The organism is Sphingomonas sp. Leaf339 (assembly GCF_001426195.1).
In the GTDB taxonomy this organism is placed as follows: domain Bacteria; phylum Pseudomonadota; class Alphaproteobacteria; order Sphingomonadales; family Sphingomonadaceae; genus Sphingomonas.
Genome location: NZ_LMRS01000023.1, coordinates 166,521 through 224,191, shown reverse-complemented (window position 1 = coordinate 224,191; position 57,671 = coordinate 166,521). Strand labels below are relative to the sequence as shown.

49 protein-coding genes and 1 tRNA gene (2 of these 50 cut by a window edge) are annotated in these 57,671 nt (G+C 67.0%); 22 read left to right on the top strand and 28 right to left on the bottom strand.

The window, feature by feature from the left end:
- The 3 genes from ASG67_RS11280 to ASG67_RS11270 form a co-directional block, all read left to right on the top strand.
- A protein-coding gene (locus tag ASG67_RS11280; RefSeq protein WP_056529907.1) for a transglycosylase domain-containing protein crosses the window boundary here: on the top strand, positions 1 to 2,097 show its 3' portion. The gene continues 9 nt to the left of window position 1, outside the view; the window shows 2,097 of its 2,106 coding nt (coding positions 10-2,106); its start codon lies beyond the left edge, outside the window; the stop codon is at positions 2,095 to 2,097.
- 262 nt (positions 2,098 to 2,359) lie between these two features.
- Positions 2,360 to 3,361, top strand: a complete 1,002-nt coding sequence (locus ASG67_RS11275; protein WP_056529904.1) for a threonine aldolase family protein — start codon at positions 2,360 to 2,362, stop codon at positions 3,359 to 3,361.
- On the top strand, positions 3,358 to 4,296 hold the full coding sequence (locus tag ASG67_RS11270; protein ID WP_056529901.1) for a DMT family transporter: 939 nt from the start codon (positions 3,358 to 3,360) through the stop codon (positions 4,294 to 4,296). The genes ASG67_RS11275 and ASG67_RS11270 overlap by 4 nt, the downstream gene beginning before the upstream one ends.
- On the opposite strand, the gene ASG67_RS11265 is transcribed toward ASG67_RS11270, so the two are convergent.
- Positions 4,206 to 5,045 (bottom strand): hypothetical protein, encoded by an 840-nt coding sequence (locus ASG67_RS11265; protein WP_056529898.1) that lies wholly within the window; start codon positions 5,043 to 5,045, stop codon positions 4,206 to 4,208. The genes ASG67_RS11270 and ASG67_RS11265 overlap by 91 nt on opposite strands.
- Positions 5,045 to 6,724: a M28 family peptidase gene (locus ASG67_RS11260; protein WP_056530561.1), complete on the bottom strand. Its 1,680-nt coding sequence runs from the start codon at positions 6,722 to 6,724 to the stop codon at positions 5,045 to 5,047. The genes ASG67_RS11265 and ASG67_RS11260 overlap by 1 nt, the downstream gene beginning before the upstream one ends.
- Before the next feature lie 94 nt (positions 6,725 to 6,818).
- Here ASG67_RS11260 and pepN point away from each other — a divergent pair, with 94 nt between their 5' ends.
- Positions 6,819 to 9,416, top strand: coding sequence for an aminopeptidase N (gene pepN, locus ASG67_RS11255; protein WP_056529894.1), 2,598 nt, complete (start codon positions 6,819 to 6,821; stop codon positions 9,414 to 9,416).
- 7 nt (positions 9,417 to 9,423) lie between these two features.
- Here the strand turns inward: pepN and ASG67_RS11250 are convergent, their stop codons facing one another.
- Positions 9,424 to 9,762: a tRNA-binding protein gene (locus ASG67_RS11250; protein WP_056529891.1), complete on the bottom strand. Its 339-nt coding sequence runs from the start codon at positions 9,760 to 9,762 to the stop codon at positions 9,424 to 9,426.
- Complete coding sequence (locus tag ASG67_RS11245) at positions 9,762 to 10,433, bottom strand: glutathione S-transferase family protein (RefSeq protein ID WP_056530559.1); 672 nt, start codon at positions 10,431 to 10,433, stop codon at positions 9,762 to 9,764. The genes ASG67_RS11250 and ASG67_RS11245 overlap by 1 nt, the downstream gene beginning before the upstream one ends.
- Before the next feature lie 221 nt (positions 10,434 to 10,654).
- Here ASG67_RS11245 and ASG67_RS11240 point away from each other — a divergent pair, with 221 nt between their 5' ends.
- Positions 10,655 to 11,245, top strand: a complete 591-nt coding sequence (locus tag ASG67_RS11240; protein WP_056529888.1) for a zinc dependent phospholipase C family protein — start codon at positions 10,655 to 10,657, stop codon at positions 11,243 to 11,245.
- A gap of 73 nt (positions 11,246 to 11,318) precedes the next feature.
- Here the strand turns inward: ASG67_RS11240 and gltB are convergent, their stop codons facing one another.
- The 5 genes from gltB to ASG67_RS11215 all read right to left on the bottom strand — a co-directional run bounded on the left by gltB (position 11,319) and on the right by ASG67_RS11215 (position 19,671).
- Entirely contained in the window at positions 11,319 to 15,830 is a 4,512-nt protein-coding gene (gltB, locus tag ASG67_RS11235; protein ID WP_056529884.1) for a glutamate synthase large subunit, read from the bottom strand.
- Positions 15,827 to 16,279, bottom strand: a complete 453-nt coding sequence (locus ASG67_RS11230) for a hypothetical protein (RefSeq protein WP_156460770.1) — start codon at positions 16,277 to 16,279, stop codon at positions 15,827 to 15,829. The genes gltB and ASG67_RS11230 overlap by 4 nt, the downstream gene beginning before the upstream one ends.
- 32 nt (positions 16,280 to 16,311) lie before the next feature.
- A complete protein-coding gene (locus ASG67_RS11225) occupies positions 16,312 to 17,757 on the bottom strand; it encodes an NAD(P)-dependent oxidoreductase (RefSeq protein WP_056529878.1) in 1,446 nt (481 codons plus the stop codon).
- A gap of 149 nt (positions 17,758 to 17,906) precedes the next feature.
- Positions 17,907 to 18,707, bottom strand: coding sequence for an undecaprenyl-diphosphate phosphatase (locus tag ASG67_RS11220; protein WP_056529875.1), 801 nt, complete (start codon positions 18,705 to 18,707; stop codon positions 17,907 to 17,909).
- 28 nt (positions 18,708 to 18,735) lie between these two features.
- Entirely contained in the window at positions 18,736 to 19,671 is a 936-nt protein-coding gene (locus ASG67_RS11215; protein WP_056530557.1) for a complex I NDUFA9 subunit family protein, read from the bottom strand.
- Between the two features lie 99 nt (positions 19,672 to 19,770).
- On the opposite strand from ASG67_RS11215, the gene ASG67_RS11210 reads away from it, so the two are divergent.
- Positions 19,771 to 19,857, top strand: a tRNA-Leu gene (locus ASG67_RS11210).
- Between the two features lie 200 nt (positions 19,858 to 20,057).
- On the opposite strand, the gene ASG67_RS11205 is transcribed toward ASG67_RS11210, so the two are convergent.
- Entirely contained in the window at positions 20,058 to 20,915 is an 858-nt protein-coding gene (locus ASG67_RS11205; RefSeq protein WP_056529872.1) for a hydroxypyruvate isomerase family protein, read from the bottom strand.
- 51 nt (positions 20,916 to 20,966) lie between these two features.
- Complete coding sequence (locus ASG67_RS11200) at positions 20,967 to 22,070, bottom strand: alpha/beta fold hydrolase (protein WP_056529869.1); 1,104 nt, start codon at positions 22,068 to 22,070, stop codon at positions 20,967 to 20,969.
- 89 nt (positions 22,071 to 22,159) lie between these two features.
- Here ASG67_RS11200 and ASG67_RS11195 point away from each other — a divergent pair, with 89 nt between their 5' ends.
- Positions 22,160 to 23,191, top strand: coding sequence for a lactonase family protein (locus ASG67_RS11195; RefSeq protein WP_156460769.1), 1,032 nt, complete (start codon positions 22,160 to 22,162; stop codon positions 23,189 to 23,191).
- Here ASG67_RS11195 and ASG67_RS11190 read toward each other — a convergent pair.
- A complete protein-coding gene (locus tag ASG67_RS11190; protein ID WP_056529862.1) occupies positions 23,188 to 23,406 on the bottom strand; it encodes a hypothetical protein in 219 nt (72 codons plus the stop codon). The genes ASG67_RS11195 and ASG67_RS11190 overlap by 4 nt on opposite strands.
- A 99-nt stretch (positions 23,407 to 23,505) precedes the next feature.
- On the opposite strand from ASG67_RS11190, the gene ASG67_RS19760 reads away from it, so the two are divergent.
- Together ASG67_RS19760 and ASG67_RS19755 are read left to right on the top strand one after the other, a co-directional pair.
- Positions 23,506 to 24,162, top strand: coding sequence for a PLDc N-terminal domain-containing protein (locus tag ASG67_RS19760; RefSeq protein WP_321163537.1), 657 nt, complete (start codon positions 23,506 to 23,508; stop codon positions 24,160 to 24,162).
- On the top strand, positions 24,135 to 24,911 hold the full coding sequence (locus ASG67_RS19755; protein WP_321163536.1) for a phospholipase D-like domain-containing protein: 777 nt from the start codon (positions 24,135 to 24,137) through the stop codon (positions 24,909 to 24,911). The genes ASG67_RS19760 and ASG67_RS19755 overlap by 28 nt, the downstream gene beginning before the upstream one ends.
- A 51-nt stretch (positions 24,912 to 24,962) precedes the next feature.
- Here ASG67_RS19755 and putA read toward each other — a convergent pair whose 3' ends face one another.
- Complete coding sequence (gene putA / locus ASG67_RS11180; RefSeq protein ID WP_056529860.1) at positions 24,963 to 28,064, bottom strand: bifunctional proline dehydrogenase/L-glutamate gamma-semialdehyde dehydrogenase PutA; 3,102 nt, start codon at positions 28,062 to 28,064, stop codon at positions 24,963 to 24,965.
- Positions 28,065 to 28,129: 65 nt separating this feature from the next.
- On the opposite strand from putA, the gene ASG67_RS11175 reads away from it, so the two are divergent.
- The 4 genes from ASG67_RS11175 (at position 28,130) to ASG67_RS11160 (ending at position 32,248) form a co-directional block, all read left to right on the top strand.
- A complete protein-coding gene (locus ASG67_RS11175) occupies positions 28,130 to 28,642 on the top strand; it encodes an Lrp/AsnC ligand binding domain-containing protein (RefSeq protein ID WP_082543473.1) in 513 nt (170 codons plus the stop codon).
- Positions 28,643 to 28,745: 103 nt separating this feature from the next.
- Complete coding sequence (locus ASG67_RS11170; RefSeq protein WP_235535167.1) at positions 28,746 to 30,143, top strand: alpha/beta hydrolase; 1,398 nt, start codon at positions 28,746 to 28,748, stop codon at positions 30,141 to 30,143.
- Positions 30,140 to 31,687 carry a GMC family oxidoreductase gene (locus ASG67_RS11165; RefSeq protein WP_235535166.1) on the top strand — a complete coding sequence of 516 codons (1,548 nt, stop codon included), beginning with the start codon at positions 30,140 to 30,142 and terminating at the stop codon, positions 31,685 to 31,687. The genes ASG67_RS11170 and ASG67_RS11165 overlap by 4 nt, the downstream gene beginning before the upstream one ends.
- Before the next feature lie 63 nt (positions 31,688 to 31,750).
- On the top strand, positions 31,751 to 32,248 hold the full coding sequence (locus ASG67_RS11160; protein WP_082543472.1) for a hypothetical protein: 498 nt from the start codon (positions 31,751 to 31,753) through the stop codon (positions 32,246 to 32,248).
- Here ASG67_RS11160 and ASG67_RS11155 read toward each other — a convergent pair.
- From ASG67_RS11155 to ASG67_RS11125, 7 genes are read right to left on the bottom strand one after another with little or no spacing between them, the layout of a single operon-like run.
- Positions 32,226 to 33,761, bottom strand: a complete 1,536-nt coding sequence (locus ASG67_RS11155; RefSeq protein WP_056529853.1) for an efflux transporter outer membrane subunit — start codon at positions 33,759 to 33,761, stop codon at positions 32,226 to 32,228. The two genes, ASG67_RS11160 and ASG67_RS11155, sit on opposite strands and share 23 nt — an antisense overlap.
- Positions 33,761 to 35,362: a DHA2 family efflux MFS transporter permease subunit gene (locus ASG67_RS11150; protein WP_056529850.1), complete on the bottom strand. Its 1,602-nt coding sequence runs from the start codon at positions 35,360 to 35,362 to the stop codon at positions 33,761 to 33,763. The genes ASG67_RS11155 and ASG67_RS11150 overlap by 1 nt, the downstream gene beginning before the upstream one ends.
- Before the next feature lies 1 nt (position 35,363).
- The gene (locus ASG67_RS11145; protein WP_056529848.1) at positions 35,364 to 36,485 is read right to left on the bottom strand and encodes an HlyD family secretion protein; all 1,122 of its coding nucleotides are present in this window, start codon (positions 36,483 to 36,485) and stop codon (positions 35,364 to 35,366) included.
- On the bottom strand, positions 36,482 to 37,120 hold the full coding sequence (locus ASG67_RS11140) for a CerR family C-terminal domain-containing protein (protein ID WP_056530550.1): 639 nt from the start codon (positions 37,118 to 37,120) through the stop codon (positions 36,482 to 36,484). The genes ASG67_RS11145 and ASG67_RS11140 overlap by 4 nt, the downstream gene beginning before the upstream one ends.
- A 53-nt stretch (positions 37,121 to 37,173) precedes the next feature.
- Complete coding sequence (locus ASG67_RS11135) at positions 37,174 to 37,710, bottom strand: SixA phosphatase family protein (protein ID WP_056529846.1); 537 nt, start codon at positions 37,708 to 37,710, stop codon at positions 37,174 to 37,176.
- 10 nt (positions 37,711 to 37,720) lie between these two features.
- Complete coding sequence (locus ASG67_RS11130; RefSeq protein WP_056529843.1) at positions 37,721 to 40,444, bottom strand: ATP-dependent DNA helicase; 2,724 nt, start codon at positions 40,442 to 40,444, stop codon at positions 37,721 to 37,723.
- A gap of 24 nt (positions 40,445 to 40,468) precedes the next feature.
- Entirely contained in the window at positions 40,469 to 41,041 is a 573-nt protein-coding gene (locus ASG67_RS11125) for a Uma2 family endonuclease (RefSeq protein ID WP_056529840.1), read from the bottom strand.
- A 56-nt stretch (positions 41,042 to 41,097) separates the two neighbouring features.
- On the opposite strand from ASG67_RS11125, the gene ASG67_RS11120 reads away from it, so the two are divergent.
- Positions 41,098 to 42,690 carry a lysine--tRNA ligase gene (locus ASG67_RS11120; protein ID WP_056530547.1) on the top strand — a complete coding sequence of 531 codons (1,593 nt, stop codon included), beginning with the start codon at positions 41,098 to 41,100 and terminating at the stop codon, positions 42,688 to 42,690.
- Entirely contained in the window at positions 42,690 to 43,694 is a 1,005-nt protein-coding gene (locus ASG67_RS11115) for a histone deacetylase family protein (protein ID WP_056529838.1), read from the top strand. Before ASG67_RS11120 ends, ASG67_RS11115 begins: the two co-directional genes overlap by 1 nt.
- A gap of 9 nt (positions 43,695 to 43,703) precedes the next feature.
- Here the strand turns inward: ASG67_RS11115 and ASG67_RS11110 are convergent, their stop codons facing one another.
- From ASG67_RS11110 to sucC, 7 genes are all read right to left on the bottom strand, one after another.
- Entirely contained in the window at positions 43,704 to 44,642 is a 939-nt protein-coding gene (locus ASG67_RS11110) for a hypothetical protein (protein WP_056529835.1), read from the bottom strand.
- A 67-nt stretch (positions 44,643 to 44,709) separates the two neighbouring features.
- On the bottom strand, positions 44,710 to 45,810 hold the full coding sequence (locus tag ASG67_RS11105) for a lactonase family protein (protein WP_056529832.1): 1,101 nt from the start codon (positions 45,808 to 45,810) through the stop codon (positions 44,710 to 44,712).
- A gap of 48 nt (positions 45,811 to 45,858) precedes the next feature.
- On the bottom strand, positions 45,859 to 47,100 hold the full coding sequence (locus ASG67_RS11100; RefSeq protein ID WP_056529829.1) for a dipeptidase: 1,242 nt from the start codon (positions 47,098 to 47,100) through the stop codon (positions 45,859 to 45,861).
- Positions 47,101 to 47,161: 61 nt separating this feature from the next.
- Positions 47,162 to 47,746: a PEPxxWA-CTERM sorting domain-containing protein gene (locus ASG67_RS11095; protein ID WP_156460767.1), complete on the bottom strand. Its 585-nt coding sequence runs from the start codon at positions 47,744 to 47,746 to the stop codon at positions 47,162 to 47,164.
- A 231-nt stretch (positions 47,747 to 47,977) separates the two neighbouring features.
- Positions 47,978 to 48,907, bottom strand: a complete 930-nt coding sequence (locus tag ASG67_RS11090; protein ID WP_056529823.1) for an electron transfer flavoprotein subunit alpha/FixB family protein — start codon at positions 48,905 to 48,907, stop codon at positions 47,978 to 47,980.
- On the bottom strand, positions 48,904 to 49,653 hold the full coding sequence (locus ASG67_RS11085; protein ID WP_056529820.1) for an electron transfer flavoprotein subunit beta/FixA family protein: 750 nt from the start codon (positions 49,651 to 49,653) through the stop codon (positions 48,904 to 48,906). The genes ASG67_RS11090 and ASG67_RS11085 overlap by 4 nt, the downstream gene beginning before the upstream one ends.
- Before the next feature lie 194 nt (positions 49,654 to 49,847).
- On the bottom strand, positions 49,848 to 51,047 hold the full coding sequence (sucC, locus tag ASG67_RS11080) for an ADP-forming succinate--CoA ligase subunit beta (protein ID WP_056529817.1): 1,200 nt from the start codon (positions 51,045 to 51,047) through the stop codon (positions 49,848 to 49,850).
- 162 nt (positions 51,048 to 51,209) lie between these two features.
- Between sucC and ASG67_RS11075 the strand changes: the two genes are divergently transcribed.
- A complete protein-coding gene (locus ASG67_RS11075; protein WP_235535165.1) occupies positions 51,210 to 51,575 on the top strand; it encodes a pilus assembly protein PilZ in 366 nt (121 codons plus the stop codon).
- A 218-nt stretch (positions 51,576 to 51,793) separates the two neighbouring features.
- On the opposite strand, the gene ASG67_RS11070 is transcribed toward ASG67_RS11075, so the two are convergent.
- Complete coding sequence (locus tag ASG67_RS11070; RefSeq protein ID WP_056529814.1) at positions 51,794 to 52,729, bottom strand: ribose-phosphate pyrophosphokinase; 936 nt, start codon at positions 52,727 to 52,729, stop codon at positions 51,794 to 51,796.
- Between the two features lie 122 nt (positions 52,730 to 52,851).
- Here ASG67_RS11070 and gltX point away from each other — a divergent pair, with 122 nt between their 5' ends.
- The 6 genes from gltX to ribB all read left to right on the top strand — a co-directional run.
- Positions 52,852 to 54,180 carry a glutamate--tRNA ligase gene (gene gltX, locus ASG67_RS11065; protein ID WP_056529811.1) on the top strand — a complete coding sequence of 443 codons (1,329 nt, stop codon included), beginning with the start codon at positions 52,852 to 52,854 and terminating at the stop codon, positions 54,178 to 54,180.
- Between the two features lie 106 nt (positions 54,181 to 54,286).
- Positions 54,287 to 54,955: an energy transducer TonB gene (locus ASG67_RS11060; protein ID WP_056529808.1), complete on the top strand. Its 669-nt coding sequence runs from the start codon at positions 54,287 to 54,289 to the stop codon at positions 54,953 to 54,955.
- 65 nt (positions 54,956 to 55,020) lie between these two features.
- Positions 55,021 to 55,368 carry a hypothetical protein gene (locus tag ASG67_RS11055; RefSeq protein ID WP_056529805.1) on the top strand — a complete coding sequence of 116 codons (348 nt, stop codon included), beginning with the start codon at positions 55,021 to 55,023 and terminating at the stop codon, positions 55,366 to 55,368.
- Positions 55,365 to 56,363, top strand: a complete 999-nt coding sequence (ribD, locus tag ASG67_RS11050; RefSeq protein ID WP_414887608.1) for a bifunctional diaminohydroxyphosphoribosylaminopyrimidine deaminase/5-amino-6-(5-phosphoribosylamino)uracil reductase RibD — start codon at positions 55,365 to 55,367, stop codon at positions 56,361 to 56,363. Before ASG67_RS11055 ends, ribD begins: the two co-directional genes overlap by 4 nt.
- The gene (locus ASG67_RS11045; RefSeq protein WP_056529800.1) at positions 56,336 to 56,941 is read left to right on the top strand and encodes a riboflavin synthase; all 606 of its coding nucleotides are present in this window, start codon (positions 56,336 to 56,338) and stop codon (positions 56,939 to 56,941) included. Before ribD ends, ASG67_RS11045 begins: the two co-directional genes overlap by 28 nt.
- A protein-coding gene (gene ribB / locus ASG67_RS11040) for a 3,4-dihydroxy-2-butanone-4-phosphate synthase (RefSeq protein ID WP_056529797.1) crosses the window boundary here: on the top strand, positions 56,931 to 57,671 show its 5' portion. Its footprint extends 393 nt past the window's final position; only the first 741 of its 1,134 coding nucleotides appear in the window; it begins with the start codon at positions 56,931 to 56,933; its stop codon lies beyond the right edge, outside the window. The genes ASG67_RS11045 and ribB overlap by 11 nt, the downstream gene beginning before the upstream one ends.

Sequence of the window (57,671 nt, the reverse complement as noted above, 5' to 3'; positions counted from 1 at the left end):
GACCCCTTCGATCCCGATCGCCCCCGGCCCCGGACCGATCATGATACCGAACGCCCCTACACCTATGCCGGCGTCGATCCGTGGCGTGACCGATTCGAACCCGATCCGCCGCAACCCCGATCCTATCGCTGGATCGGCCGCTGGCTGGTGCGCGGATTCGCCGCCGGCATCGTCCTGCTCGTCATCGCCATCGCGTGGCTGGCGATCACCGCGCCGCTGTCGCGCTCGCTGAAGCCGCCGACGCCGCCGTCGATTACGCTGACCGCCGACAACGGCACGCCGATCGCCCGGCGCGGCGCGATCATCGGCACGCCGGTCGATGCCGCCACCCTGCCACCGCATGTGCGCGAGGCGTTCATGGCGATCGAGGACCGGCGCTTCTATTCGCACTGGGGCATCGATCCGCGCGGCATCGCTCGCGCCGCATGGGCCAATCTCGGCTCGGGCGGCGTCCGTCAGGGCGGCAGCACGATCACGCAACAGTTGGCCAAGAACGCCTTCCTCGATTCGGATCGCACCGCCACGCGCAAGCTGCGCGAGGCGATGATCGCGTTCTGGCTGGAGGCATGGCTGACGAAGGACGAGATTTTCTCGCGCTATCTGTCGAACGTCTATTTCGGCGACAACGTCTATGGAATCTCCGCCGCCGCGAAGCATTATTTCGGCCGCACGCCGCAAACGTTGAGCGTCGGTCAGGCGGCGATGCTCGCCGGGCTGGTCAAGGCGCCTTCCCGCCTCGCCCCCACCGTCAACCTGAAGGGCGCCCGCGCGCGTCAGGCCGTCGTCGTTGCCGCGATGGAGGATGCCGGCTTCCTGACCAAGCGAGAGGCGGATGCCGTGCAACCACAGCGCGTGCTGGCCTCCCGGCCGCAGCAATTGCCGAGCGGCACCTATTTTGCCGACTGGGTCCTGCCCCAGGCCCGCGACCGTGCCGGCGAGGTGAAGACCGAGGCGACCGTCCGCACAACCCTCGATCCCCGTCTTCAGAATGCCGCCGAACGCGCGATCCGCGGCGCCGGCCTGCGTCAGGCACAGTCGGCGCTGGTCGCGATGCATCCCGATGGCCGCGTCGTCGCGATGGTCGGCGGTCGCGATTACGGCAAGAGCCCGTTCAACCGCGCGACCCAAGCCCGCCGTCAGCCGGGATCGACGTTCAAGCTGTTCGTCTATCTCGCCGCGCTGCGCGCCGGCATGACGCCGGACACCGTGATGGACGATTCGCCGGTCGAGATCGCCGGCTGGAAACCGCGCAACGACGACAATCGCTATCTGGGGCCGATCACGCTGCGCCGCGCCTTCGCCCGTTCGTCCAACGTCGTCGCCGCGCGGCTGACGCAGGAGGTCGGCGTGCGCAACGTCATACAGGCCGCGCGCGATCTCGGCATCTCCACCCCGATCGCCAACGAGGCGACGATCGGCCTCGGCACGTCAGAGGTATCGCTGATCGAACTGACCGCCGCCTATGCCGCGATCGCCAACGGCCGCTATCCGGTGCAGCCGCGCGGCGTTGACGAGGTCGCCGACCGTAGCTGGTATGCCTCGCTGGCGGGGCGCAGCCGGGCGTTGCCGGAAAATGTCCGCGCCCAGATGCTGCAACTCCTGTCCTCCTCGATCCGCGGCACGGGTCGCGAAGCGGTGCTCAGCATCGATGCCTGGGGCAAGACCGGCACCTCGCAGGACAGCCGCGACGCGTGGTTCATCGGCTTTGCCGGCGATCTGGTCGTCGGCGTGTGGGTTGGCAACGACAACAACAGCCCCAATCCCGGCCTCCACGGCGGCGGCGTGCCGGCGCGCATCTGGCGCGATTTCATGCAGAATGCGCTCGGCGTTGCCCCGCCCGTCGTGGCCGAACCGGAACCCGTCTTCGACGGCAACGCGGTAGAGGGGATCGGTAACGATCTCGGCGACATCGGCGCCGATGCGCTCGACGCCGCCGCCGGCCAGTTGGAGGGGCTCGGCCTCGAAATCCGGCAGGGTGACGACGGCTCGATCTCCGTCGGCCCCCGCCGCGACCGAGATCGTGATCGTGATCGCGACCCCGGGCCCCCACCCCGCGACGACCGTCGCCCCCCGGACGAACCACAGGACGAGTTCTGACGATCTTTCCCTCTCCCACCGGGAGAGGGAGGGAGGCGCCAAGCGCTATAAGGGTTAGGGGCGGCGCTCAAAACGATCGCCTATGTCCTACACACCAAACCGCTGATACGCCTCAACCCATCGCTCTTTCCCAGCACCGGCCCGGTATAATTCCGCCCACGCACGCCCCCGCACGCGAGCGCAGGTGTGACTTTAGCGACTTTCCGCTGCTTTCACGTCAGCAACATTGACGTGGCGGGCACATCTTTCCACAGCGCCCGGCATGCGCTTCTTTTCCGACAACGCCGCCCCCGTCCATCCGCGCGTCTTCGCTGCCCTGGCCGAGGTCGATCAGCTCGACACCGCCTATGATGGCGATCGCTGGTCCAAACAGCTCGATGGCCGCCTGTCCGACCTGTTCGAGACGGAGGTGCGCGCATTATGGGTGCCGACCGGCACGGCGGCGAACTGTCTGGCGCTCGCGGCGCTGTGCCCGCCCTATGGCGGCGTAATCTGCCACCGCGACGCGCATATCCAGAACGACGAGGGCGGCGCCCCCGAATTCTACACCCACGGCGCCAAGCTGATGCTGGCCGACGGCGACGGCGCCAAGCTGACCCCGACGGGCATCGCCACCGTCGCCGATGCGATCGCCGACGACGTCCACCGCGTCCAGCCGCACGCCGTCTCGATCACCAACGCCACCGAATACGGCTTGGTCTATCGACCGGACGAGGTCGCCGCGATCGGCGATCTCTGCCGCACCCGCGGCTGGCGCTTCCACATGGACGGCGCCCGCTTCGCCAACGCGGTCGCCAGCGCCGGCTGTTCGGCCGCCGACGTCACATGGCGCGCCGGGGTCGAGGCGCTATCATTCGGCTTCGTCAAGAACGGCGGGATGAGTGCCGAGGCGCTGATCTTCTTCGACACCAGCCTCACCGCCGCAACGCTGCGCCGTCGCAAGCGCGCCGGGTTGCTGCTGTCGAAGGGCCGCTACCTCGCCGCGCAGATCCTGGCGATGACCGACGACGACCTGTGGCTCGACAACGGCCACGCCGCCAATGCCGGCGCCACGTTGCTCGCCGACGCCGCCGGCGGCCGGCTCGTCCATCCGGTCGAGGCGAACGAAGTGTTCCTGCGCGTCACGCCCGACGAGGCGGCCGCACTCCGGGCGAAGGGGTTTGACTTTTACGACTGGGGCCCGGGCGAGGCGCGGCTCGTGATCTCGTGGAACCAGCGCGCGGATGCCATCCGTCCGCTCGCCGATGCGATCCGGACGTTGTGAGCGCCACGCCCAACGGCGATTTCGCCGGCACGGCTCCGCAATCGACCCGCGCCTCGATCCTGATCCCGTTCGGGATCGTGACGCTGATCTGGGGATCGACCTGGATCGTCATCCGCGACCAGATCAGCGTCGTGCCGCCCAGTTGGTCGGTAACCTATCGCTTCCTCGTCGCCGCCATCGCGATGGGCATCTGGGCGCTGGTCCGCCGCGACAGTTTCCGCTTCGATGCCCGCGGCCTTGCGTTCGCCGCGGCGCTGGGCGTGCTGCAATTCTCGCTCAACTTCAACTTCGTCTACCGGGCGGAGGGGTTCATTACCTCCGGCCTCGTCGCCGTCACCTTTGCGATGCTGCTGGTGCCCAACGCGATATTGGCTCGCGTCTTCCTGGGCCAGAAGATGGGCCGACAACTGGTATTGGGTTCCGCCGTCGCAATGGCCGGGATCGCTCTCCTGTTCCTGCACGAGGCGCGATCCGATCCGCTGGGGCCGACCGCCTCGCTGGTCGGGATCGGCTGGACGCTGGCGGCGATCCTGTCCGCCTCCACCGCCAACGTGATGCAGGCGAGCGCCACCGCCAAACGCTATCCGATGGCATCGACGCTGACGATCGCGATGCTGGTCGGCGCCGCGCTCGATGCCGGGGCGGCGTGGTGGCTGGCGGGACCGCCGGTGTTCGAGGCGCGCTGGGGTTATGTCGCCGGCATCCTTTATCTGGGGCTGTTCGCCTCCGCCCTCGCCTTTCCGCTGTATTTTCAGGTGCTGCGGGTGATCGGCCCGGCCAAGGCGGCCTATTCCAGCGTCATCGTGCCCGTCATCGCCATGCTGTTGTCGACGATGTTCGAGGGTTATCGCTGGTCGACGCTGGCGGCGGGCGGCGCCGCACTGACCGGGCTGGGCCTTGTCATCGCGCTCAGCGCCCGCAGGCCCAACCGGTAATCGGGCCAGCGCGGCGTCCAGCCCAGCACCCGCTTCGCCTTGCCGTTCGCCACCCGCCGGTTCTCGGCATAGAAACCGCGCGCCATCGGTGACAGGTCGTCTAGCGATACGAGCGGCGGCGGCGCGCAGTCGATCAGTCGAGCGGCAAACGTCACCACATCGTTCGCCGAACACGGGCAATCGTCGGCCAGATTATATGCCCCCGCCGGCCCGTCGAACCCGGCCATGACCCCGGAGACGATATCATCGACATGCACCCGGCTGAACACCTGCCCGGCCACATCGACCCGGTGCGCCTCGCCGGCCCGGACCCGGTCGAGCGGTGACCGGCCTGGGCCATAGATGCCGGGCAACCGGAAAACCCGCGCGCCGATCGCCAGCCAGTCCGCATCCGCCTGCGCCCGTGCCGCCCGCCGGCCACCGCCGGTCGCCGCCGTCTCGTCGATCCACGCCCCGTCCGCATCGCCGTACACGCCGGTCGACGACAGATATCCCAACCAAGCCCTGCTCCGGGCCAGTACTGACCCGTACTGGATCAGTACCGGATCGCTCTCCGCCACCGGCGGCACCGACGACAGGATGTGCGTCGCCGCCGCGATCTCTGCCAGCACCGCCTCGCGGTCGTCGAACCGCAGCGTGCCGTCGCGACCGTCGCGCGTCGTACCAACCACATGCCAGCCCTCGCCGGCCAGCCGCTCGCCCAACCTGCCCGCGCTATAGCCGAGCCCGAAGATCAGCATCCTGCTCATCAGCGCGCCATCGCCCCCTTGTAGAGCGTGCCGAAATAATCGCCCTTGTTCCACACCGGCCGTTCGGCACCATCGGCGATATCGCGCGCGATGCGATAGTTCACATCGACGAAGCGGACGCCCTGATCCCACATGATCGGCAGGGCCAGGTCGTCGCAGGGGCGGTGGTAGCAGGTCGACAGGAAGCCCTCGACCGCCGCCTTGCCCGGCCCCTTCTGCCCCGGCCACAGGAAGACCGAGGGAATGCCCTGTTGCACGAACCGGAAATGGTCGGACCGGACGAAGAACCCCTGTTCCGGGTTGGGATCGGGCGACATCGTTGTCCCCGCTGTCGCTGCCGCCCGCGCCACGATCGGCCCCAGCGTCGATCGATCCGCGCCGAACACGATCATGTCCTCGAACGGATAGAGCAGCATCGGCATGTCGAGGTTCACGTCGGCGACGATCGCGCTTTTGGGCACGGTGGGATGGTGCGCGAAGTAATCCGCTCCGACCAGGCCCTTCTCCTCCGCCGTCACGGCCAGGAACATGACCGTGCGGCGCGGCGGCTTGCCGCTGGCGGTAAAGCGCTTGGCCTCCTCGATCAGGCTGGCGATGCCAATCGCATTGTCGAGTGCACCGTTGTTGATCGCATCGCCGTTCACCGGTCGCCCGACACCGATATGGTCGAGATGCGCGGACAGGACGACCACTTCCTTGCCGACCACCGGATCGCTGCCCGGCACGATGCCGACGACGTTGCTGCTCGGCATCGGCGTGAAGCTGGTGTGAAGCGCGACGGTGAGCGTTCCCGGCAGCGACACGGCCTTCAACCGTGGTTCGGCACGGGCGGCCTCGGCGACGACATTGGCCCATGACGTGCCGGCGCCGGCGAACATTCGCGTGGCGGCCGTCGGTGAAAGCGTGCCGAGCAGCGGCGTCTTCGGCGTACCCGTATTGGCGAAGCCGGCCGGCGTCGCCCAGTTGGTGCGGCCGCGGTCATAGGAATCCGCCATCCGCGTCATGCCGTCTGCGGTCGTGGACGGTGCGGCCAGTTCGATGGCACCAACCGCACCATGCGCGGCTGCGATCCGCAGCTTGGTATCGGTCGACCCGAAAAACGCACGCTCCTCGCCGGCGAAGCGACTGGGCGCGCCGCGGAAGAAAGCGACGATGCGGCCACGCACATCGCCGCCCTTATAGCTGTCATGCGCATATTGCGGCGCGTCGATGCCATCGCCGACGAACACCACGGGTGCCGAGACGATGGTCTCCGCGCGCGCCGGGTCGGGGGCGGGTATGACATCGGTGCCAAACGCCAGCGTCCGCGGTTCACCGCCCCGCGGCGTCCATACGAAGCTGCCCTTGTCCGCCGCCTTGTACTCCACGAGCGGCACCTGTTGCAGATAGCCGCCGGCATCGCCCGCCGGTCGCAGGCCCGCGGCATAGAATTGCGCGGCGACATATTGCGCAGCGATGTCATATTCGGCGCTGCCCGCCTCGCGCCCCTTCATCGCGTCGGACGCCAGGAGCATCACATGCGCCTTCATCGCTGCCTGATCGGCGGGCAACGGCGCATTCAGTCGGGCATTCGTCGTCGCCGCATTCGGCTTGACCGGTACCGTGACGGGCAAAGCCGTCTGGGCGATCAGGGCGGTGGACGACGCCAACGCCACCAGCGCGGCCGGGAAACGATACATCGACAAGGTCATTGATTCTCCGGGCGCTGCTATCACGACGCACCCAACGCGCGAAGCCGGTGGAACGCCCGCCATCGTCGTCTATATTGATGCGATGGATATCCAGCACAGCCTCGCCCAGCCCCCGGTCGTCATCCTGCGCGAAGATTATCGGCCACCGGCGTGGCTGGTGCCGGAGACGCGGCTAGTGTTCGATCTGGATGCCCATGCGACGCGCGTCCACGCGACTTTGTTGGTGACGCGCAACGGCGATCATGGCGAACCGCTGCGGCTCGACGGCGCCGGCCAGCCCCCGCTGTCGGTGACCGTGGATGATGTCGCGGTCACCGACTGGCGGCTGGAAGGCGAGCAGTTGGTGATCCCGCTGACCGGCGGGCAGCACCGTGTCAAAACCGAGGTCGAGATCGCACCCGATCGCAACACTCAGCTGATGGGCTTGTACGCCAGCGGCGGCAATCTGTGCACGCAGTGCGAGGCGGAGGGCTTTCGCCGGATCACCTATTTCCCCGATCGGCCCGATGTCCTCAGCCGCTATGCCGTGCGGATGACGGCGGACAAGGTGCGCTATCCGGTCCTGCTGGCAAACGGCGATCCGGGCGCGACGGGCGATCTGGACGATGGTCGGCACTGGGCGGAATGGAATGATCCGTTCCCTAAACCATCCTATCTGTTCGCGCTGGTCGGGGGCGATCTCGCCGTCAACCGCGGCACCTTCATCACCCGGTCGGGGCGCGAAGTCGCGCTCGGTATCTGGGTCCGTGCCGCCGATCTCGCCAAGACCGATCATGCGCTCCATGCGCTGAAGCTGTCGATGGCGTGGGACGAGCGCGTCTATGGCCGCGAATATGATCTCGACGTGTTTAACATCGTCGCGGTGGACGATTTTAACTTCGGCGCGATGGAGAACAAGGGGCTGAATATCTTCAACAGCCGCTACATCCTCGCCGATGCCGATACCGCGACCGACCATGATTATGACGGCATCGCCGCGGTCGTCGCACACGAGTATTTCCACAACTGGTCGGGCAACCGCATCACCTGCCGGGACTGGTTCCAGCTGTCGCTGAAGGAAGGCTTCACCGTCTATCGCGATCAGGGCTTCTCCGCCGATCAGGGATCGGCCGCGGTGAAGCGGATCGAGGATGTCCGCTCACTCCGCGCCGCCCAGTTCCCCGAGGATGCCGGCCCGCTGTCGCACCCGGTACGACCCGATGCGTATCAGGAGATCAGCAACTTCTACACCGCCACCATCTATAACAAGGGTGCCGAGCTGATCCGGATGATGGCGACGATCCTCGGCGCCACCGCGTTCCGCGCGGCCACCGACCTGTATTTCGACCGGTTCGACGGCACGGCCGCTACCTGCGAGGATTTCGTCGCCTGCATGGAGGAGGCAAGCGGTGCCGACCTGTCGCAGTTCCGCCTGTGGTACGGCCAGGCAGGCACGCCGCGCGTGTCGGCCAGCATCGACCATGTCGCCGGCGGTGGTCGCGCGACGTTGCGGCTGGCGCAGCGGGTGCCGCCGACGCCCGGTCAATCGACCAAGCGGCCGATGGTGCTGCCGTTGAAAGTACGGCTGTTCGGGGCGGAAACCGCGCGGCCGCTGACCGACGAGCGCCTGATCCTGCTCAGCGATGCCGACGAGACCCTGGTGTTCGAGAGCGTGACCGAGCGACCGGTGTTATCGATCAACCGCGGCTTTTCCGCCCCCGTGATCGTAGAGAGCGACCGCAGCGCTGCCGACCTTGCCTTTCTCAGCGCGCATGATGACGATCCCTTCGCCCGGTACGAGGCGATGCAGCAACTGATGCTCGACACGCTGGTCGCCGGCGCGATCGAGGGGCAGGCTGATCACGATGCGGTGATCGCCGCCGTCGCGCATACGCTGGACGACCCCGATCTCGATGCCGCCTTTGTCGCGGAGGCGGTGCTGATGCCGTCCGACGCGTTCGTCGGCGACCAGTTGGCGCTGGTCGATCCGGATGCCATCTTCCGGGCGCGAGAGGCATTGCGCCGCGACATCGGCATGAAGCTGCAGGATCGTTGGCGGCTCGCCTATGACCGGACACCGACAGTGCCGTATGTCTATTCACCGGGCGAAAAGGGCAAGCGGCGGCTGCGCAACGTGGCGCTCGGCTACCTGGCCGCGACCGATGCCGCCGATGTCGCGGCCCTGGCTTTCGCGCAGTTCGAGGCGGCGGACAATATGACCGACCGGCAGGCCGCGCTGACCACTCTGGTCAATGGTGACGCGGAGGAGCGGCAGGCGGCGCTCGACCTGTTCTATGCGCGTTATGCCGACAACGCGCTGGTGCTGGACAAGTGGTTCCAGACACAGGCGCTGGCGACGCGCGACGATACCGCGGCGGTGGTGACGCGGCTGGCGGCGCATACCGACTTCTCGCTGGCGAACCCCAACCGGGCGCGCAGCCTGATCGGCGCGTTCGGCGTCAATCAACGGGCGTTCCATCAGGCGGACGGGGCCGGTTATCGCTTCCTGGCCGATCAGTTGATCGCACTCGACCAGTTGAACCCGCAGACCGCGGCCAAGCTGTTGCCGCCGCTCGGCCGCTGGCGCCGGTTCGATCAGGGTCGCGCGCGGTTGATGCGGGCGGAACTGGAGCGGATCGTCGCCACCCCCGGCCTGTCACGTGACCTGTTCGAGCAGGCGTCGAAAAGCCTGGAGGCCTAGGCGGTCGTCAGAACAGCCGGCCGCCGTCGGGCACCGGCTGGCTGGGGCCGATCAGCACGACCTTGCCGTCCGCATCGGGAAAGCCGAGCGTCAGCACCTCGGACATCATCGGACCGATCTGGCGCGACGGAAAGTTGACCACCGCCGCGACCTGACGCCCGACCAGTGTGTCGGGCGTGTAATGCTCGGTGATCTGGGCCGATGAACGCTTGCGGCCGATCTCGGCGCCGAAGTCGATGGTCAGCTTGATCGCGGGCTTGCGCGCTTCCGGAAAAGGCTCGGCGGCGACGATCGTGCCGACGCGGATGTCGACCCTCAGGAAGTCGTCGTAACCGATCACGTCCATCAGAAATCCAGATTATCGTAGTGCGCGGGCGGCCCGATCATCTCCATCCGTTCGGACAGGAGCGGGCGGAAGGTGGGCCGGCTTTTCAGCCCGCGATACCAGCGAGCGGTCTGATCGTGACCCTTCCAGTCGATCCCACCGAGATAGTCGGCGACCGAAATCTGCGCGGCGGCGGTCAGGTCGGCCAGGCTCATCGTGGCGCCGCCCAGCCATTGGCGGTGGTCGAGCAGATAGTCGGTGTAGTCGAGATGCCCGACCGCCGCCTTCATCGCCTCACGCAGCGCACGGGCATCCGGCGTGGCGCGCTGGGCGATGCGCTTGACCATGCGTTCGTGGAGCAGCGGCCCGGTGACGTCGCGATAGAAATGCGTGTCGAACCACGTCACCAGCCGGCGAATCTCGGCGCGGTTGGCGGCGGTGCCGTTGATCATCGCCGCCTTTTCGACCGTCTCCTCGAAATACTCGCAGATCGCCGTCGAATCGATCAGCAGCGTGTTGCGAGCCGGATCGACCATCACCGGCGTCTGCGCGGCGGGGTTCATATCGACAAATTCATCCCGCCGGACCCAAGGCGATTCGCGGACGAGTTCGTAACCGACACCCTTTTCGCCCAGCAGCAGGCGCACCTTGCGGCTGAAGGGACAAATCGGGAATTGATACAGCTGCCACATGTTCACGACGTTAGCCGTCCGGGCGCGCCGGCGGAAGGGCAGCAACCGGGCTTATTACCGGTCGGACGGCATGGCGCACCGTGGCCGGGGCCAGCGGAAAGTAGGCTAAGGTGATGCCTAAACCGGCCCTATTGGCGTGACCTGCGACGATGAGAAAGAACGGTCGAGGCGTCTTCCGAACCTTCTATCACCGGCCGATGTTGTAGGACAGCGAGGACGGCGTGCGTTTCGACGAAAATGTCGGTAGCGCACCCGGCGTGGATGCCCTGTTGTTTCTCTTCGCCGCGATCACTTTGGTCGCCTTGGCGGACCGTTGGCCGCCGCTGGCGTTATGCGCGGTGCCGATGGCGGCGCTGGCGGGGACGACGTTGCCCGATCTGGATATGACGCTGGGGCTGGGGCATCGCAGCGGCCTGACGCATGGCGTGTTGCCGGTACTGATCGCGCTCTGGTCGCCGCGGTGGCGGCCGGTGGCGGCGGGGCTGGCGCTGGGGATCGGGCTGCATCTGTCGGCGGATGTGTTTCCCAACGGCATGCGCGGGTTCGCGACGGTGAAGCTGCCGGGGGTCGGATCGATCGGGCGCAACGGATCATGGGCGTGGCTGGCGGTGAATGCGGTCGCGGCGCTGGCGATCGGCGCGCTGCTGGTGCGGCGGATGGCGAGCACGGGCATGACGCTGGCGATCCTGATCGTCGTGGCGGTGATCGGGGTGGCGTATCTGTTCGTCACCGATGGCGGGTGGCCGGCGTTGCTGGTGTATGGCGGCACGGGGTGGGCGCTGGTGCGGCGGCGGGCGATCGCCCGCAGCTAAACCCTGGTCAGCGTGCTGGGCGATCCCCCACCGTCAGTCCTGCGGACTGCCACCTCCCCGTGCCGGGGAGGATTTATTCCGCCGCGATCTGCTCGATCTCGTCGTCCAGCGGGTGGGCAAGGCGGGTGAGCATTTCCTTTGGCACGACCTGCCAGAAATCGCCGGCGACACGCTCCCAATCGTCGAGCAATCCCTTCGACCAGCGGCTGTCGGTGTACTTGGCGTGCGCCGCGATCAGGTCGCGCAGCACGCCCTCCCAATGGGCCGAGCCGAGCCGGCGCCAGGTGATGTTTTCCGGATTGGCGCGACGATGGAACTCACCGTCGGGATCGTAGATGAAGGCCATGCCGCCGGTCATGCCGGCACCGAAATTGGCACCGACCTTGCCCAGCACCACCGCGACGCCGCCGGTCATATATTCGCAGCCGTTCGCGCCGCAGCCCTCGACCACGACCTGCGCGCCGGAGTTGCGGACCGCGAAGCGCTCACCCGCCTGCCCCGCCGCGAACAGCCGGCCGCTGGTCGCGCCGTACAGCACGGTGTTGCCGATGATCGTGTTGTCCTGGCTGGCAAGCGGTGACGACACCGCCGGCCGCACGACGATGACGCCGCCGGACAGACCCTTGCCGACATAATCATTGGAATCGCCGAACACCTCCAGCGTGATCCCCTTGCACAGGAACGCGCCGAGCGACTGGCCGGCGGAGCCGCGCAGGCGGATGGTGACATGACCATCGGCGAGTGTGGACATACCGAACTTGCTGGTGATCTCGGACGACAGGCGCGTGCCGACCGCGCGGTGGGTGTTGCGCACCGAATAGGTCAACTGCATCTTTTCGCCGCGACTGAACACGGCGGCGGCATCCTTGATGATCTGCGCATCGAGGCTGTCGGGTACTTCGTTGCGCCACGTGTCGAGGCTGAAGCGGCGTTCGGCGTCGCTGGCATCGACCTTGGCGAGGATCGGGTTCAGATCGAGATCGTCGAGATGTTCGGCACCGCGGCTGACCTGACGGAGCAGTTCGGTGCGGCCGATCACGTCGTCCAGCGATTTGACGCCGAGCCGCGCGAGGATGTCGCGGACTTCCTCGGCGATGAAGGTCATCAGGTTGATGACCTTTTCGGGCGTGCCGGTGAACTTGGCGCGCAGGCGCTCGTCCTGCACGCAGACGCCGACCGGGCAGGTGTTGCTATGGCACTGGCGCACCATGATGCAGCCCATCGCCACCAGCGACAGCGTGCCGATGCCATATTCCTCGGCGCCGAGAATGGCGGCGATCACGATGTCGCGACCGGTCTTCAGCCCGCCATCCGCACGCAGGCGGATGCGACCGCGCAAACCGTTCAGCGTCAGCGTTTGATTGACCTCCGACAGGCCCATTTCCCACGGGGTGCCGGCATATTTGATCGACGTCTGCGGGGACGCGCCGGTGCCGCCGACATGGCCGGAGACAAGGATGACGTCGGCATGCGCCTTCGCCACGCCCGCCGCGACGGTGCCGATGCCCGCCGAGCTGACGAGCTTCACGCAGACGCGGGCGCGCGGGTTGATCTGCTTGCAGTCGTAGATGAGCTGGGCGAGATCCTCGATCGAATAGATGTCGTGATGCGGCGGCGGGCTGATGAGCGTGACGCCGGGAGTTGCGTGGCGCAACTTGGCGATGAACTCCGTCACCTTGAAACCAGGGAGTTGGCCGCCCTCGCCGGGCTTGGCGCCCTGTGCGACCTTGATCTCGATCTCCTCGCACGCGCCGAGATATTCGGCGGTGACGCCGAAGCGGCCCGACGCGATCTGTTTGACGCCCGAATTGCCGTTGTCGCCATTGGCATAGGGTTTGAAGCGGATCGTGTCCTCGCCGCCCTCACCCGACACCGCCTTGGCGCCGATGCGGTTCATCGCGATCGCCAGCGTCTCGTGCGCCTCCGGCGACAGCGCGCCGAGCGACATGCCGGGGGTGACGAAACGCTTGCGGATTTCGGTGATCGCCTCGACCTGATCGATCGCGACGCCCTCTGAAGGGAAGTTGAATTGCAGCAGATCGCGCAAATACACCGGCGGCAGATCGCTGACCCCGCGCGAGAATTGCAGGTAGCTGGAATAGCTGTCGGTCGCGACCGCGGTTTGCAGCAGGTGCATCAGCTGCGCCGAATAGGCGTGCGTCTCGCCATCCGCGCGCTGGCGATAGAAACCGCCGATCGGCAGGGTGGCGACCGCGCTGTCGAACGCCGCTTCATGGCGCATCATCGCCGACAGGTGCAGCGACGTGTAGCCTTCGCCGGAGATCTTGGCGGGCATGCCGGGGAACAGGTCGTTCACCAGCGCGCGGGACAGGCCGACCGCCTCAAAATTATAGCCGCCGCGGTACGACGAGATGACCGCGATGCCCATCTTCGAGATGATCTTGAGCAGCCCCTCCTCCACCGCGACGCGGTGACGGGTCAGGCATTCCTCGATCGTCAGGCTGCCGAACAGGCCGCGCGCATGGCGATCGGCGATCGCCGCTTCGGCGAGATAGGCGTTCACCGTCGTGGCACCGACGCCGATCAGGACCGCGTAATAATGCGTGTCGAGACATTCCGAGCTGCGCACGTTGATCGACGCATAGGAGCGCAGGCCACGGCGGACGAGATGCGTATGGACTGCCGCCGCCGCCAGCACGCCGGCGATGGCGACGCGGTCTTCGGAGACGTGCTCATCGGTCAGGAACAATTCGGAGCGACCTTCGCGGACCGCCTGTTCGGCCTGGTTGCGAATGCGCTGGATCGCCGCGCGCAGCCGTTCGGGGCCGCCATCGACCTCGAACGTGCAGTCGATTTCGGCGGCGGAACGGCCGAAATGGGTCTTCAGCCTCTCCCAGTGCGCGCCGGTGAGCACGGGTGAGTCGAGCACCAGCACGCGTTCACGCTGGTCGCGGACGTCGAGGATGTTGGCGAGGTTGCCGAACCGCGTCTTCAGCGACATCACATGGCGTTCGCGCAGGGAATCGATCGGCGGGTTGGTGACCTGCGAGAAGTTCTGGCGGAAGAACTGGCTGATGAGGCGCGGCTTGTCGGAAATGACGGCGAGCGGCGTATCGTCGCCCATCGATCCGATCGCTTCCTTCCCACCCTCGACCATCGGCGACAGGATCAGCTCCATGTCCTCCAGCGTCTGGCCGGCGGCGACCTGACGGCGCGCGAGTTCGGGGCGCGGGAAGCGCAGCGCGTCGACGGTGGTGGGCGGCAGATCGGCCAGCGTCAGGAATTCGCCGGTCATCGCGGCATAATCCTGTTCGCCCGCGATCCGGTCCTTCACCGCGCGGTCTTCCAGCACGATCCCTTCGTCGAGATCGACGGCAATCATCTGGCCCGGCCCCAGCCGCCCCTTGGCGATGATGGTCGATTCGGGGACGACGACCATGCCGCTTTCCGAGCCGACGATCAGCAGACCGTCATTGGTGCGGGTGTAACGCAGCGGGCGCAGCGCATTGCGATCCATGCCCGCGACCGCCCAGCGGCCGTCGGTCATCGCCAGTGCGGCGGGGCCGTCCCACGGCTCCATCACGGAGGCGAGATAGCGGTACATCGCCGCGTGGCTTTCGGGCGTGTCGCCGCGTTCGTCGAGCGCCTCGGGCACCAGCATCAGCTTGGCGGTCGGCGCGTCGCGACCGGAGCGGCAGATCGCCTCGAACACGGCGTCCAGCGCGGCGGTGTCGGACGCGCCAGCGGGGATTACCGGTTTGATGTCCTCCGAATTGTCGCCAAACGCGATGCCGGCCATGCGGATCTCGTGACTGAGCATCCAATTCTTGTTGCCGCGGATCGTGTTGATCTCGCCGTTGTGCGCGAGGCACCGGAACGGCTGCGCCAGCCACCATTGCGGGAAGGTGTTGGTCGAATACCGCTGGTGGAAGATCGCGACACGGCTTTCGAACCGCTGATCCTGAAGGTCGGGGTAGAAGACCGACAGGCTCTCAGCCAGGAACAGGCCCTTGTACACGATCGAGCGCGCCGACAGCGAACAGATGTAGAAGCCCTGGATCTGCGCGGCGATGACGCGCTTTTCGATGCGGCGGCGGACGAGATAGAGGTTCTTCTCGAACTCGGCGACGTCTTGTTCGTCGGGCAATGGCCCGGCGATCATGATCTGTTCGATCTCGGGCCGGGTCGCCTGCGCCTTCTGGCCGATGACCGAAACGTCGACCGGAACCTGACGCCAGCCATAGATGGTGTAACCCGCCTCGATGATCGCGGATTCGACGATTGTGCGGCAATCCTCCTGCGCGCTCAGATCGGTGCGCGGCAGGAAGATCTGGCCAACGGCGAGCCGGTTCGGCCGGACCTTGTGGCCGGATGCGGCGATGGCGTCGTCGAAGAAGCGCAGCGGCAGGTCGAGATGGATACCGGCGCCATCGCCGGTCTTGCCATCGGCGTCGACCGCGCCGCGATGCCACACCGCCTTCAGCGCATCGATCGCCGACTGCACGACCCGGCGCGAGGGCCGGCCATCGGTGGCAGCGACAAGGCCGACGCCGCAGGCATCGCCCTCATAGTCCGGACGGTACATGCCGTGTTCGGCGAGATAGGCGTGCTGGGGAGTGGTCATCTGGCGGTTTCCTTACCCATTTTCTCGTAAGCGGCGGCCAGCACCTCTGTGACTGCCTTGTTCAGGAGCGGCGTTGCTCGTTCTTGCATGACCGGACCGACCCGTTGCATCAGCGGCGCCATCGCAGTCCGATCGCCGGACCGAAACGCCGCCTGCGCGGTGGCCAACTCCACGGGCGTCAAGGTATCGCGGTAGGCAGCGGCGAGCAGATCGGCCCACTCGTCGCCGTGGCGATCGACTGCCCCCGCCGTCTCGGTCGCGAACAATTTAGAGGTCGCTTCGCGGCCGAGCTTGCCTTCGATCATTGCCGCGGTCGTCGCACGGGATAGTGTCGCGAGGATGAGGCCGCGTAGTTGCTCGCGCGGTGCCATCGCCTGCGCGATCGTGATCGCTGCGTCCGTTTCGTGCGGCGCAGGCGATTGCGCCGTCGCCGCTGCGGCGAGAAACATCGCGAGCATTGCAAACGAGGACGACCGGAACATTAAGCGGCGACCTTTGCGGCCTTCGCCTTCGCTTTCAGCCATTTGTGCATGCTGGCGGCCACATCGCGGCCGTCGCGGATCGCCCATACGACCAGCGAGGCGCCGCGGACGATGTCGCCCGCCGCGAACACGCCGTCGAGGCTGGTCATCAGCGTCTTGCCGTCGACCAGCACGGTACCCCAGCGGCTGACACCCAGTTCGGGTGCGCCCCACAGCGTCGGCAGATCCTCGGCATCGAAACCGAGCGCCTTGATGACCAGATCGGCCTCCAACGACAGTTCTGCACCGGGATCGACTTCCGGCGCGCGGCGGCCGCTGGCGTCGGGGGCGCCGAGACGCATGCGGCTGGCGCGGACCTGCGACACCGTGTCGTTGTCGCCGGCGAAGCCGAGCGGGGCGGAGAGCCAGACGAATTCGGCGCCCTCTTCCTCGGCATTGGCGACTTCGCGCTGGCTGCCCGGCATATTGGCGCGGTCGCGGCGATAGAGGCACTTCACCGAGGTCGCGCCCTGGCGGATCGCGGTGCGAACGCAGTCCATCGCGGTATCGCCGCCACCGATGACGATGACGTTCTTGCCCTCTGCATCGAGCGAGCCGTCGTCGAACGCGGGGACGGCGTCGCCGAAGCCCTTGCGGTTGGAGGCGGTGAGATAGTCGAGCGCGGCAACGACGCCGGATGCGCCGTTACCCGGCACCTCGACCTGCCGCGCCTTGTACACGCCGGTCGCGATCAGGATCGAATCGTGGCGTTGGCGCAACTCGTCCAGCGTCGCATCCTCGCCGACCGCGAAGCCGTAATGAAACTCGATCCCCGCCGCGGCGAGCCGATCGATGCGGCGCATGACGACGGGCTTTTCCAGCTTGAAGCCGGGGATGCCATAGGTCAGCAGGCCACCGGCGCGATCATGCCGGTCATAGACGTGGACGTCGTAACCATGGCCGCGCAGATATTCGGCGGCGCTAAGCCCCGCCGGTCCGGCCCCGATCACGCCGACCGACTGGCCGCGCGACGGGCCGACGACGACCGGCTCGACCCAACCCTCCGCCCAGGCGGTGTCGGTGATGAACTTCTCGACCGAGCCGATCGTCACCGCGCCGTGGCCGGAAAACTCGATTACGCAATTGCCTTCGCACAGCCGGTCCTGCGGGCAGATGCGGCCGCAGATTTCGGGCATGGTCGAGGTGCTGTTGGACAGCTCGTACGCCTCGCGCAGCCGCCCTTCGGCGGTCAGGCGCAGCCAGTCGGGGATGTGATTGTGCAGCGGGCAGTGCACCGAGCAATAGGGCACGCCGCATTGCGAGCAGCGCGACGCCTGATCCTCGGCGGCGGGTGCCGCATAGCGATCTGCGATCTCACGAAAGTCGGCGGCGCGCAGATCGGCATCGCGCTTGGCCGGATAGGCCTGATCCTGATCGACGAATTTCAGCATCGGGTTGTCGGCCATACGGCGTCTCCGCTCGGAAAATTACTCCAGCGGCTCTACCGACGACCGAAACCTATAACAAGTAAGACGTACTTACCTATAAATGCGCCGTTCGCGAATTATTTCGAAAAAGCGCGAACGGATCGTACCAATAAAAGTCCGATCCGGTTCTAGTGGGTATAGAGAAAGAACAGCGCGGCTGTGCCGGCGACGATTCGGTACCACGCGAATGGCGCGAAGCCGTGCCGGGTGACCACCGCCATAAAGCCCTTCACCACGGCCAATGCGACGATGAACGACACCACGAACCCGATGGCGATCAGGCCGAGGCTGCCGCTGGTGATGGCGTCGCGATGCTTCACCATCTGCAGCACCGTCGCGCCGGTCAGCGTCGGCAGCGCGAGGAAGAAGCTGAATTCCGCCGCCGTGCGCCGATCGATGCCCAGCGACATCGCACCCATGATGGTGGCGCCGGAACGGCTGACGCCCGGAATCATCGCCAGACACTGGACGACGCCGATCTTCGCCGACTGGACGGCGGACACGCCGGCGATGCCGCCCACGGCGTGCGTCTTCGCCAATCGCTCGACGATCAGGATCGCGACGCCGCCGACGATCAGCGCCCATGCCACGACGATCGCGTTTTCCAGCAACGCCTCGATCTGATTGTTGAACGCCAGCCCCAGCACGACGGCGGGGACGAACGCGATCAACAGGTTGCGCACGAACGCGATCGAATTCGGCTCGCGCTTCAGCAGGCCGGTCAACACCGCCATGAAGGTCCGCCAGTACAGCACGACGATCGCCAGGATCGCGCCCGGCTGGATCGCGATGTTGAAGACCGCCCAGCGCGACGCGTCATACCCCATCAGGTCGGTGGCGAGGACCAGATGGCCGGTGGAGGAAACGGGCAGGAATTCGGTGACCCCCTCGACGATGCCGAGGAGGATGGCGACGAGATAGTCGTTCAAGGGCGTCGCTCCGGACGAAAAGAAGGGATCAGGCGGCCTGTTCCACCGAACGACGACCGAACCGGCCCTGCCGGCGGAAACGGACCAGCCAGTCGGGGGCGACCGCGGCCAGCGGCGTGGCGGCGATGCCAAGCGCATCCAGCCCGTCGGTTTCGGTGCCGACGATATTGTCCTGCTGCAACATCAGCCACTGGTCGCGCGTGATCGGCCCGCCGGGCAGCGATGCCAGCATCGATCCGATCGCATCCGGCAGTTCCAGGATCGTCGGCGAGCGGCCGACGGCATCGGCGATGAAGCGGATCAGTTCGCCCATCGACAGGATATCGGGACCGCCGAGCGCGAACGTCCGGCCGCCGAAGCGACCGGGATCACCCGCCGCCGCCGCGATCGCCGCGCCGACATCACCCGCGAACACCGGCTGGAACCGCACCGGCGCCCGCAGGACGGGCACGATGGGGCTGGCGGCGATCATGCCGGCGAAGCGATTGACGAACTGGTCCTCGCGACCGAACACGATCGACGGGCGCAGGATCGTCGCCTGGGCGAAGGCGGCGCGCACCGCAGCCTCCCCCTCGCCCTTGCTGCGGCCATAGGCGGACTTGCTGGCGGCATCGGCGCCGATCGCGGACACATGCACCAGCGTCCCCGCACCGGCCTGCGCCGCGGCCTCCGCCACGGTGCGGGCGCCATCGACATGGATGCGATCGACCGCGCCGGCCAGCACCCCGACCAGGTTCACGACCACGTCCGCGCCGGCCACCGCCCGCGCGATGGTATCGGGTCGGATCACATCGGCGGCGACGAACTGGGTCTGACCCAGATTGCCCTGCGTCTTCAGGAACCACGCATGGCGCGGGTCCCGCTGGGCGATGCGTACCCGCGCACCGGCAGCCAGCAGCGCCCGCACGGCATAACGCCCGACGAAACCACCGCCGCCGATCAGCGTCACCAGCTTGTTGTTCATGTCTTCGTATCCCGATGCGGCCATGGAAATGCCTTTGGCCGTCACGAGCGCTGTTGACAAGGCTCCGTCACGTCCACTAGAGGCGCCGGCCTACCCCGTGCCCAGATGGCGGAATTGGTAGACGCACCAGCTTCAGGTGCTGGCGATCGCAAGGTCGTGGAGGTTCGAGTCCTCTTCTGGGCACCATCGCTTTTCGGAGCGTTGAAATGCGGGGGATCGTTGGAAAGACGATCCCCCGGCATTTCGTCAAACAGATGAACAACATGGCATATTCTATGTGCGTCACCCAATTGGCGGGCAACACGCATTTGATGGGTGCTTGCCTTCAACAAGCCATCATTCGCCTGACGACGTAGAATTTAATTCTGCATTGGAGGTCTGTCACGTCAGACGGTGCAGATTCGTACCGCCTGCGCGAGAGCGGGCAGCGGATCGCCCGTCGGCACGAACTCATGCGCAAAATAGCCGGTGAAACCCATATCGGCGATTCCCGCGGCGACGCCGTGCCAGTTCACTTCCTGCGTGTCGTTCAGTTCGTGCCGGCCGGGGACGCCACCGGTGTGGAAATGGCCGATCCATTTCAGGTTCTGACGGACCGTATCGAGCAGGTCGCCCTCCATGATCTGCATATGATAGATGTCGTACAGCAGCTTCACGCGCGGTGAGTTGACCGCCTCCATCACCCGCGCGCCCCAGGCGGTGTGATCGGCCATGTAATCGGGGTGGTTCACCTTGCTGTTGAGCAGCTCGACGCAGATGGTGACGCCGTTGTCCTCGGCAATCTTCTTGACGCGGTTGAGGCCGGCGATGGTGTTCGCGGCACCCTGTTCATCGGACAGGCCACGGCGGTTGCCGGAAAAGGCGATCACGTTCGGCACCGACGATCGGGCCGCCTGCGGAATGCCGACGCGGAACGCCTTTTCGATGGCGGCGTGATTTTCGACCCGGTTCAATCCGTTGGCGATCGTCATGTTATCGGCCGCATAACCCATCGTGCAGCGCAGGCCGTGCCGGCGCGGCACATCGTAATCGGCCGGTTGCAGCAGATCGATGCCTTGCAGGCCGATCTTCGCCGCGAAGGCGCACAGATCGTCGAGCGGAATCTTCTCGTAACACCAGCGGCTGACCGACTGCTTCAGCCGCCCTGCCTTGGCTGGCGGCGTCGCGGCGAACGCCGTCTTGCCCGCCAAGGGCACGGCAGCGAGGGAGAGGGAAGAACCGATGAGCTGGCGTCGTGTAAGCATGACGCCACGATACCGGAACCGTCGATCACGGCAAGCGCCGCCGCTTACGCCTTATTTCGTCCGCTGCAGCAGATCGACCAGATCCTGTTTCCAGAACCGGGCGGCGGTGTGGGTGCCGTGGCCGCGCGTATCATCGCTCTCCGGTATCTGCCGGAACCGCGCGTCTTTCATGCGAGCGACGGCGCGCTGTGGCAGGTCGAGCTGGCGCGGGTTGATGAAGTCGTCGGCGGAATTGATCCACATCGTCGGCGTCGTGATCGCCTCTAGCCGCGCCCAGGGTGAATAGGTACGCGAAGCCTCGATCTGATAGATCAGGTCGTTGGCATCGGTCTGCGCGATCGAGGTGGCGACGCGTTGTTGCGCGAAGGCGGCGGCGGCGTCGCGGGTGGGATACTGCGCCTGGAAATAGAGCGGCGCGGCACCCGCGACGAACAACAGGCTGGCGGCGGTGCGCAGGCCCTGCACGGGCGGTGTGCGATACTCGCCGCCGGCCCAGGCGGGATCAGCCTTGATCCCGTCGATCGCCAGTTGCCGCCACATGCGGTTCAGCCCGGCGATCTCGACCGGCTCGCAGGCCAGCGGCATCAATGCGCGGACGAAATCGGGATGCGTCTCGCCCCAGACCAGACCGTGCATGCAGCCCATCGACGTGCCCATGATGAGCTGCATCCGGCGGATGCCCAGTCCGTCACGCAGCAGCCGATACTGCGCATCGACCATGTCGTCATAATCATAATGCGGGAAGCGCATGTGGAGGCCGTCAGAGGGCTTCGACGATTGTCCGTGACCGATACCGTCGGGCAGGATGATCCAGTAGCGGCGAATATCGAGCGGCTGGCCGGGGCCGTACAGTTCGTCGGCGAACTGCGGGCTGAGGAATTGGCGGCCGGTGCCGCCGGTGCCGTGGAGGACCATCACCGCATTGTCGATCTCACCACGTGCATCGCGATGCGGCTGCCCCAGCATGGTGTAGCCGATGCGCAGGTCGGGCATCGTCTCGCCCGAGCGGAAGCGGAAGTCGCGGATATCGTAGCGGCCGTCGCGGGTGGGCCACCGGGCCGCGGGCGGCGCGGGCGAGGTCGCGGCGGTCAGCGGCGGCGTCTGGGCGGGCGCTGGGGCCGCTTGGGCGAGCATGAACAACAGGAAAGACAGCATCGCCGCAGTCTGCGCCGGATCGGGCGTGCCGCCAAGCCGTCATGCAATGATGATTCAACCCGACGTCATCAGCGTCTATGGGCGATGCCATGATTGAAACCGCCCTGCATCTTGTCGTCGGCACGTGGTCGGATGTCGGCGGGCGCGGATTGTATGACGTGCGTCTGATCGATGGCGCATGGGTGGTGGGAGATGCGTTCGCCGACGCGCCCAATGCGTCGTTCGGGGTCCATGCGTCGCGCCATGGCCTGCATTATATCATCGACGAACATGCGGGGACGATCGGCGTCTTCTCTCATGATGGTCGCGGATGGGTCCGGATAACGACCATCGATGCGCGCGGGACGGCGCCGTGCCATCTGGCGCTGAACGACGATCAGACCTTGCTCGCGGTGGCGAATTACGGAAGCGGGAGCGTGTCGCTGTTCCGGCTGAACGTGCGCGACGGTTTGCCGATCGGTGACGTGCAAACCCATGTCCATCGGGGGTCGGGACCGAATGCCCAGCGGCAGGAGGGGCCGCACGCGCATTGGGTCGGCTTCGGCGCGGATGGCCGGTGGCTGTACCAGACCGACCTCGGCACCGATCAGGTGCTGGCGTTTCCGATCGATCGGCAGGGCGTGATGGGTCCACCGGCGATCGCCTTCGCAGCGGCGCCGGGTGCCGGACCACGCCATCTGGCGATCCATCCCCGGATCGGGGGCATCGCCTATCTGGCCAGCGAACTGGCGAACAGCCTGACGGTGCTGGCCGCCGCAGAGGGTGCCTTTCACGAGCGGCGGACAGTATCGACGTTGCCGGACGGATGGGTCGGGGAAAGCGCCGTCGCGCATGTCGCGGTCGATCGAGCGGGCACGCGCCTTTACGTGTCGAACCGCGGGCATGACAGCATCACCGTCTTCGCGCTGGACGCGGACGGGATGCCGACGCCGATCCAGCATGTCCCGGTGGGCGGGGCGTCGCCGCGGTTTTTCCTGCTGATCGAGGATCATCGGCTGATCGTGGTGGCGAACGAGCGGGATGGCACGCTGACGATGCTGACGATCGCGGCGGATGGCCGGCTGGGGCCGACGGGGGTGTCGTTGCCGATCCCCGGCGCCGCGTTCGCCTTTCGCGTTTAACCCATGCTGAAGCCGGCCATGCTGCGTTCGCCGGCATCGTCGCGATCGCGGCCGGCGAGCACATTCTCCAGTTCCGCCAGCGTATGGGGGACGTCGAGGTGCTGGGCACCGAGGAACAGCCGGCTGCCACCGTCCTGCGGGACGGCGTGGGACAGCTTGTCGATGTCGACCAGCGCTTTGCCCGATGGCAGAATATCGATCTGTACGAAACGCATATGTATCTCCTGATGACGACGATAACAGGCGATACCAGTTTTCGGGGCCGTATTCGCCGAAAGGCTGGTCTGCAGGCCGGTCCGCGTTAGTAATGGCGGATGCTGGCGGACCATCCCGATGTGCAGACCATCTGGTTCGTGGCCGAATGGCTGATCCGGCTGGGCGCGCTGACGGTGGTGCCGTTGCGGCGGTCGCCAGCGGCGGCGGCGAGCTGGCTGTTGCTGCTGTTCATCTTTCCGGTCGGTGGGCTACTGTTGTATCTCATCATCGGCCGGCCCGGTTTTCCGGCGGCACGGGAACGACGCTGGCGGACGCTCAGACCGTTTTTCGCCGATGTCGGTGCCATGCTGACGCGCGAGGCTGGCGGCGACGGTGGCGCGACCGCGGCCTTTGCGCATACGCTGGGTCGGCTGCCCTGTGTCGGCGGCAACGACATCGAACTGATCGACGATTACGATGCGGTGATCGACCGGCTGGTCGCCGATATCGACGGTGCGCGGTCGCAGGTCGATCTACTGGTTTATATCTTTGCCGACGATGCGGTGGGACAGCGCGTGGCGGCGGCGCTGGCGCGGGCGACCGCGCGCGGGGTGCGGTGCCGGGTGGTGTTCGATCCGGTCGGTTCACACAAGTGGCGACGCGGCACGCTGCGCCTGCTCCGCGACACGGGCACGGCGGTGCGCGAGGCGTTGCCCGCGCATCTGCTGCGCCGCCACGCCGCGCCGACATGCGCAACCATCGCAAGCTGTTCGTGATCGATGGCGCGATCGGTTATGCCGGATCGCAGAATCTGGTCGCCAAGGATTTCCGCCCCGGCTTCGTCAACCGCGAACTGGTCGCGCGCACGACCGGGCCGATCGTCGCCGCGATGGCCGCCGTCGTGGCCGGCGACTGGACGATCGAGGGACGCGGCGCGGTCGATCCGGCCCCCGTCGCCGTGCCCGCGCCGACTGGCGATGCGCGGTTGCAACTGCTGCCGAGCGGGGCGGATTTTCCGCTGGAGGGGTTCGAGACGCTGCTCGTCTGGCAACTGCACCGGGCATGCGATCGGGTCGTGCTCGTCACGCTCTATTTCGTCCCCGATGAGGCAGTGATCGGTGCCATGCGCTGCGCCGCCGCGCGCGGGGTGGCGGTGCATCTGGTGGTGTCGGCGGTGGTGGATCAACAGATCGTCCATCTCGCGCAATGTTCGTATTTCGAGGAGTTGCTGGTCGCGGGCGTGCGCATCCACCGCTATCGCGATTTCCTGCTCCACGCCAAGAATGTCGGGATCGACGGAACGCTGGGCATCCTGGGATCGAGCAACGTCGATCTCCGCTCGTTCCAGTTGAACGAGGAGGTCAGCCTGCTCCTCCACGATACCGCGCAGATCGCCCGGCTGGATCAGATCCAGGCGGGCTATATCGCGGCGAGCGACGAGGTTCGCCTAGACCAATGGCGCGCGCGGCCGCGATGGCGCCATCTGCCGGAAAACATCGCCCGGATCATGAGCCCGCTGCTGTAGGTTCAGACACAGCGGGTCATTATCTGGCGACGCAAGCGGCCCCCGCCCCGTTCAGATGTTCAACAACGCCGGATCGCCGCCCTGCGCGGTGATGTTGACCGAGACGGCGCGTTCGACCGCGTAGCGGAGCAGGGCGTGGGGGCCGCCCGCCTTTGGCCCGGTGCCGGACAATCCCTCGCCGCCGAACGGCTGCACGCCGACGACCGCGCCGATGATCGAGCGGTTGACGTACACGTTGCCGGCGGGGACCAGCGCGCGGATGCGTTCGGCGAAGCGTTCGATGCGGCTGTGGATGCCCAGCGTCAGCGCATAACCGGTATCGGCCAGCCCCTGCGCGATCGCCTCCAGCTCGTCCGCCTTGTAGCGATAGATGTGCAGGATCGGGCCGAACACCTCCTGGCCCAGGAAATCGGCGCGCGGGATTTCGGCGATGATCGGGCCGAAAAAATCGCCGCGCTGCCCCCATGCCCCCGGATCGAGCCGCGCGAGGATCGTCGCCTCGCTGCTGAGCCGCGCCCGGTGCTCCTCCAGCATCGCCAGCGCATCGGCATCGATCACCGGCCCGACATCGGTGGCGGCGTCGGCGGGATCGCCGATCACCAGCGCATCGAGCGCGCCGGTCAGCGTGGCGATCAATTCGTCCGCCGATTCCTCGGGCACGAACAATAGGCGCAGCGCCGAGCACCGCTGCCCGGCGGAACCGATCGCCGAGACGATGACGTCGTCGACCACCTGCTCCTTCAGCGCGGTCGTATCGACGAACATCGCGTTCAGGCCGCCGGTCTCGGCGATGAAGGGCAGGATCGGTCCGCGACGATTGGCCAGCGCGCGATTGATCGACCAGGCGGTTTCGGTGCCGCCGGTGAAGGCGACGCCGGCGATGCCGGGATGCTCGACCAGCGCCGCGCCGACCGTCGCGCCGTCACCGGGCAACAGCGCGAGCAGGTCGGGATCGAGGCCCGCCTTGTGGAACAGCCGCACCGCTTCGGCGGCGATCAGCGGCGTCTGTTCGGCGGGTTTCGCCAGCACTGCATTGCCCGCCGCCAGCGCGGCGGCGATCTGGCCGGTGAAGATCGCCAGCGGGAAATTCCACGGGCTGATGCACACGAACGTGCCGCGCCCGCGCAGTTCGAGATGATTGGTCTCGCCGACCGGGCCGGTCAGCGGTTGCAGGCCGTCGAACTGCTTTTCGGCGAGATGCGCATAGTACCGACAGAAATCGACCGCCTCGCGCACCTCGGCGACGCCGTCGTTCAGCGTCTTGCCCGCCTCACGCGACAGCAGCGCGATCAGCCGATCCATGCTCGCCTCCAGCGCATCGGCCATCGCGCGCAGCACCCGGCCGCGCGCGGTACCGCCCAGCGCATCCCATGCCGGCTGCGCGGCCGTCGCCCGCCGGGCCGCGAGATCGATATCAGCGGCCGTCGCGTCGCTGACCGCGCCGATCAACTGCGTGCGATCGACCGGGCTGGTCATCGGTCGCGGCCCCGTGCCGGCGAGCAGCGTGCCGCCGACGATCGGGCCGGCGGCGATGGTGTCCGCCGCGCCGACCTGCGCCGCGCGCGCCGCCACCGCCCGCTCGCTGTCGCGGCTGTAATCGCGACCGACCGGATTGGCCCGCGCCGCGCCATAGATATCGGCCGGCACCGGGATGCGCGGATGGCGATCGGGCTGCGCGCGGACGGTGTCGATCGGATCGCCGACCACCAGTTCGGCCGGCACCCGCTCATCGAGCAGCGCGTGGACGAAGCTGGTGTTCGCACCGTTTTCCAGCAGACGGCGAACCAGATAGGGGAGCAGTTCCTCATGCCCGCCGACCGGCGCATAGGCGCGTAGGCTCAAATTGCCGCCGGCTGCTTTGTACAGCGCCTCGCCCATGCCATGCAGCCGCTGGTGTTCGATCCGCACCCCGCGCTGCGTCGCCATCAGGCTGACGGCGGCAAGCGTGTGGGCGTTGTGCGTCGCGAATTGCGGATAAAGTGCCGGGCTCGCCTCGATCAGCGCGGCGGCGCAGACAAGATAGGAAAGATCGGTCGCGGGCTTCGTCGTGAAGACGGGATAATCGGGCCGGCCGGCGACCTGCGCGCGCTTGATCTCGCTGTCCCAGTACGCGCCCTTGACGAGGCGGACCATGATCCGCCGGCCAGTGGAGCGCGCCAGCGCCTCCAGCCCCTCGATCACCGCCAGCCCGCGCTTCTGATACGCCTGCACCACGACGCCGAGGCCGGTCCAGTCGCCCAGTTCCTCCTCGCGCGCCAGCCGATCGACGAGGCGTAGCGAGATGACGAGGCGGTCCGCCTCCTCCGCATCGATCGCGAAGTTCAGGTTGTGGCGCGCGGCGATCAGCGCGAGGCGCTTCACGCGTGGATAGAGCTCGTCCCAGACACGCGCTTCCTGCACCGCTTCGTAGCGGGGGCAGAGCGCCGACAGCTTTACCGATACGCCGTGGCCATCCTCGGGCGACAGGCCCGGTGCGCGGGCGCGGCCCACCGCTTGAATCGCATCGGCATAGATCGTTTCGTAGCGCGCGGCGTCGGCGGCGGTGCGCGCGCCCTCGCCCAGCATGTCGAACGAGCACAGATACCCATCCTTCCTCGCCCGGTTCAACGCATCCTCGATCGTGCGGCCCAGCACGAACTGTTCGCCCATCATCCGCACCGCCGCGCCGACCGCCTGGCGGATGACGGGTTCGCCCAGCCGCGCCGTCAGCCGCTTTACCCAGCCGCCCAGATCGCGCTTCGCCTCGTCATCGACGTCGATCAGCTTGCCGGTCAGCATCAGGCCCCACGTCGATGCGTTGACGAACAGACTGTCCGATCCGCCGAGATGGCTGGCCCAGTCCGCCGCGCCGATCTTTTCCGCGATCAGCCGGTCGCGCGTCTCGGCATCGGGGGTGCGCAACAGCGCCTCGGCCAGGCACATCAACGCCAGCCCTTCCTTGGTGCCGAGCGAGAATTCCTGCAGGAAACTCTCGACCACGCCCTGCTTCTTCGTCGAGGCGCGGGCCGCCTGCACCAGCGTCACGGCATGGCGCGACACGGTTTCGCGGTCCTCCGTGTTCAGCGGCACGGCGCGGAGAAGGGCGGCGACGGTGTCGCTCTCCTCACGGTATTTGGTGGTGTCGAGGCGGTCCCAGTCAAAGGTGCGAAGCATGGCGATGATCCGATAAGGTGATCGTTCGCCTATATCCCGGTTTCCGGCGGAGGTGCTTTGTGATTATGTCCTTCCCGACGAAGCAACGGGTTCAAACAAGGTATAGACCGAAGGATCTTCAGGCGATGGATGCGATGGATCGCAAGCTGCTCCGCGCGTTGCAGGACGACGGGCGGATCACCAATCAGGCGCTGGCCACCCGGTGCGGCCTGTCGCCCGCCGCGTGTTTCGACCGGGTGAAGCGGTTGCGCGCCAGCGGGTATATCGTCGGCTATACTGCGCTGCTCGATCCGGTGAAGCTGGGCCGCGCGCTGATGATCTTTGTCGAGGTGCTGCTCGACCGGACATCGGACGACGTGTTCGCCGCCTTTGCCGCGCATGTCGAACGGCTGCCCGAGGTGCTGGAATGCCATATGGTCGCGGGCGGGTTCGATTATCTGTTGAAGGTGCGCGTCGCCGACATGGCCGCCTATCGCGTGTTCCTTGGATCGACGCTGGTCGATCTGCCCGGCATCCGCGAGACGCGGACCTATGCGGTGCTGGAGGAGGTGAAGGCGACGACGCACCTGCCGATCTGACCCGTGCGACTGAACACAGGTTATCTTTTCATCATCTAACGGCCGAGCCACGGCACCGAAGCCGGTGGCCGTCGTTACGGGGGCGATGTCATCGGAGGCGGTCTTGGTCGGAAACATGGTCGGTGGAACGGAGAATGCGCCCGTCATCGTGCTGCTGCACGCGCTGGGGGCGAGTGCCCGCTCGTTCGATGCGGTGGTCGACCGGCTGGCAGGCTTCGCCTGCATCGCGATCGACCTGCCCGGTTTCGGCGATGCGGCCGGCGATGCGGGTTTCACGGTCGAGGAAATGGCCGATCATGTCGCCGCGATCGTCCGCGCGCGGATCGACGGGCCGTGGATGATCGTCGGCCACAGCATGGGCGGCAAGATCGCGACGATCCTGGCCGCCCGATCGGCGCATGGTGAATTGCCGGGCTTGGTCGGTGTCGTGCTGATCGCCGCCTCGCCGCCCTCGCCAGAGCCGATCGACGACGATCGCCGCGCGACGATGATCGGCTGGGCCGCGAAGGGGCCGCTGAACGAGGATGAGGCGACGAAATTCGTGAGCGACAACGTTGCCGCGCCGCTGCAGGAAGCCGTCATGGCGGCGGCGGTCGCCGATGTGCGCCGCTCCGATCCCGCCGCATGGCTCGCGTGGCTGGAACGCGGCAGCCGCGAGGATTGGTCGAGCCGGATCGGGGTCCTTCACGTCCCCGCGCTGATCGTCGCGGGATCAGAGGATGGCGATCTGGGCGAGGCCAATCAGCGGCGGCTGAATGCGCCGCATTATAAACAACCCCACATCGCGGTTATTGATGGTGCCGCACACCTGATGCCGCTGGAAAAGCCGGCGGCGGTGGCCGATTTGATTCGCCAGCACGTCGCGACAGCGATGGCGACGCAACCGACGATCCCGTCGCATTTCGCGCGCCTGATCGCGTATGACCGGGTCAGTGCGAGGACACGCGCGATCCTGACCGATCGCGCGCACCCGGATCCGGTAGATTATGTGCCGCAGGTCCTGTCAAACTGGCAGTTGGCCACGCTCCGCGCAGTCATGACGCGAGTGATCCCGCAGGAGGACGGTGCGATCGATCTCGCGGCGCGGATCGATGCGCGGTTGCATGCGGGTGAGGGCGATGGCTGGCGCTTTGCCGACCTGCCGGCCGATGCCGATGCGTATCGGGCGGGTCTCGACACGCTCGACCGGGCGGCGGGCGATGGTGGATTTGCCGGACTGGATGACGAACGACGCGACGCGCTGTTGATGCGGATCGAGGATGGCGATTGCCCCGCCGCCCCGGACGCCCCGTTGTCGCCCGCTCAGATGGCGCTGTGGTTCGAGGATGTCCGCGCCGATGGCGTCCGTATCTGGCTGGCACATCCGGCGACGATGGCACGGATCGGCTATGACGGTATCGCCAGTGGCGGCGACGGCTGGCGCAAGCAGGGCTTTGCGAAGACCCGCGCCGACGATCCGGAACACTGGGAACCCCGCGCGATGAAGGAGCGCCTGCGTTGAAGCTGGATCACATGCGTCGATATGCCGCGACCGATATGGTCGATGCGGTGGTGATCGGCACCGGTGCGGGCGGCGCGCCCCTACTCGCACGGCTGGCACAGGCGGGCCTGAAGGTCGTCGCGCTTGAGGCCGGTCCCAATTGGGAACCCGGCGATCATACCCCCGACGAAACCGCCGCCAGTGACATCTACTGGATGGACGAGCGGTTGAGCGACGGCGCGATGCCGCAGGCGTTCGGCGGCAACAACAGTGGCACCGGCGTTGGCGGATCGACGCTGCACTGGGGCGCCTTCTGCCCGCGCCCCGATGCGCGCGACCTGCGGCTGCAATCGCTGACCGGCGACGGCGTTGACTGGCCGATCCGTCATGACGAGCTGATCGCGTATATCGAGGAGGTCGAGCGCTTCATCGGCGTGTCCGGCCCGGCGGATTATCCGTGGGACAAGGCGCGGCGCTATCCGTTGCCACCCGTTGCGCGCAATGCATCCGCCGATGCGATGGCGGCGGGCTGTGCGGCGCTCGGCATCGCCACGACCGATGCGCCCGCCGCCGTTGTATCGCGCGACTGGCAGCAGGAGGGCGGTGACCTTCGTCAGGCGTGCGTCAATTGCGGCACCTGCCATCAGGGGTGCCGCAATGCCGCCAAGACCAGCATGGACACCACCTATCTGCCACTCGCCGTCGGACACGGGGCCGAGATCAGGCCCGGCTGCATGGCGACCGGGGTCGAGCGCGATGCGCGCGGCCGCGTCACGGCGGTGGTCTATGTCCGTGACGGGATCGAGCATCGCCAGCATTGCGGCGCGGTGTTCCTGTGCGGCGGCGGGGTGGAGACACCGCGGTTGCTGCTCCATCTCGGCCTCGCCAATTCCAGCGGGCAGGTCGGGCGCAATTTCATGGCACATGTCGCGACGCAGGTCTGGGGTCGCTTCGATGCGGAGATGCGCTGTAATCGCGGTTATCCGTCGTCGCTCATCAGCGAGGATATGGTGCGCGCTGCCGGGGCCGATTTCACCGGCGGCTATCTGATGCAGAGCCTGGGCGTCTTGCCGATGACGCTGGCGACGACGATCGCGCGCGGCGGCCGGCGCTGGGGTCGCGGCCTGACCGCGCTGATGGACGATTACCTTCACCTCGCCGGGATCGGCATCAACGGCGAATGCCTGCCGCATGACGACAATCGCCTGACGCTGGCGGACGAGACGGACGCGTTCGGCCTGCCCAAGGCGCGCGTGACGTTCGGCTACAATGCCAACGAACAGGCGATCGATGCCCACGCGACCGACACGATGACCGCGATCTGGCGCGCAGCCGGCGCACAGGACATCATGGTGCTGCCGCGGGCGGCGCATACGATCGGCACTTGCCGGATGGGCGATAACGGCGACGTGGCCGTCGTCGATCCCTGGGGCCGCAGCTTCGACATCGACAATCTGTGGATCTGCGACAACTCGATCTTCCCGAGTTCGCTCGCCGCCAATCCGGCGCTGACCATCATGGCGTTGAGTTTGCGGACGGCGGACCGGTTTTTGAAGGGCGCGTGACATCTATTGGCTACGGCATATCCGCCGGGATATAGCCGTAGCCGGTCGATGGGAGAGACGGGCATGATCGGGATGGCGATAGCGCTGGCGGCGGCGCTGCAAGCGAACGCGGCGCCGGATATCCACGCAGCGCCCTGCGTGGCCGGGCGATCCGCCGATCCGGCCGGCTGGTCGGCGGCAACGCCGATCGTGGCGGCGGCGTCGGTCGGTGCGGCCCCCGCCCTACCAGTCGGTGCCTCGCGACAGGCGGCGTTACCGCCCGCCGCGCAGGTCACATATCGCGTCGCTCCGGCAAATCGCGGCAGCGTTGATAGCCGCGGCGGGTTGTTTGCGTTCACCGCGCCGGCCGCCGGTCGTTACCGCGTGGCATTGGGCAGCAGCGCGTGGATCGATGTCGTGGGCGGCGGCAAGGCGATCGACCCCGCCGCGCATGGTCATGGTCCGGCGTGTTCGGACGTGCGCAAGATGGTCGATTTCGACCTTCGACCCGGTCGCTATCTGCTCCAGATCGCCGGCAGCGACGCCGCCTCGTTGCGGCTCATGGTGTCGCAGGTGAAGTAGGGCGTGGCGGCACGTCGTCACCCTCCGACCAGCCGCCGCCCATCGCCTTGAACAACGCCGCCGTCAGCTGGCGCAATTGCGCGTCGCTGGCGGCCAGTTGCTCGCGCGCGGACAGCACGTCGGACTGGGCGTTCAACAGGCTGTCCTGTGCGATGAAGCCGGTGCGGTACTGCGCCTCCAGCGCCGACGCGCTACTCTGCGCATCCGTCACCGCGCGGGCGAGCGCCGCGTTGCGCCGCCGTTCACCGGCTATCTGGGTCAGCGGGTCCTCGACATCGCGCAACGCCTGCAACACCGTCGTGCGATAGCGCAGATACGCCTGTTCGCGATCCTCCTCGCGCGCGGTCACAGTCGCCTTGCGCCGGCCGAAATCGACCAGCGGAAACTGCACCGCGCCACTGCTCGTCAATTGCAGGCTGTCGCCCGAGAACAGGTTGCCGAGCGCGGTTGAGATGAGCTGGGCGACGCCGGTCAGGCTGAATTTCGGATAGAGGTCCGCTACCGCGACGCCGATATCGGCGGTCGACGCCGCCAGATCGCGCTCCGCCGCGCGCACGTCGGGGCGACGGCGCAACAGGTCGGATGGCAGCCCCGCCGGGATCGTCGGCACTGCCAGCGTCCGCACCGGCATCGCTGCCAGCTCGCCCATCAGCGCCGCGGGCGGCTCGCCCAGCAGGATCGCCAGCGCATGCATCCGCACGTCGATATCGGCGCGGATCGGTTCGGCCCGTGCCTCGGTCGCGGTGATCGAGCCGCGCTGGCGGGTCACGTCGATCGGCGGCACCAGCCCGACCTTGGCGACGTTGCCGGCGATCTGGAGCGCGCGGCGCTGGCGGATCAGTTCCTGGTCGATCGTCGCGGCCTGCACCTGGTCCAGCCGCAGCGCGAAATACGCCTGCGCCACTTCGGCGGCCAGCGTCACCGCCGCATCGCGCCGCGACCAGATTGCCGCCTCGGTCCGCGCGCGCGCCCCTTCCTGCTGGCGACGGACACCGCCGAACAGGTCGAGTTCCCAACTGGCGTCGAAGCCCGCCGCGAAGGTGGTGATACCGCGTCCCGGCAGGGCGATGCCCGATCCGGTGCCGACCCCAGTTCCACCACTGTTGTTGGCACCACCGGTATCGCCGCCGCTGAACGAGCGGGCGATCGTCGACAGGCCGGCGTTCTTGCTGAATTCCAGCGCGGTGGCGTTCGCCGATGCGTTGACGGTCGGCCGCCCCGCTGCCCGCGCGACGATCTCCTGCGTCCGCGCCTGCCGCACGCGCGACGCGGCGATGGCGATGTCTGGATTGTCCTTCAGCGCGCGGTCGATCAGGCCGTCCAATTGCGGATCGCCGAACGCCGTCCACCAGCGGGCGGGATCGATCGACACGCCGGGTGCTGCCGCCACCTGCGGGCCGACGAACGCCGCCGGCACGTCCATGGCGGGCGGGCGATAGTTCGGGCCGACGGTGCAGCCGGCCAGCAGCATCGCCGCCAGCGCCGGCCCCACGATCGAAGCGCGCGCACGCATCAATGCATTCCTCCAGCAGGTGCGCCACCGGTCTTGCCGGAGCGCATGAACAACACCAGCGGCGCGACCACCAGCACGACGACCATCATCGATCGGAACACGTCCAGAAAGGCCAGCATCGCCACCTGACGCTGCATCTGGCTATACAGCACCGCCATCGCCGTGCCGGCCGGATCGCTCTGTCCACCGAACGCCGCCGTCGCCTTTGCCATCCAGTCGGTATAGTTCGGGTCGAGCGGGTTGAGCGTCTGCGTCAGTTCCGACTGATGCCGCTGCAATCCGCCGGCGAGCGAGGTCTGCGCAAAGGCGATGCCCAACGTCCCGCCCAGATTGCGCGATACGTTCAACAGGCTGGATGCCTGTGCGGTCTGTGTCTGCTTCAATCCGACATAGGCGATCGCGTTGATTGGCACGAACAGGAACGGCAGCGCCATCGCCTGGAACAGCCGCGCGAACGCGGCGTCGGAGAAGGCGATATCGGCGCTCAGATGGCTCATGTTCCACAGCGCAAACGCTTGCACCAACAAGGCCGGCAACAGCAGGAAACGGACATCCACGACGCCGCTCAGCCGCCCCGCGAACGGCACCATCACCAGTGTCGCCAGACCACCAGCGGTGAGCGCGAGGCCGGCATCGAGCGAGCTGTATCCCAGCACCTGTTGCAGCATCTGCGGGATCAGCTGCGTCGTGCCGAACAGGATCATGCCGGTCACGCCCATCACGCCGATCGTCAGCGCGAAGTTGCGGTTCTTCAACAGCTTCAGATCGATCACCGGGTCCTTGTGGTTCAATTCCCAGATGACCAGCGAGATCAGCGATACCGCCGCGACGATCGACGACATGATGATGAAACCGCTGGCGAACCAGTCCTCGCGCTCGCCGCGATCGAAGGTGAGTTCGAGGAAGCCGAGGCCGAGCGCCACCAGTGCGACGCCAATATAATCGATGTGCAGGCCATCCTTGAACCGCTCATCACGGTCCTTCTTCACCTGATCCGGCTCGTCGACGAACGTCTCGACCAGAAACCAGGCGGCGATGCCGACGGGCACGTTGATCAGGAACACCCAGTGCCAGCTGGAATATTCGACGATGTATCCGCCCAGCGTCGGCCCCAGCACCGGTCCGACGACGACGACGATCGCAAAGGCGGCGAACGCCATGCCGCGCTGGGCCGGTGGAAACGTATCGGCCAGGATCGACTGTTCGACCGGCGCGAGCCCACCGCCGCCGATCCCCTGCAACACGCGCGCCAGCACCAGCGTTTGAATGTTCGGCGCCAGCCCGCACAACAGCGAGGCGAGCGTGAACAGCGCAATCGACAACAGGAAATATCGTTTCCGCCCGATCGCATCGCTCAGCCAACCAGAGATCGGGATGATGATCGCGTTGGCGACGAGGTAGCTGGTCAGCACCCAGGTCGCCTGATCGGTGGTGATCGACAGCCCGCCCGATATATGATCGAGCGCGACGTTGGCGATCGAGGTGTCGAGCACCTCCATGAAGGTCGGGATCGAGATGATCGCGACGATCAGCCAGGGGCTGTACCGCCCCGCCGCCGACCGACTGGGCGACCATTGCGGCGCGGCACCGGCGGCGGCCATGTCAGCGCACCTTCACCGTCGGCACCACCGACATGCCGGGGCCGATCGGATAGCGGCGCGGGTCGGGGCCATTCTGCGCATCGAACGCGATCCGTACCGGCACGCGCTGCACCACCTTCACGTAATTACCCGTCGCGTTCTGCGGCGGCAGCAGGGCGAACGCCTGACCGGCGCCGCGCTGGATCGAATCGACATGGCCCTTGAAATCGATGCCGGGATACGCGTCGACATGGATGTCGACCGGCTGGCCGATCTTCATCAGCGTCAGCTGCGTTTCCTTGAAATTCGCGGTCACCCACATGTGGTCGGGGACGATCGCCATCAACTGCGTACCCGGCCCGACATAGGAGCCGATATTGACCTGCCGGTTGACCACCTGGCCCGACACCGGCGCGGTCAGGCGCAGGTCGCTGATCGCGACATTGGCCTGATCGATCTGCGCACGCCGGGCGTCGATCACCGACTTCGCCGCACCGACCTGACGCCGCGCGACCGACACCTGCGCCGCGGCGGTATCGATCTGTTCGCGCGCCGCCGCCGCATCCGCCGCGGTCTGGCGCGCGGTCGCCCGTGCCTGATCGAGTTGCTGGCCCGCCACCGCATTCGGGTCGAGCCGCAACAGGGCTTCGTAGCGCGCCAGATCCTGCCGCGCCTTCACCGCCGCCGCCATCGGCACGCGCGCCTGTGCCGCCGCCTGCGTCTGCGTCGCGATCGCCGCCGTCACCTGTGCCTGCGCCTGCGCGAACTGCGCGCGGGCCTGTTGCTCGTTGGCCTGAGCCTCGGCCACCTGCGCGTCGCGGCCCGATGCCTTGATGACCGCGAGCAGGCGCCCCGCCTGGACATGGCGATTGTCGAGATCGGCGACCTGCACCAGCGTGCCCGCGACCTGCGGCGCGAGGCGGACGATATGCGTGTCGACGAACGCGTCGTCGGTCGATTCATATTGCCGCGCGTCGAGCCAGTACAGCACGCCGCCGATCACCAGCACCGCGACGACGCCGATCAGGATGATCCAGAACAGCGGCTTCTTGAAGACGGACGGCTTCTTTGCGGCCTCCGCCGAGTCGTTGTCGTCCGCGCCATCGTCGGCTGCGGTGTCTTGATTGTCGTTCTGGTCGCTCATGCCCGGCCCTGTTCCTCAGCACGCATCGAATGGAGAATGGCATCGATATTGGCGTCGATCCGCGCCTTGATGTCCGCCACGTCGGCAGCGGTCAGCGTGTCGCATTCCAGCAATCGCAGGCAGGTCGCCCGGCTCGACCGCAGCGCCATTACCTGACCCATCAGCGTGATGGTCGCGATGCGGGCGGTGCGGGCGTCGGCGCAGCCGGTGGCGATGCAGACCAGATCGGCCACCATCAACACCATCTGGCCCATCACGCCGCCATAGATGCGATCGAATGCCTCGCCCGGCTTCATCTGTTCGCGCAGGATGAACAGCGTCCAGTCGGCATTCTCGTCGCTTGCCATCTTGTCGGCGAGGCGACCGAGGAAGCGGTGAATGCCCGCGCGCGCGCCGTCCGCGTCATCGGCGGCGATGTGCTGCTCCGCCTCCAGCGGTTCCGCGATCATCGTCGCCATGCGTTCCGCGATGCGATCGGCAGCGGCAAGGTATAGTCCCTCCTTGCCGCCATAATGATAGGTGATCGACGACATGGCCGTACCCGCCGCCGCGGCGATCCCGCGCGTGCTAGCGCCCTCCAGCCCTTTCGAGCCGAATTCGCTGATCGCGATGTCGAGGAGCCGATCCTGTACCACCGGCGCCAATTAGTTCGATCGAACGAACGTCGCCAATGAATTTGCCGTCATGTTCAGTCGCTGTCGGGTCCCAGCGTCGGATCGAGGTCGCGCGGACGGGTGAAGCGCGCGAGCGTAGCGGTGCCACGTCCCGCCGCCGTCCAGCGACCGTCCAGGGTCATCTCGGCGAGCGTCGCGGTAGGATATTTGGCCTCAACCTCGTCGCGCAGCACCGCGCCGTCGTCCGGCACCAGCGTCAGCACCAGATCCTCCAGCCCCGGATTATGCCCGACGAGCAGCACGCGCGTTGCCATTTCGGGCAGTTCGTGGACGATATCGAGCAGCGTCGCGGCGGAGGCGAGGTAGATGCGGCGATCCCATTCGGGGGCCAGCGCCGCGCCGTAACCCTCGCCGATCTCCGCCAGCGTTTCGACCACGCGGACCGCCGGCGAGGCGATGACGTGATCGAAGGTGCAGGCCGATTGGCGCAGATGGCGGCCGATCAACTGCGCCGCCCGCCGCCCCTTAGGGTTCAACGGCCGATCGAAATCGCGTGCGACGGGATCGTCCCAGCCCGATTTCGCATGGCGGAGCAGGGTCAGCGTCTTCATGGACTCTCCGTCAATCGGGCAGGACTTCCTCATGCCCGATGCGCGCGTCGGAGGAAAGCCGCGCACTTACCCGCGCGACCGCTTCGTCGAGCGTGACGCGGGAGATCGGCACGCCCGGCGGGAAGGCACCCAGCAGGCGCGACGGCATGGCGGCGGACAGCAGCACGAAGGCACCACGATCGTCGGCGCGCCGGATCAGCCGACCGAACGCCTGCGCCAGACGCGCCCGCACGATGCGGTCGTCATAGGCGGAACCGCCCCCCGCCAGCTTGCGCGCGGCGTGCAACACGGTGGGTTTCGGCCATGGCACCCCCTCCAATGCCACCAGCCGCAGCGAATGGCCCGGCACGTCCACCCCGTCGCGCAGCGCATCGGTGCCGAGCAGCGAGGCGGCGGGATCGTCGCGGAAGATATCGACCAGCGTGCCAGTATCGATCGGGTCGACATGCTGCGCGTGCAGCGGCAATCCCTCGCGCGCCAACCGGTCGGCGATGCGGCCATGCACCGCGCGCAGCCGCCGGATCGCGGTGAACAACCCCAGCGTACCGCCGCCCGCCGCGACGATCAGTCGTGCATAGGCATTGGCCAGCGCCGCGACGTCGCCGCGCTTTACATCGGTGACGATCAACACCTCGGACTGCGCGGGATAATCGAACGGGCTGTCCGCCTGGAACCGCATCGGCGCACGCGCCAGATGCGGGGCGCCGCTACGCGCCTCGGCGACCTGCCAACCCTCCTCGACATCGGCGCCGCCGCCGGTCAGCGTCGCCGACGTGACGAGCGCGCCGTGCGCGGGCTTCAGCACGATCGCCGCGAACGGCCGGGTCGGATCGAGCCAGTGGCGATGCAGCCCGACATCCCATTCGCGCCCCTCCGCCCGGTCCACCGCCAGCCAGTCGACGAAATCGGGATCGACCGGGCCACCGACGCGCGCCAATAGCGACAGCCACGCCGCCACCGTCTCCGCCCGCCAGCCGAGCGAGGCGATCGCCCCCTCCACCCGCGCGCGCGCCGGTGCATCGAGCCAGTCAGGCGCCTCAGCCAGCACCGCCTCCAGCCGCCGGCCGAGCGCCACCAGCGGCCGCAGCAACGCATCAAGCGCATGGGCGGCCGGTGCCGCCGCCTCGATCAGTTCCGGCGTCGGTTCGGCCAGTTCGGTCTCCAGCCCGTATCCTGCATCGCCGGGCTGTTCGGCACGGGCATAGGCAAGGCCGCGCACCGCCGCGAGCAACGTCTCGATCGGGCCGAACGGCTGGCCCTCGCCGATCCGGCCCAGCCAGCCGTCGGACGCCAGCCCGTGCGCCGCCTGCACCGCATCGGCGATCGCCCGCGCGCCGCCCTCGTCATAGCTCGCGACATCGGACAGCCGCGCCTGCAACCCGCGCCGCCTCCCGCGCCCACCCGCTTCCGGCCCCAGCACCCAGCGGCGCAGTTCGATCGTCTCCGATCCGGTCAGCGCGGTGGCGAACATCGAATCGGCGGCGTCGAACAGGTGATGCCCCTCGTCGAAGACATACCGGGTCGGCCGCGTCGCCAGTTCGCGGCCACGCGCGGCGTTGACCATCACCAGCGCGTGGTTGGCGATGACGATGTCCGCCTCCGCCGATGCGCGCGCCGCGCGTTCGATGAAGCATTTCCGGTAATGCGGACAGCCGGCATAGACACACTCGCCGCGCCGGTCGGTCAGCGCCGCCGGCCCGTTGCGCCGGAACAGCGTCGGCAACCAGCCGGGGAGATCGCCGCCGACCATATCGCCGTCCACGCTGTACGCCGCCCAGCGCGCGACCAGATGCGCCAGCACCGCCGCCCGCCCCGCGAAGCCGCCCTGCAGCGCATCCTCCAGATTGAGCAGACACAGGTAATTCTCCCGCCCCTTGCGCGTCACCACCCGCTCGCGGCGCAGCACGGGATCGGGATAGACCCGCGCCGTCTCCGCCCCCAACTGGCGTTGCAGCGCCTTGGTATAGGTGGAAATCCACACCGCCCCGCCCGCCCGTTGCGACCACAGGCTGGCGGGCGCGAGATAACCCAGCGTCTTGCCGATCCCGGTCCCCGCTTCCGCCAGCACCAGATTGGGCGTGTCGCGCATCGCCCGTGGCGCGAAGGCGGCGGTGGCGGCGGCGGCATAGGCGCGCTGGCCCGGCCGTTCCTCGGCCGCCCCACCGGTCAGTTCCGCCAGCCGCGCCTCGGCGGCGGCGGGGTCGATCTCGACGGTGCGCGGCGCGGGGCGTGGCGGTGCCTCCTCCCATTCGGGCAGGCGCGAGAACAGCCAGCGTTCGTCGACACGCGGTTTGGTCAGGCGTGGGCCGATCACCGGCGCCCAGGGCCAGCGCATCCGGGTAAGCGATTGCGCCGACGAGAACGCACCCTCACGCTCCGCCCAGTCGCCGTCCGGCACCGCGAGCAGCGCCGCCGCCGCTTCCAGCAGGAACGACGCGACATCCTCATCCCGCTCCGGCGGCGACAGGTCCACTGCGCGCGCCAGGCCGGCCGGTGTCGGCACCGCGAACCGCGCGGGATGCAGGAACGCGAACAGTTCGAGCAGGTCCAGCCCCGACAGTTCGGCATAACCCAGCCGCTGCCCGACCAATGGCGCGTTCAGCAGGATGACCGGCGTCTCCGCCGCCACCCGGATCGCCTCGCCCCGGCCCACCGGCCGACAATCGTCGGCGGTGGCGATCCAGATACCGCCATGGCTGGCGTGGAGGGCAGGATAAGCGATCACATCCGCCATGTAGGGCGGAACGGGTCGGGAACGCTAGAGGATGCTGATGCCCTCTATCGCCAGTTCGGGCATCGTCCCGCTGCGCAGTTCCTCCGCCAGCGGCAGTCGGTCCGCCTGACGATAATGGCCATCGTCCGGTGACCAGAAGCGGTGAACGACGGCGCCCTGCACATCGACCACCCAATATTCGGGTAACGCCGCGCCGGCATACAGGTCTCGTTTGGTCGAAACGTCGTAGCGTACGGTCGAATCCGCTACTTCGATGACCAGCGTGATCGAGGCGGCCGGCATATAGCCCGTGCCTCGCGGATCGTTCGTCACCACGACATCGGGCTCGGGTGCGCTGTGTGGCGGCAGCGCCACGGTGGGTTCGCTCTGTGCGATGTAGCTCGATCCGAGTGCTTCCAGCGCGCGACGCAAACGGTACGTCAGTTCGTTCTTGATGTAGGAATGCGCACGACGCTGCGGACTCATTTCGATGACGACCCCTTCGATCAATTCGACATGGCCGCTGTCCGCCAGCACGCCGGCATCGTGCAGCGCCGTGAAATGATCGACCGTCAGCTTGAGCGGACGCGGCCCGTCAAAGGTGGTCGGCTTGTTCATGCCGCCCCTCCATAGCATTTGCGCTTCGCCACCTAAAGCGTCAGATGCGGCGCATCATGACCGACACCGATCTGCGCACCACCGCCCTGGAATCCAAGGCCTGGCCCTATGAAGAGGCCCGCAAGCTCCTGAAGCGCTATCCGAACGGGAAGCCCGCCAAGGACGGACAGCCTGCGCCGATCCTGTTCGAAACCGGTTATGGCCCGTCCGGCCTGCCGCATATCGGCACGTTCAACGAGGTGTTGCGGACGACGATGGTGCGCAATGCGTATCACGCGCTGTCCGACATGCCGACGAAGCTGATCGCGTTTTCGGATGACATGGACGGCCTGCGCAAAGTGCCGGACAATGTCCCCAACGGCGACATGCTGCGTGAGCATCTGGGCAAGCCGTTGACGCGCATCCCCGATCCGTTCGGCACGTATGACAGCTTTGCCGCGCACAACAACGCGACCTTGCGCGAATTCCTTGACCGCTACGGCTTCGATTACGACTTCGCGTCTTCCACCGAATATTACACCGCCGGCCGGTTCGACGAGGCCCTGAAAGTCGTGCTGCGCAACTTTCAGGGCATTCAGGACGTGATGCTGCCGACGCTGCGCGCCGAACGCGCCGCAACCTATTCGCCGGTGTTACCGATCAGCCCGAAGACGGGCGTGGTGGTGCAGGTGCCGGTCGAGGTGATCGATGCCGATGCCGGCACGATCGCCTTCGTGGACGAGGATGGCGAGCGGATCGTGCAGTCGGCGCTGGGTGGCCTGTCAAAGCTGCAATGGAAGGTCGACTGGGCGATGCGCTGGGTCGCGCTGGGCGTGGATTACGAGATGGCGGGCAAGGACCTGATCGATTCGGTCACGCAGTCGTCCAAGATCGCCCGCGTGCTGGGCGGCCGGCCGCCCGAGGGCTTCAATTACGAGATGTTCCTGGACGAGCAGGGCCAGAAGATATCGAAGTCGAAGGGCAACGGCCTGTCGATCGACCAGTGGCTGACCTACGGCCCAGAGGAGTCGCTGTCCTTCTTCGCCTATCGCGAGCCAAAAAAGGCCAAGCAACTGCACATGGGCGTCATCCCGCGCGCGGTGGACGAATATTGGCAATTCCGCGGCAATTACGAGGGTCAGGACCTGAAGCAAAAGCTGGGCAATCCCGTCCACCACATCCACGACGGCCAGGTGCCGGACGAGGCGTTGCCGGTAACGTTCGGGCTGTTGCTGAACCTCGTCGGGGTGATGGGCGAGGCGAGCAAGGAGCAGGTGTGGGGCTATCTGGCCAATTACGTGCCCGATGCCAGCGCCGATCGCTATCCCGCGCTCGATCGCCTGATCGGCCATGCGCTGGCCTATGCCCGCGATTTCGTGGCGCCGACGCTGCACCGCCGCGCGCCCGAAGGGGTCGAGGTCGCCGCCCTGCAACGGCTGGACAGCGAACTGGCGGCGCTGCCCGCCGATGCCCCGGCCGAGGATATCCAGAACATCGTGTATGAGATCGGTAAGACGGGTGGCTTTGCCGAACTGCGCGACTGGTTCAAGGCGCTGTACGAGACGTTGCTGGGTTCCGCGCAGGGGCCGCGGATGGGCAGCTTCATCAAGCTGTACGGCATCGCCAATTCGCGCGCACTGATCGCCGAAGCGCTCGCCAAAGCCGGCTGATGCGGGCGTTCTTCCACCCCGACCAGCTACGCCACGCGCCGGCGCTGGAGCTGCATAACGGCGGCTTCACCGACTATGCCGAGGTGCCGGCGCGCGCCGAGATGATCCTGGCCGCGATCGGCGGGGCGGAGCTGCCGGCGGATCGCGGCGAGGCGCCGATCCTGCGCGTCCACGATGCCGATTATTGCCGCTTCCTGCGCGAGGCGCCTGCCCTGTGGCGGGCGGCGGGGCGGACGGGCGAGGCGATCCCCTATGCCTTTCCGATCGTCGGCCGGCGGCCGTTGCGGCTGGACCGGATCGACGCGTTGCTGGGCCGTCATGGCTTCGACGCGACGACGCCGATCACCGCCGACACGTGGAATTCCGCCTATGCCAGCGCCCAGACCGCACTGGCCGCGACGCACGCAGTGCTGTGTGGCGAGCGGGCTGCCTTTGCGCTGTGCCGCCCGCCCGGCCATCATGCGGGGGCGGATTATTGCGGCGGGTATTGCCACCTGAACGTCGCGGCAATCGCGGCACAGGCAGCACGCGACGCCGGCCGGGCGCGGGTGGCGATCCTCGATATCGATTATCACCACGGCAACGGCACGCAGGACATCTTCTACGACCGCGCCGACGTATTCTATGCGTCGGTCCATGCGGATCCGGCGAGCGACTATCCGTTCTATTGGGGCCATGCCGACGAACGCGGCGAGGGCGAAGGCACAGGCACGACGCTGAACCTGCCGCTGCCGCAGGGCACCGATGTTGACGCCTTCCGTGCGGCGCAGGCCAAGGTGCTCGACGCGATCGCCGCCTTCGCCCCCGACTTCCTCATCGTCAGCTTCGGCGCGGATACGAGGGAGGGCGACCCGATCAGCCGTTTCCGCCTGACCACTGCCGATTACGCCCTGCTCGCCGCCGACATCGCCGCGCGCGGATGGCCGACGACGATCGTGATGGAGGGCGGCTATGCGGTCGACGCGCTGGGCGCCAATGTCGTGAGTTTCCTGTCGGGATTCTAAAGGATCGGGTCAGCGGATCACGCTGAAACGGACATTGGCGGTGAGATCGAGGATCACAATCCCATCCCAGAACGGCGCATTGCCAAGAACGCCATCGGTGCGAACGGGCCATTCGGAAAAGCTGGCGGGTGCATCAGGGTTTGTGAACACATCCACTTTCCCCAATGCGATCTCACCGAGCATGACCGGCGAAAGCGCCGGGGCGCCAGCCAGCGTGAACGGCTTTCCCCATGCCATCCCCTTGATCGATGCTGGTGCGTTATCGGTACTGGTCCGCCCGGTAATGATCTTCCACGCCGCCAGATCGACGTGAAGCGGCATCTCGCTCGATCCGGTATCGAAAACGACGGTGTCGCTGGCGAACGTGCCCGAGGTGATCGGCACGTGGAACTTTGCGTTCCGGAGCATCGCGCGGACGAAGTCCGCCTGTCGGAGCGGCGTCGGCAAGTCCGCCTCGGCGAAAAGGCAGAAGCGTTTGGCCGGATAGTCGATAACGGTCACCTTGCCGAGCAGCGCCGGCAGGCCCAGCGTTCCCCGGACGGCAGGATCTTCGTCCATGTCTGGATTGACGTAGATTTTCGGCCGGTCGAGTGCGGCCCCGGCCACGCTGAACGACCGTGCTTGAAAATTCTCGGCGCCCTTGGCTGCCCAGCCCGATTTCACGGCAAGCTGGCCATAGAGGATGGTGACGTTGGCACCGGTGTCGAGCTGCAGCGGCATGGTCTGGCCGTTCAACTGAATGGGGACGCTGATCCCGCCCCGCTCGGCACCCTTGTCGTTCGCCAACCATGTGAACGGAACGCATTGAACCTTTCCGACCAGACTAGCGGAGGCGACAGCCAACGCGGTGGTCGTCGTCGCCTGGGTCGTGATGGGGGTTGTGTTTCCGGCCGAGGGTCCGATCCCCAACGCAGCTGAAGCGAGCAGGGCAAGGGTTTCAGCGAGCATCGATCATCCTGATTCGGGTTCTGGTGTATTCCAGCAATAGACCCTGAGCTTCGTTATCCGCGGCCCGTCAAGCCAATCCCAGAAACACCGCCCCCGGCACCGCCAGCGTCTGGCCGGTCGCCGCCAGCTTGCCGTCCGCGCCGATGCGGAACACCGCCGCGCTGCCCGATCGTTCGTTGGCGACCAGCAGGCGTTGCCGGTTCTCCAGCATCAGGAAAAAGCGCGGCCAGTCGCCGCCGCTGGGGATGTGCTGGATCGGTTGCGGCATGCCGGTGCCGTCCAGCGCGAACACGGTGATGCTGTTGTGACCACGGTTCGAGACGTAGAGGCGCCGACCGGTGCGACCGATCGCGATATGGGCGGGGAAGGATGCGCCCTTATACCCGGCCGGCAACGTCGAGACGCTGGTGCGCGTCGCGAAACGGCCGTCGGGGGTGGTGGTGAGCGCGATCAACCGGCTCGACAGTTCGCACACGACATAGGCGATCGGCAGGCGCGGGTGGCGGATCAGATGGCGTGGCCCCGATCCGGGCGGCGCGCGCCAGGCCACGATCGGGGGCGCCAGCGTTCGCGCGGCTGCATCGAACCGATAGGCGAAGATCGCATCCGCGCCGAGATCGACCGAATGCAGCCAGCGCTGGTCGGGGCTGAACCCCACCCAATGCGCGTGCGGCTCCGCCTGACGATCGCGGACCGGCCCCTGCCCCTGATGCCGGAACATGGTGGGATCGGCGGGCGCGCCGGTGCGGGGGTCGAGGCGGTGGAACGCCACGCTGCCGCTGCTGTAATTGGCGACCGCGAGGCAGGTGCCGGTGCGGTCGATCGCGGCGTGACAGGGATCGGCGCCGCCGGTGCTGACGGTCGCCTGCCGCGCCCAATCGGCGCCGACCGACGACACCTGGCCGGCGGTCTGCTCTTTCACGAAATACCATGGCCCGCGCGGGGCTTTGACGCCGAACGACGCGTCGTCGATGCCCGCCACCGGCGTGCCGACCTGCCAGCGATCAGCGGCGGTGTCATAGGTGATCGGATACAGACCCTTGCCGCCCTCCCGCGCATAGGTGCCGGCGATCAGGCGGACGTCGGAATCGGCGGCGCGGAGCGGCAACGCCACGGTCGCGGCGATACCGGCAAGAGCGGTGCGGCGCGTCAGGGTTAGGGGGTTCATGCCGACTGGTCTAGCGTCCGACCGTTACCGGGTGCAACGGCATCCCCATTACCGCGCGGCGCGGTCGATCGCGTCGACCGGTGGCTGTCCGGCGCTGACCGCCGCGACCGCCTCCACCCGCTCCATCACCCGCAGCACGTTGCCGCGCGACAGCCGGGCGAGATCGGCATCGGACCAGCCCCGCCGCACCAGTTCGGCGAACAGCGCCGGATAGGCGTCCACCCCCTTCATCCCCACCGGGCCGGTGCCGTTGATCCCGTCGAAATCGCCACCCAACCCGACGTGATCGTGGCCCGCCACCCGCGCGACGTGGTCGACATGATCCGCGACGGTGGCGGCATCGACGCGCGGCTCCGGGTGTGTCGTATCCCAGGCGACCAGTGGCGCCGGCGATTTCGCGCCATACACGTCCGCCGGGACGCCGATCGAGTTGGCATAGACGGTGCGGTCGGTATCCCAGCGGCGCCACGCGGTGGACAGAAAGGCGGGATAGAAATTCACCATCACCACGCCGCCGTTCGCGGCAATGCTGCGCAGCAATTCATCGGCAATGTCGCGCGGCGCATCGGCAACCGCGCGGGCGCCGGAGTGCGAGGCGATCACCGGCGCCTTCGCCACCGCCAGCACCGCCGCCATCGTCGCATCCGACACATGGCTGACATCGACGATCATGCCGATTCGGTTCATCTCGGCCACCACCTGTCGCCCGAACGGCGACAGGCCGCCGCTGCGTGGATCGTCGGTGGAGGAATCAGCCCAGTCGAGGCTCTTGCCGTGCGTCAGCGTCATATAGCCGACGCCGAGCGCCTTGTACTGGCGCAGCACCGACAGGCGACCGTCGATCTGATGGCCGCCCTCCACCCCGATCAACGAGGCGATACGGCCATCGTCGGCGATGCGGCGGACCGATCGGGCATCGGTGGCGAGTGCCAGATCGCGGGGGTAGGCGGCGACGAGGCGACGGACGATATCAATCTGCTCCAACGTCATCTCGACCGCGCGCGGGCCGGTGACGTCGGCAGGTATCCAGACGGACCAGAATTGCCCGCCGACATGGCCACGACGCAAGCGCGCGATATCGGTCTGGAGCGGGCGGGGCAGCGCATCGGTGCCACGGCGCAGGTCGGTCGTTTCGACTTGGCCGCCCTGTGCATCGCGCAGTTCCCAGGCGAGGTCGTTATGACCATCGATCACCGGTGCGCGGGTCAGCACCCGCTCGGCGCGGATCGAGGCCGGATCGGGGGCGGGCGATGCGGCGGCGGTGGCCTGAAGCAGCAGGAGGGCGATCATGCCCTCATCATGACAGGGCGGCGGGACCAGGTCACCCCGTTCCCGCCGCTGTCATCTTGGGTCAGCCGAACGCGACGTTCGTCGCGCGGCGGCGATAACGGGTGGCGGCACCGACCAGCGCGAAACCGACCAGCATCATCGCCCAGGTCGCCGGTTCCGGCACGGCGGCAACGCCGAGCGACACGGTGTCGATACCGCCGGCGAAATCGGTGCGGAAATCGCGATAGGCGCCGGCGGTGCCGACCACGAAGCCGCTATCCAGATCCTGGTCCGGGCGAGCGTTGGCCGACTTGCTGGCGGCACCGAAGAACAGATCCACTCCACCGAACGGGCCGTCCACGACACCCGTGTTCAGATGGAACTGCGACGCATCGAACGAAAAGAAGGAATACACCGGCATCGCCAGCACATCGGCCAGCGTGTAATTGCTGGCGGCGGTCACGGCGTCGCCGACCACTGTCAGGTCGAACGCGGTCAGATCGGCATAGCCCAGCACGCCGGTCTTCGCATCGTCGAACGAGAACGAACCGTTGACGCGACTGACGTTCTGGAAGCTGAAATCGAACACGATGGTCGCGGCCTCGGCCGGCGATGCAATTACGCCCGCGGCCATCAACGTACCGGCGATCAGTGCCTTAAAGCTCATCATCAAACTTCCCCATATGACGCCTCCATTCCCGTGGAGGCCGGAACAGCGTTAATGACGGTGCCTAATGGGGTAACACTAACAGCCCGTTAATGCTGTTCGGGGTGAATTGCGTCCGTATTGGTGTATTATCCCATGCTGCTGACAATCCCAGGAAGCAGACAAGGAAAAGGCGCGACGTTGCCGCCGCGCCTTCACCGATGAACTTAATTTCCCGCGAATCGCGGACAACTATAGTTTGCTGGTCAGTTCCGGCACGATCTTGAACAGATCACCGACCAGGCCGATGTCCGCCACTTGGAATATCGGCGCGTCCTCGTCCTTGTTGATGGCGATGATCGTCTTGGAATCCTTCATCCCCGCCAGATGCTGGATCGCGCCGGAGATGCCAACCGCGACATAAATTTCGGGCGCGACGATCTTGCCGGTCTGGCCGACCTGATAATCGTTGGGGGCGTAGCCCGCATCGACCGCCGCACGGCTGGCGCCGACGCCGGCGCCCAGCTTGTCCGCCAGCGGATCGATCAGTGCGTGGAACTGATCCTCCGATCCCAGCGCACGACCACCCGACACGATGATCTTCGCACTCGTCAATTCAGGCCGGGCATTGTCGGCGATCTCCGATCCGGCGAAGGTCGACAGGCCCTTATCGCCGACCGAGGCAACCGCCTCGACCGTGCCGCTGCCACCCTCGGCCGCCGCCTTGTCAAACGCGGTGCCTCGGATCGTCAGCACCAGCTTGGCATCGCTGGTCTGCACCGTCGCGATCGCGTTGCCGGCATAGATCGGCCGCGTGAAGGTGTTGGGCGATTCGACCGACAGCACGTCGCTAATCTGCATCACGTCGAGCAACGCCGCCACGCGCGGGGCGATATTCTTGCCCGTGGTGGTCGCGGGCACGACGAACGCGTCGTGATGGCCCATCAGATCGACGACCAGCGGCGCAACGTTTTCGGCGAGCGCGTGCGCATAGGCCGCGTCGTCGGCGACATGCACCTTGCCGACTCCAGCGATCTTCGCCGCGGCATCGCCCACTGCGCCGACGCCTTCGCCGGCGACCAGCAGATGGACTTCGCCCAGTTGCGCGGCGGCGGTGATCGCCGACAGCGTGGCATCCTTGACGGACGTGCCGTCATGTTCGACCCAGACCAGCGTCTTCACTTCGCCACTCCCATCGCCTTGAGCTTCGTCACGAGTTCATCGACATCGGCCACCTTGATCCCGGCCGACCGCTTGGCCGGCTCGATTACCTTCAGCGTGGTCAGACGCGGCGCCACATCGACCCCGAAATCGGCCGCGGTCTTGGCCACCATCGGCTTCGACTTCGCCTTCATGATGTTCGGCAACGATGCATAGCGTGGCTCGTTCAGGCGCAGGTCGGTGGTCACGATGGCCGGCAGTTTCAGATCGTCGGTTTCCAGCCCGCCATCGACCTCGCGCGTTACCTTGGCGACGCCATCGGCGATCTCGACCTTGGACGCGAACGTGCCCTGTGCCCAGCCGAGCAGGCCAGCCAGCATCTGCCCGGTCTGGTTGTTGTCGTCATCGATCGCCTGCTTGCCCAGGATCACGAGTTGCGGTGCTTCCTCCTCGACGATCTTCGCCAGGATCTTGGCGACGCCGAGCGGCTCGACCTTGGTTTCGCTGGTCACGAGGATCGCGCGATCGGCGCCCATGGCGAGGGCGGTACGCAGCGTCTCCTGCGACTTCTGCTCGCCGATCGACACGACGACGATCTCGGTGACCGCGCCCTTTTCCTTCAGCCGGATCGCCTCTTCGACGGCGATCTCGTCGAACGGATTCATGCTCATCTTGACGTTCGCCAGATCGACGCCCGATCCGTCCGCCTTCACGCGGGGCTTCACATTATAGTCAAGCACACGCTTGACCGGCACCAGCACCTTCATCGCGGCCTACTCCAATCGATCGTTCTTGCACGGTTACATCGGCATTGCATTTGGCGGTTTTGCGTCGTTTTCGCAAGTCGGGTACGGAAATCCACGCCTGCCGTTACGGCATGGCGACTCCCCACCGACCCTTAACGAAGAAGGGCCCGGACGTTTCCGTCCGAGCCCCTTTCCTTGCCCACGAAGGCCGCCGATCAGGCCGCCTTCTGCACCTCGGCGACGATCTTGCGGGCGGCGTCGCCCAGATCGTTGGCGGGGACGATGGCGAGGCCGGAGTTGGCGAGAATTTCCTTGCCCTTCTCGACGTTCGTGCCTTCCAGACGCACGACCAGCGGCACCTGCAGATTCACTTCCTTCGCCGCCGCGACGATGCCGTCGGCGATGATGTCGCAGCGCATGATGCCGCCGAAGATGTTGACGAGGATGCCCTTCACCGCCGGGTCGCTCAGGATGATCTTGAAGGCCGCCGTCACCTTCTCCTTGTTGGCGCCACCGCCGACGTCGAGGAAGTTGGCGGGGAACATGCCGTTCAGCTTGATGATGTCCATCGTCGCCATCGCGAGGCCGGCGCCGTTGACCATGCAGCCGATGTCGCCGTCGAGCTTGATATAGGCCAGGTCGTACTTCGACGCTTCCAGCTCGGCCGGGTCTTCCTCGGTCTCGTCACGCAGTTCGAGCAGATCCTTGTGACGGAACAGCGCGTTGCCATCGAATGCGACCTTGGCGTCGAGGACCATCAGCTTGCCGTCATCCGTGACGGCGAGCGGGTTGATCTCGATCTGCTCGGCATCGGTACCCAGGAACGTGTCGTACAGCTTCGACGCGACGTTGGCGGCCTGCTTGGCGAGATCGCCGGTCAGTTCCAGCGCGGCGGCGACGGCGCGGCCGTGATGCGGCTGGAAGCCCGTCGCGGCGTCGATGTCGATCGAATGGATCTTCTCGGGCGTGTCGTGCGCCACGGTCTCGATGTCCATGCCACCCTCGGTCGAGGCGACCATCGACACGCGGCCGGTCGCCCGGTTGACGAGCAGCGCGAGGTAGAATTCCTTGGCGATGTCGACGCCGTCGGTCACGTACAGCCGGTTGACCTGCTTGCCCGCGTCACCCGTCTGGATGGTGACGAGCGTGTTGCCGAGCATGTCGGTCGCCGCGGCGCGAACCTCGTCCTCGGTCTTGGCGAGGCGGACGCCGCCCTTGGCCTCGGGGCTCAGTTCCTTGAACTTGCCCTTGCCGCGGCCGCCGGCATGGATCTGCGCCTTCACGACGAACAGCGGTCCGGGCAGCTTCTTGGATGCCTCCACGGCCTCCTCAACGGTCAGCGCCGCAAAGCCGGCGGGTACGGGGACGCCGAACTTGGCCAGCAATTCCTTGGCCTGATATTCGTGGATGTTCATGGAGGACGCCCTCGCTCGCTATGAGAAAACCCGTCGCCTTAAGCACAGGGGGCCGGCAGAATCCAGTGCGGGCGGGTTAAATCGCACATCGATCGATAACGCATCGCAATATCGATAGAGGGATGAACGCGGGATTGCTGGGCGCTTAACGTCGCAGCAACCATGATTCGCTATGGTCGCGACATGGAACAGCCGCACTTCGTCCCGCCCTTCGCGCCCGTCACCGATCCGTTTGCCGCCATCGACGCGCGCGGCACGACCCGATGCCGCGTCCGCACCCGCGCGCACCTGCGCGGTGATGGACAGGGGCGCTTCGACATCGACCTGATCGAAGTGTCGCCGACCGGCTTTCGGGCGGAAACCACGTTTGCCCTGTCGCCCGGAACGGCCGTGTGGCTGACGCTACCGGGACTGGCGCCGCTGGAGGCGGTGGTCATGTGGCGCGACCCGACGCGCTATGGCTGCGAGTTCAGCCGGCCGCTGGATGCAGTGGTGTTCGACCATCTGGTGGCGTTGGGCGGCGGGTGAACGTCGTGGCGTGATCGTTCTTCACACCGTCATCCCGGCGAAGGCCGGGACCCATGGTTGCGATGTTGGCAATGATGCGCGGGACAAGCGAAAGCACCGTGTCCATGGGTCCCGGCTTTCGCCGGGATGACGGACAAATAGGCAGGTCAAGGTAGGACGACGGCAAAGCCGCCGTCGGTCGGGTTCGGCCAGCCGACCCGCCGGCCAATCCAGTTTGTTCAGTCGAACAGACTGGACACACTCGTCTCATCCGCGATCCGCTTGATCGCCTCGCCCAGCAGCGGCGCGATCGGCAGGTGGCGGATGCGGCTGGTGGTGGAGATCGACTCGTGGTTGCCGATCGAATCGGTGATGACCAGTTCGCGCAGTTCCGATCCGTCGACCCGCGCCACCGCCCCGCCGGACAGCACGCCGTGCGTGACATAGGCGACGACATCCTCCGCCCCCGCCTCGCGCAGCGCCGCCGCCGCGTTGCACAGTGTGCCGGCCGAATCGACGATATCGTCGATCAGCACGCAGAAACGTCCTTCGACATCGCCGATGATGTTCATCACCTCGGATTCGCCGGCGCGCTCGCGGCGCTTGTCGACGATGGCGAGGGGGGCGTTGTTCAGCCGCTTGGCCAGTTGCCGCGCGCGCACCACGCCGCCGACGTCGGGCGACACGACCATCAGGTTCTTCGAGCTAAACCGGGCGAGGATGTCCGCCGACATCACCGGCGCGGCATAGAGATTGTCGGTCGGGATATCGAAGAATCCCTGGATCTGCCCGGCGTGCAGATCGACCGACAGCACCCGATCCGCCCCCGCCACGGTAATCAGGTTGGCGACCAGCTTGGCCGAGATCGGCGTGCGCGGACCCGGTTTCCGGTCCTGCCGCGCATAGCCCATATACGGGATCACCGCGGTGATGCGCCGCGCCGACGCGCGCTTCAGCGCGTCGATGATGATGAGCAATTCCATCAGATTGTCGTTGGCGGGGAAGCCCGTGGATTGCAGGACGAACACGTCCTCGCCACGGACATTCTCCATGATCTCGACGAAGACCTCCTCATCGGCGAACCGGCGGACCAGCGCCTCGGTCAGCGGCAGCTCGCAGTAATCGGCGATCGCCTGCGCCAGCGGCGGATTGGAATTGCCGGTGATGAGTTTCATGGTCGTCCCCTTGGATGGGCGCCCTTTACGGGGTGCGATGCCGTAACGAAAGAGCCACATAACCGGGCGTGGTGTCCCGAAGAGGTTTGCCCGCCCCGGTTGCCGGCTTTAGGGACGGGCGCATGGTCGTCACCCGTTTCGCTCCCTCGCCCACCGGCCGCCTGCATGTCGGCAACATCCGCACCGCGCTCCACAACTGGTTGTGGGCGCGCAGGAACGGCGGGCGTTTCCTGTTGCGGATCGACGACACCGATGCGGAGCGCAGCGAGGAACGATATGTCGATGCGATCCACGCCGATCTCGCCTGGCTGGGGCTGACGCCCGATGCGGAGGTGCGCCAGTCCGAACGCTTCGCACTGTACGGCGAGCGGTTCGATGCGCTGGTCGCCGCCGGCCGCATCTATCCCGCGTTTGAGACGGCGCAGGAACTCGACCTGAAGCGCAAGATCTTGCTCGGGCGCGGGTTGCCGCCGGTGTACGATCGCGCCGCCCTGTCGCTGACCGATGCCGACCGGGCGAAGCTGGAGGCGGACGGCATCCGCCCGCATTGGCGCTTCCGCCTCGACCACGACACGCCGCTGGCGTGGGACGATCTGGTGCGCGGGCCGCAGCGGTTCGAGGCCGCGACGATGAGCGACCCCGTGGTGCGCCGCGCCGATGGATCATGGCTCTATATGCTCCCCTCCGCGATCGACGATGTCGATATGGGCGTGACCCATGTCGTGCGCGGCGAGGATCACGTGTCGAACACCGCATTGCAGGTGCAGATGTTCGAGGCGATGGGCGTGACGCCCCCCGCCTTTACCCATGCCGCGTTGCTGACCGGGGCGGAGGGCAAGCTGTCGAAGCGGCTCGGCTCGCTCGGCGTCGATCATTTCCGCGAGGCGGGGATCGAGCCGGCCGCCGTCGTGTCGCTGCTGGCGCGGATCGGCACCAGCGATCCCGTCGAACCGTTCGCCGATGTTGCGCCGCTGATCGAGGGCGTCGACTTCGCCCGTTTCGGCCGTGCGCCCGCGCGCTTCGACGAGGCGGAACTGGCACAGGTCAATGCCCGCATCGTCCATCAACTGGATCACGCCGCCGTCGCCGATCGCCTGCCCGCCGGCATGGGCGAAAGCGAATGGCTGGCGGTGCGACCCAACCTGTCCCGCGTGTCGGAAGCCGCCGACTGGTGGCAGGTGATCGAGGGACCAATCACGGGGGACATCGCCGACGCCGATCGCGACTATCTGGCGCAGGCCGCCATCGAGGCCGACGCGATCGACTGGGCCGCCGACCCCTGGCACGCGCTGACCGCCCGGCTGAAGGCGACGACCGGCCGCACCGGCAAGGCACTGTTCCTGCCGCTGCGCCGGGCGCTGACCGGGCTGGATCATGGTCCCGACATGGCGACGCTGTTGCCGCTGATCGGGCGCGACCGGGCGATCACGCGCCTGTCGCCGGCGCGTTGAATCGGTTGGTGCAGAGGGAGACTTGCGCTCCGTTTGGTATGATGTAACATTTCAATCAGCGAACGGCCGACTCGCGTCACTCAGGAGACGAAAAAGGAGCACGCCCATGTACGCGAACCGCTTCACCGGCGAGAGCCGGTTCCATCCCGCTGGCCTCGCCGCCGCGATCGGCATCAATGCCGCCGTCATCGCCGCGCTGATGATCGCCGCGCCGCACGTGACCATGCAGCCCGCCAAACCGCCGCTCCTCACCGAAAACATCCCGCTGCCGCCGCCGGTGACGCCGCCACCGCCCGAAGCGCTCGCGCGCACCGATGCGCAGCCGACCCCGCCCCGGCTGGACAATCCCGTACCCGTCATCAAGACCCCGCCGACCAGCGACACGTTCGCCATCCCCGTCGATCCGCTACCGCCGATCCCGGCTGGATCGGAAGCCGGCCCCGCCACCGGCAGCGGCACCGCGATCCTGCCGCCCGTGCCGCTTCCCGTGATCCTCGGCCCGGCGCTCGACCCGCGTTACGCCCGCGACCTGCAACCCGCCTATCCCGCCGCCGAGCGGCGCATGGGCACCGAGGGCAAGGTGACGGTGCGCGTGCTGATCGGCACCGATGGCCGGGTAAAGCGCGTCGAACGTGTCGCCGCCGCCAGCGACGCGTTCTTCCGCGCGACCGAGGAACAGGCGCTGCGCCGCTGGCGCTTCACCCCCGGCACCCGCGACGGCGTGCCGCAAGAAGCGTGGCAGACGATGAGCGTCACCTTCGTGATGACCGACTGATTGCGCCAAGGCATGGCAAACAGCGGGGCTGGCGCGACCGGCCCCGCTGCCCTATTTTCAGATACATGAACTTCTTCAGCCGCATGTCGCCGTGGCGCGCCTACAAGGATCTGCGCCTGTTCCTCGCCACCCGAGAGCGTTATGAGTTCGGGTTCCTGGCGCTCGCCATGATGATCACCGGCTTTCTGATCTATGCCTTCGTGCACGACAGCTATGCCGAGCCGGAATACAAGCGCAACATCGTCTATGTCGAGCAATGGCCCGCCGACCGCACCGATGCGCAGATCAGGGCGCAACAGGCGATCGATGCACCGATCAAGGCGAAACGCATCGCCGAGATCGAGGCGGCCGAGAAGCAGCGGCAGGCTCAATTCAAGAAGGTCGACGACCAGCTGACACGTTGGGGCCTCTGACGCCCGACGACGCGCGCTGGATGAGCGCGGCGCTGGCGCTGGCGTCGCGCGGACGCGGGCGGACCGCGCCCAACCCCAATGTCGGGTGCGTGGTCGTGAAGCGTGGCCGCGTCGTCGGCCGTGGCTGGACGCAAGCAGGCGGCCGTCCCCATGCCGAAGCGATGGCACTGGCCGAGGCCGGCGCGGAGTCGCGCGGCGCGACCTGTTACGTCACACTGGAACCGTGTGCGCATCGATCGACCCGCGGTCCCGCCTGTAGCGACCTGCTGGTCGCGGCCGGTGTCGCCCGCGTGGTCGGGGCGATCGAGGACCCCGATCCCCGCACCGCCGGCACCGGCTTCGCCCGTCTGCGCGATGCGGGGATCGCGGTGACGACGGGTGTCGAGGCGGTGGCGGCGCGGCGGTCGATGGCCGGGTTCCTGACGCGGCTGACGCTCGGCCGGCCGCACGTGACGCTGAAACTGGCGACCTCGCTCGACGGCGCGATCGCGATGGTCTCGGGCGAGAGTCGTTGGATCACCGGCCCCGAAGCCCGCGCGCATGTGCATCTGGAACGCAGCCGGCATGACGCGATCCTTGTCGGACGCGGCACGGTGGCGGCGGATGCGCCGGCGCTGGATGTGCGCCTGCCGGGGCTGGAAGCGCGCAGCCCGATGCGGGTGATGCTGAGTGCGACGACGATGGGCGACGACGACTGGCATGTCATCGCCACCCCATCCGCCATCGCCACCCTGCCCGCCATCGACCACCTGTTCGTCGAGGGTGGGGCGCGGACCGCCGCCGCGTTCCTCGCCGCCGAGCTGGTCGATCGCCTGCTGCTCTACCGCGCGCCGATCCTGATCGGGGCGGGCAAGCCCGCGCTGGCGGACTTCGGTCTGACAGCGCTGGCCGACACGCATGGCCGCTGGCGACTGGTCGATGCGCGCGCGCTTGGCAGGGACCGGGTGGAGGTCTACGAGCGCACACCATGTTTACCGGCATCGTCACCGATATAGGCACGATCGCGCGCGTGGAGTCGCGCGGCGACACCCGCGTGGTGATCGACACCGCCTATGATACCGCCACCGTCGATCTCGGCGCCTCGATCGCGTGTTCGGGCGTCTGCCTGACCGTGGTCGATAAAGGCCCCGGCTGGTTCGCGGTCGATGTGTCGGGTGAGACGATCAGCCGCACCGCCACCGACCAATGGATCGCCGGCCGCCCGCTCAATCTGGAACGGGCGATGAAGCTGGGCGACGAGCTGGGCGGTCATATCGTCGCCGGCCATGTCGATGGCGTGGCGACGGTGCTGAGCGTCGATGCCGTCGGCGATTCCATCCGGATTGTGTTCGCCGTCCCCCCCGCGCTGGCGCCGTTTCTCGCCACCAAGGGGTCGATCACCATCGATGGCGTATCGCTGACCGTCAACGAGGTGGACGATCGCGACGACACCACCCATTTTGCGGTCAACGTCATCCCACACACGCAGGTTGCCACCACGATCGGTGCGATCCGGCAGGGCCAGTCGGTCAATATCGAGATCGACGTGCTGGCCCGTTACCTGCAACGCATGGAGCATTATCGTGGCCGTTAACCCCGTCCTGGCCCGCCTGCCGCACGGTTTCCTGTCGTCGCCCGAGGAGATCATCGACGAGGCGCGCAACGGCCGCATGTTCATCCTGGTCGATGACGAGGATCGCGAGAACGAGGGCGATCTGGTCATCCCCGCGCAGATGGCGACGCCAGAGAAGATCAATTTCATGGCCCGCCACGGTCGCGGCCTGATCTGCCTGGCGATGACGCGGGCGCGGACCGAGGAACTCGGGCTAGAGCTGATGAGCCGCAACAACGGCACCCGCCACGAAACCGCCTTCACCGTGTCGATCGAGGCGCGCGAGGGCGTGACGACCGGCATTTCCGCCGCCGACCGCGCCTGCACGATCGCCACCGCGATCGACGCGGGCAAGGGCGCGGCCGAGATCGTGACGCCGGGCCATGTCTTTCCATTGGTCGCGCGCGACGGCGGCGTGCTGGTACGCGCCGGCCATACCGAGGCGGCGGTGGACGTGTCGCGCCTCGCCGGCCTCAACCCCTCGGGCGTGATCTGCGAGATCATGAACGAGGACGGCACGATGGCGCGGATGGACGACCTCGTCACCTTCGCGCAATTCCATAATCTGAAGATCGGCACGATCCGCGACCTGATCGCCTATCGCCGCCGCTACGACCATCTGGTCGAAAAGATGTCGGAGGCGAATTTCGTCAGCCGCTGGGGCGGCGAGTGGAAGACGGTCGCCTATCGCAACACCGCCACGGGCACCGAA

What these genes read in the sequence shown, in the direction of transcription:
- ASG67_RS11265 (WP_056529898.1), bottom strand. Translation starts at nt 5,045, where the DNA reads ATGAGCAGGATGCTGATCTTCGGGCTCGGCTATAGCGCGGGCAGGTTG.
- ASG67_RS11245 (WP_056530559.1), bottom strand. Translation starts at nt 10,433, where the DNA reads ATGTGGCAGCTGTATCAATTCCCGATTTGTCCCTTCAGCCGCAAGGTG.
- ASG67_RS11250 (WP_056529891.1), bottom strand. Translation starts at nt 9,762, where the DNA reads ATGGACGTGATCGGTTACGACGACTTCCTGAGGGTCGACATCCGCGTC.
- gltX (WP_056529811.1), top strand. Translation starts at nt 52,852, where the DNA reads ATGGTCGTCACCCGTTTCGCTCCCTCGCCCACCGGCCGCCTGCATGTC.
- ASG67_RS11230 (WP_156460770.1), bottom strand. Translation starts at nt 16,279, where the DNA reads ATGTTTCTCGCCGCAGCGGCGACGGCGCAATCGCCTGCGCCGCACGAA.
- ASG67_RS11125 (WP_056529840.1), bottom strand. Translation starts at nt 41,041, where the DNA reads ATGAACAAGCCGACCACCTTTGACGGGCCGCGTCCGCTCAAGCTGACG.
- ASG67_RS11055 (WP_056529805.1), top strand. Translation starts at nt 55,021, where the DNA reads ATGAACTTCTTCAGCCGCATGTCGCCGTGGCGCGCCTACAAGGATCTG.
- ASG67_RS11060 (WP_056529808.1), top strand. Translation starts at nt 54,287, where the DNA reads ATGTACGCGAACCGCTTCACCGGCGAGAGCCGGTTCCATCCCGCTGGC.
- ASG67_RS11095 (WP_156460767.1), bottom strand. Translation starts at nt 47,746, where the DNA reads ATGAGCTTTAAGGCACTGATCGCCGGTACGTTGATGGCCGCGGGCGTA.
- ASG67_RS11115 (WP_056529838.1), top strand. Translation starts at nt 42,690, where the DNA reads ATGCGGGCGTTCTTCCACCCCGACCAGCTACGCCACGCGCCGGCGCTG.
- ASG67_RS11085 (WP_056529820.1), bottom strand. Translation starts at nt 49,653, where the DNA reads ATGAAGGTGCTGGTGCCGGTCAAGCGTGTGCTTGACTATAATGTGAAG.
- ASG67_RS11150 (WP_056529850.1), bottom strand. Translation starts at nt 35,362, where the DNA reads ATGGCCGCCGCCGGTGCCGCGCCGCAATGGTCGCCCAGTCGGTCGGCG.
- ASG67_RS11275 (WP_056529904.1), top strand. Translation starts at nt 2,360, where the DNA reads ATGCGCTTCTTTTCCGACAACGCCGCCCCCGTCCATCCGCGCGTCTTC.
- ASG67_RS11070 (WP_056529814.1), bottom strand. Translation starts at nt 52,729, where the DNA reads ATGAAACTCATCACCGGCAATTCCAATCCGCCGCTGGCGCAGGCGATC.
- sucC (WP_056529817.1), bottom strand. Translation starts at nt 51,047, where the DNA reads ATGAACATCCACGAATATCAGGCCAAGGAATTGCTGGCCAAGTTCGGC.
- ASG67_RS11145 (WP_056529848.1), bottom strand. Translation starts at nt 36,485, where the DNA reads ATGAGCGACCAGAACGACAATCAAGACACCGCAGCCGACGATGGCGCG.
- ASG67_RS11045 (WP_056529800.1), top strand. Translation starts at nt 56,336, where the DNA reads ATGTTTACCGGCATCGTCACCGATATAGGCACGATCGCGCGCGTGGAG.
- ASG67_RS11130 (WP_056529843.1), bottom strand. Translation starts at nt 40,444, where the DNA reads ATGGCGGATGTGATCGCTTATCCTGCCCTCCACGCCAGCCATGGCGGT.
- ASG67_RS11175 (WP_082543473.1), top strand. Translation starts at nt 28,130, where the DNA reads ATGTCCTTCCCGACGAAGCAACGGGTTCAAACAAGGTATAGACCGAAG.
- ASG67_RS19760 (WP_321163537.1), top strand. Translation starts at nt 23,506, where the DNA reads ATGCTGGCGGACCATCCCGATGTGCAGACCATCTGGTTCGTGGCCGAA.
- ASG67_RS11075 (WP_235535165.1), top strand. Translation starts at nt 51,210, where the DNA reads ATGATTCGCTATGGTCGCGACATGGAACAGCCGCACTTCGTCCCGCCC.
- ASG67_RS11135 (WP_056529846.1), bottom strand. Translation starts at nt 37,710, where the DNA reads ATGAAGACGCTGACCCTGCTCCGCCATGCGAAATCGGGCTGGGACGAT.
- ASG67_RS11200 (WP_056529869.1), bottom strand. Translation starts at nt 22,070, where the DNA reads ATGCTGTCTTTCCTGTTGTTCATGCTCGCCCAAGCGGCCCCAGCGCCC.
- ASG67_RS11110 (WP_056529835.1), bottom strand. Translation starts at nt 44,642, where the DNA reads ATGCTCGCTGAAACCCTTGCCCTGCTCGCTTCAGCTGCGTTGGGGATC.
- putA (WP_056529860.1), bottom strand. Translation starts at nt 28,064, where the DNA reads ATGCTTCGCACCTTTGACTGGGACCGCCTCGACACCACCAAATACCGT.
- ASG67_RS11120 (WP_056530547.1), top strand. Translation starts at nt 41,098, where the DNA reads ATGACCGACACCGATCTGCGCACCACCGCCCTGGAATCCAAGGCCTGG.
- ASG67_RS11105 (WP_056529832.1), bottom strand. Translation starts at nt 45,810, where the DNA reads ATGAACCCCCTAACCCTGACGCGCCGCACCGCTCTTGCCGGTATCGCC.
- ASG67_RS11225 (WP_056529878.1), bottom strand. Translation starts at nt 17,757, where the DNA reads ATGGCCGACAACCCGATGCTGAAATTCGTCGATCAGGATCAGGCCTAT.
- ASG67_RS11205 (WP_056529872.1), bottom strand. Translation starts at nt 20,915, where the DNA reads ATGCTTACACGACGCCAGCTCATCGGTTCTTCCCTCTCCCTCGCTGCC.
- ASG67_RS11195 (WP_156460769.1), top strand. Translation starts at nt 22,160, where the DNA reads ATGATTGAAACCGCCCTGCATCTTGTCGTCGGCACGTGGTCGGATGTC.
- ASG67_RS11160 (WP_082543472.1), top strand. Translation starts at nt 31,751, where the DNA reads ATGATCGGGATGGCGATAGCGCTGGCGGCGGCGCTGCAAGCGAACGCG.
- ASG67_RS11100 (WP_056529829.1), bottom strand. Translation starts at nt 47,100, where the DNA reads ATGATCGCCCTCCTGCTGCTTCAGGCCACCGCCGCCGCATCGCCCGCC.
- ASG67_RS19755 (WP_321163536.1), top strand. Translation starts at nt 24,135, where the DNA reads ATGCGCAACCATCGCAAGCTGTTCGTGATCGATGGCGCGATCGGTTAT.
- gltB (WP_056529884.1), bottom strand. Translation starts at nt 15,830, where the DNA reads ATGACCACTCCCCAGCACGCCTATCTCGCCGAACACGGCATGTACCGT.
- ASG67_RS11155 (WP_056529853.1), bottom strand. Translation starts at nt 33,761, where the DNA reads ATGCGTGCGCGCGCTTCGATCGTGGGGCCGGCGCTGGCGGCGATGCTG.
- ASG67_RS11260 (WP_056530561.1), bottom strand. Translation starts at nt 6,724, where the DNA reads ATGTATCGTTTCCCGGCCGCGCTGGTGGCGTTGGCGTCGTCCACCGCC.
- ASG67_RS11190 (WP_056529862.1), bottom strand. Translation starts at nt 23,406, where the DNA reads ATGCGTTTCGTACAGATCGATATTCTGCCATCGGGCAAAGCGCTGGTC.
- pepN (WP_056529894.1), top strand. Translation starts at nt 6,819, where the DNA reads ATGGATATCCAGCACAGCCTCGCCCAGCCCCCGGTCGTCATCCTGCGC.
- ASG67_RS11215 (WP_056530557.1), bottom strand. Translation starts at nt 19,671, where the DNA reads ATGAACAACAAGCTGGTGACGCTGATCGGCGGCGGTGGTTTCGTCGGG.